Origin of the sequence: Nocardia sp. NPDC059229, assembly GCF_042754165.1 — a bacterium.
Taxonomy (GTDB): domain Bacteria; phylum Actinomycetota; class Actinomycetes; order Mycobacteriales; family Mycobacteriaceae; genus Nocardia.
The window spans coordinates 209,903-252,665 of record NZ_JBHZAK010000010.1; the positions used below are offsets into that span (position 1 = coordinate 209,903).

Below are 42,763 nucleotides of genomic sequence, written 5' to 3' on the forward strand. Positions count from 1 at the left end.
CCGGTCAGGATGGCCGCGCATTCCTCGTACCGGGTGATGAGAGTGACCGGTACGTCCCCGAACCGGTGCGGGAACAGGGCCGCGGCGTCGCGGATGCGGCGGTAGGCCGGGTAGGGATCGGCGCGGTGGCCGGGATCGAAGGCGTCGAAGGTGATCTCGGGTACGGCGGTGCTCATCGGCCCTCCACACGGACACGCAATTCGGACATGCCGCGAACGACCACATTGGGCCGGTACGGCGGCTCGGCCAGCAGGCTCAACGCGGTGACGCGAACACCCAAGGCGTGCATCACCGTTTGCATCTCCATGCGGGCCAGTGGCGCGCCCAGGCAGTAGTGCAGGCCGAGACCGAAGGACAGGTGCCGTTCGGTGTTGCGGCCCGGCAGATACCGGCCCAGGTCGAACCGGTCGGCGTCGGGGAAGGCGGCCGGGTCGCGATTGGCCGACCCGAGCAGCACGATCACCGCCTCACCGGATGCGAAAGTGCGCTCGCCGACGGTGATCTCGGCCCGCGCGGTGCGGGTGGTGAGGTGCACCGGCGCGTCGTAGCGCAGCACCTCGTCCACCGCGACGCCGGCGAGGTCGGGATCGGCGCGCAGCCGCCGGAATTCTCCGGGCTCCCGGATCAGGGCGAGCACGCCGTTGCCGATGAGGTTGACCGAGGTCTCGTGGCCCGCCACCACCAGGATCAGCAGGGTGCCGATGAGCTCGGTGTGGCTCAGCCGCACCCCGGCCTCCTCGGCCTGGACCAGCGCGGTGATCAGGTCGGCGCGCGGGGCGCGGCGGCGCTGGTCGACGAGATCGCCGAAGAACTCGGTGAATTCGTGGACGGCCGCGGTGCGGGCGGCCAGTTCCTCGGGACTCAGCAGCACGTCGGGGTCGAGTCCGCGGGCGATGCCCGCCGACATGGCCCGCACCTGCGCGTGTGCCTCGGCGGGCACGCCGAGCATCTCGCAGATGAGGGTGAGCGGCACCGGATAGGCGAGGGCCTCGAGCAGATCCACCTCGCGGTCGGCGAGGATCGCGGTCAGCAGCTCGTCCACCAGTTGGGTGGCGCGCTCCCGCAATCCGCTGACCGTGCGGGCGGTGAACGCCTTGCCGACCAGCCCGCGCAGCCGGGTGTGATCCGGGGGTTCCATCCACAGGAACGAGCCGGGCAGCTCCACGTCGCTGTCGCCGTGCAGCAGCTCGGGTTCCTCGGCGTGACTCCAGCGCGGATCGGTGAGGATGGCCTGCGCCTCGGTGTGGCGGGTGACCAGATGGGTGCGATGGGAACCGGGCACGAAAGGCCCGGCAGCGCGCAGGATCCGGTAACTGTCGTAGGGGTTGTGCCGCAGGTGCGGCGCGATGCTCTCGACGACGGCCTGCTGGACCCGATTCATTTCCGCGACGGCGGCGGGTTCGGAACTCACCGGCGACTCCTGAATTGTGAATGCCATTTTCGCCAGTTCATCCTCGCCGCCTGCCCGGGCGGGTCGTGCGGCCATTGCCGACGCCTATCGTCCGATTGCGGTATCTCTTTATCGCGCAACGCAATTGGTCGATCGACGCTGGTTATCACCGCTCACGTTTAACAACGCGTTCAGCGCCCGGACACAATTCGCTGTTGTCGTGACGGTTATGAATTCCGCGAATTCCGAAGGCACGCTGACCGATCGGCTCGCATTCATCGCCGCCGAGCACCCGCGTGTGGAGGCGACATTCTGGTCCACCGCCGAGCGAATGGACTACGCCGAACTGCACCGCGCCGCACGAGCGGCGGCCGCCGCGCTGATCCGGCGCGGGGTGCGGCGCGGCGAAGCGGTGGGCATCCTCTGTCCGAACGCACCGGAATTCCTGGTGAGCTTCTTCGGCATCATCGCCGCCGGCGCGGCTGCCACTCCCCTGCCCCTGCCCGCGAGCACGCGTCGCGCCGGCGGTTATCCCCCGCAGCTGGCCGCCGTCACCGCGGCGGCGGGCATGCGCACGGTGCTGGTGTCCCCGCGTTTCGCGGAGCTGGTACCGCTGCTGGGGGATGCCGTCGCGGTCGAATTCCTCGACACCGCAGAGCTTTCCGCCGACGACGAGTCCGAGCGGGTGATACCGCCGACCCCGGAGCCCGACGACCTGGCGGTCGTGCAGTTCACCTCCGGCAGCACCGCCCTCCCCAAGGGCGTGCGACTGACCCACCGCCAGGTGATGGCCGGGTTGGCCGCCATCCGCCGGGGCATCGCCCTCGATCTGGACGATCAAGGCGGCTTCTGGCTGCCGCTGTTCCACGACATGGGCCTTTTCGGCACGCTCTCGGCGATCCTGCGCGGCATTCCGGCGCACCTGTGGTCGCCGCTGTCGTTCGTCAAGGACCCGGCCCGCTGGCTACGCGAGTTCGCCGCCAGCGGCACCACCATCACCGCCATGCCGAGTTTCGGCTACGAGGCGCTGCTGGGCGCGGTACCCCCGGAGCAGGTGACCGAGTACGACCTGAGCCGCTGGCGCATCGCCTTCAATGGCGCGGAACCGATTTCGCAGGCCGTGGTGACCCGGTTCCTGGACCGGTTCGCCCCGGCCGGATTCACGCCGAACACCATGTTCGGCGTGTACGGGATGGCCGAGGCCACCCTGGCCGTGGCCTTCCCGCCGCTTGGCCGCGAGCCGGTGTTCGAGTGGGTGGACCGGGCGCTGCTGGCCGACGCCCGGCACGCCGACCCGGTGCCGCCGGAACAGGCGGGCGCGCGGGCGGTGGCCGGGGTCGGCTCGGCCGTGGACGGCCTCGAATTGCGCGTGGTGTGCACCGATTCCGGCCTCGACCAGCCCGACGGATGGGTCGGGGAGATCCTCATCCGCGGCGCGTCGGTCACCGAGGGCTACCTCGGCGCCGACCCGGCCGCGGTGGCCGACCGCTTCACCGACGGCTGGCTGCGCACCGGCGACCTCGGATATCAGCGCGCCGGTGAGCTTTTCGTCACCGGCCGCTGCAAGGACATGATCACCGTGCGCGGCGTCAACCACTACGCCCAGGACGTCGAGGCCGCGGTGCGCGACCTCGAGGGCATCTACAAGCAGCGCTGCACCGCCGCGATCGACCCCGACGGCGCGGACGTCATCGCGCTGATCGCCGAATCCGAACTCGACGGCGACGCCGCGGCCACGCTGTCGCGGGCCATCCGCGATCGGGTCGCCGCCGACCTCGGACTGGCGGCCGTCGAGGTGTACCTCGTGCCGCCCCGCACCATCCCCCGCACCAGCAGCGGCAAGCTCCAGCGGCTCGCCGCCCGCGACCTCATCACCCAGCACCGCTGACATCACCCAGTGACATTCACGCCCAACGCCATTCGATCCGCACGAACCGGAGGCACCCGTGCACAGTTATGAAGTCTTCCGCCACTACGAGCGCTTGCACTGGAAGCTGGGCGATCTCGCCTTCGACACCGTCGACCAGGACCTGGTGCGGCCGGAGTACGTGACCCTGGCCAAGAGCGCTGCCATGGGCGAGTCCAATGTCATCGCCGCCGTACACGGCTTCCTGGCCGAGTTCGTCGACGACTACGACTTCTCCACCTTCGCCGTGGTGTGGGGCTACCAGGAGGTGCAGCACCACTACGCCTTCCGATCCTGGCTGCGCGCCATCGGCGAGGATGTCGAGGACCGCGCGGTCGACGCCATGCGCGAGCCCTACTCCCCGGGCACCACGCCCTCGGCGACGCTGGCCACCAACATCATCTCCGAGCTGACGGTCAACCACGTCTACCGCGCGGTGTCGGCCTGGGTGCAGGAGCCGGTCTTGAAGTCGCTGCTGCTCAACGCGAGTCGCGACGAGGCCGGGCACGCCCGCGAGTTCATCCACTACGCCACCGAGCGCCTGGCCCGCCGGCACGAGGAGCTGCCCTCGGTCCTGGAAACCCTGTACGTGTACAGCTCCGAGGCCAGGATCAAGCACCCGGTGAGCACCTTCAAGGCCGGGATCGTCGAGCTCGGCGACCACGAGACCATCGACACCGGCTTCGAGCTGTTCCTCGAACAGGTCGCGGCCGACGGCGAACTGGAGGTGCTGCACGCGAAGGTGCGCCGCACCTTCGCGACCATGACCGGCCTGGACCTGTCCAGCAATGCCAAGGTCCGCCGCGCGCTGGCCGAGGCCATCGCCTAGCGGCACGGCCGTGCTCTCCCCCACCGCCGACGCGCTCGCGGATCCGGCCACCGTCCGCGTGCCGTGGTCGGTCATCCCTGACTATCACTGCTTCGGCTGTTCCCCGCACAACGCGTCCGGACTGCGGCTGGCCTTCACCCCGCACGCGGACGGCCTGCAGGCCCGCTTTCGGCTCGACCGCTGTTTCGAGTCCTATCCGGGCATCGTGCACGGCGGTCTGACCGGCGTCATCTGCGACGAGGTGATGGGCAACCTGATCGTGCTGGCCCGGCAGGTGCCCGCCTTCACGGTGACGCAGCGCACCCGCTTCCTGACGCCGCTGCTGATAGATCGCGAATACCGGTGTGTGGCAACGCTGTCCGCGGCCGGATCCGGCGATCTGATCCAGGCCAGCGCCGAGATCCTGGACGCCGACGGCGTCAGCTGCGCGTCCTCGGCCGCCACCTACCGTCCCTTCGCGCTCGAGTCCGTGCGCCATCAGCTGTCCCTGCGCGACGACGAGGTCGCCCTGCTCGACCAAGCCCTCACCATGGCAAATGCCCTGTCCCCGAATGGAGTTCCGTCATGACCACCGATGACATCCTGCGTACCGTCACCGCGATCGCCGTCACCGAGACCGGCCTGCCCGCTTCGGAACTGACCCCCGACGCCGACCTGCGCGCCATGGCCGGCGTGGACTCGGTGCGGGTGCTGCGCATGATCGCACGCATCGAACGCACCTACGACATCGAGCTCGAGGACGAGGACGTCTTCGGCACCGCCACCCTCGCCGAGGTGGCCGTGGTCGTCGACAAGGCGCTGCAGGACGCGGCATGACCGTCACCGCCGACACCAACCAGCACTACGACCTGGATCCGGAGATCTTCGGCCAGTTCCTGGATCCGCTGCGCAAGTATAGTTCCGCGCTCTACGAGAACGACGGCGACAGCCTCGAACTCGCCCAGCGCAACAAGCTGCGGTTCGTGGCCCGCCGCCTCGACATCCAGGGCGGTGAGCGGTTGCTCGACATCGGCTGCGGATGGGGTTCGCTGATCCTGTTCATGGCCCAGGAGTATGGCTGCGACACCCTGGGCATCAGTCCCGCGCCGCGCCAGCACGACTACATCGCCGTCCAGGCCCGAGCCCGTGGCGTCGACCGCCAGGTCCACACGCGCGTAGGACATTTCGAGAAGCTCGACCTGCCCGCGCGCAGCCGGGACGCGGTGACCATGCTCGGATCGATCGTGCACATGCCCGATCTGGACGAGGTGTTCCGCCGCGCCCGCGCGGTGCTGCGCCGCGGCGGCACGCTTTACGTCTCGGAGAGCTGCTTCCGCAACGCCGCCGCCCGACGGGCCTTCGACGAGCGGGCGGGCACCGAGTTCGTGCGCTCCGATATCTTCGGCTGGGGCGATCTGCGGCCGCTGTCGGAGCTGATCACCGCCGCCGAGGACGCGGGCTTCTCCATCACCTCGATCGACGATCTCACCGATCACTACCGGCACACCATCGAGGACTGGATCACCAATGTGGACGCCGCCGCCGACGCCATCGACGAGCGGCAGCCGGGACTGGCCGCCAAACTGCGGCACTACCTCGAGGTGGCCAATGCCGGATGGGGTTACACCACCAAGCATTACGCAATGGGCTGCCGCAAGGCCCGTTAGCCGTCAGGAGTATCGATGAGCATCGAATCCGCGCTGCTGCCGGTCGGTGAACTGGTGGCGGCGGTGGACGGCTTCCTGGCCGCCTTGCCCGCCACCCGGGCCTGGGACGTGGAGACCGCCTTCGACTGGGCCGGCGCCGATGCCGAGCGGCTCACCGAGGGACAGCGGTCGGCGGTGCAGTTCGTCACCTACATCGAAGATCACCTGCCGGGATACTTCGATGTCTACCACCGGTGTTTCCCGGTGAACGACAGTGTCGAGCTGCCCGCGTTCGTCCACAATCGCGAGCTCTACCATTTCACCGTGCGCTGGGCGCTCGAGGAGGACACCCACGCCCGCGCGCTCAACCGATATCAGGTGGCCTCCGGCATTGCCGAAAGAGACGCTCTGCGGACCGAATTGGCGGTGGAGGGCCGTAAGCCATTCGACCTGCCCTACGAACATCCGGTGCAGTTCTTCGCCTACGCTTTGGTGCAGGAGAAGGCTACCCAGATGTACTACCACCAATTGCGGGACGTCTCCGGCGATCCCGTGCTCGCGGCGGTGCTGAGCCGGCTGGCCCGCGACGAGGCGCGCCACTTCAGCTTCATGGCCGATGTAGTGGGCCGCTACCTGCGGGTCCAGGGTGACGCGGCGGTGGAGCCCATCCGGGACGTGATCGCGGGATTCCGGATGCCGCTGGCGGATACACTGCGCGGCTACTGGCGGTGGGCGCTGCGCATCGCCGAGGTCGCAGACTACGACCACACCGAGGCCTACGAGCATCTGCTCAAGGTGATCGACCGCACCGTCGACGCCCGCACCGATCGCATCGACGAACTGGCCCGCTTCATCGCCCAGTGCCGCGCCCTGGCCTGACCGGGGCACCACGGAGAAGGCCCGGCTCCTGGTGGGAGCCGGGCCTTTTCGCGCGGATCAGCAGTTTCTCGGTCGGATCAGCCCTGCGAGCCGAGCACCAGGACGGTGGTGGAGCCGTGCGCGATGAGCTTGCCGTCGGCGTCGGTGATGCGGCCCTCGGCGGTCGCGGTGCGCCGGCCCACGTGCACCGCGGTGGCCTCGCAGGTCAGCCGTTTGCCGTCGATGGCGACCGAGCGGATGAAGTTGACCTTCAGCTCGAGGGTCGTATAGGCGGTGTTGTCACCGAGTTTCGTGAAGACGGCGCTACCCATGGCGGTGTCCATCAGGGTGGCGATCACGCCGCCGTGCACGGTGAACATGGCGTTGATGGTGGCCGGATTGGGGTCCAGGTAGTACCGCGTGAAGCCGTCCCCGGCCGCGTCGAGCCGGATGCCCAGCGACGCACCGACTCCGAGCTTCTCGTCCAGGCCCCGCTGGAATACCTCGGTCAGTTCGCCGACGCGCGACGCGACGGTGTCGTTCACCTGAATGCCGGTGCTGGTCATGGTGCCATCCTCTCTGGACTGCGATTGTCCTCGAATTCGACCAGCCCAGGGTGAATTCCGGTTCGCCGCAGGCCATTCCATTCCGACTTCCGATCGGATGATCGAGATCTCACCGACCCCCGGGCCCCGTCCGTCCCGATGCATAGGCTCACGTAATGGCCGATATCCACGCCCCTGACCGGATCGAGACCATCGGCCCGGAATTCTTCGCCGACCCGTACAGCCACTACCGCCGCTGGCGGGAGCACGGCCCGGTCCGGCGAGTTCGCTTCCCCGACAACTTCGTTCGCTGGGTCATCCTCGACTTCGCGGCGGGCCGCGCCGCCCTGGCCGACCCTCGCCTCCACAAGGACGCGGCCGAAACCGACGCCCTGCTCAGCGCCAAACGCGGTACGCCGCGGTCGGACCCGAGCGCCGTGGCGCTGCTCACCCACATGCTCAACACCGATCCGCCCGGACACACCCGGCTGCGCAAGCTGGTGACCCGGGCTTTCACCCCGCGCCGGGTGGCGGAGTTGCAGCCCCGCATCGAGGAGATCACCGCCTCGCTGCTGGACGTCCTGGAGGGACGCGCCGAGGCGGATCTGTTGCGCGACTTCGCCGAACCGCTGCCGATCACGGTGATCTGCGAACTGCTCGGCGTGCCGCTCGACGACCGCGCGGACTTCCAGGACTGGACCCGGGCGCTGGTCGCCGTCGCCGGCCTGGAGGAGGACCGCACCCGCGCTTCGAAGGCGATGGCTGCCTACCTCACCGGACTGGTGCGCGCGAAGGCTCAGGAGCCCGCCGCTGATCTGCTCTCCGCGCTCGCCGTCCCCACCGACGACGGCGACGCCCTCACCGAGGCCGAGCTCGTCGGTATGGCGTTCCTGCTGCTGGTCGCGGGGCACGACACCACGGTCAACCTCATCGCCAACGGCATCCTCGCCCTGCTCCGCAATCCGGCACAGCTGCGAGCCCTGCGCGCCGACCCCGACGCGATCGCCGCCGCCGTCGAGGAGTTCCTGCGCTACGACGGCCCGGTCAACCTGACCACTGTCCGATACACGACCGAACCGATCGTCATCGCCGGAACGCCCATCCCCGCAGGCGAATTCGTCTACATCGCGCTCGCCGCCGCCAACCGCGACAACGACCGCTACCTGGCCCCCGACACCCTCGATCCCGCCCGCAACGCCAGCGGCCATCTCGCCTTCGGCCACGGCATCCACTTCTGCGTCGGCGCGCCACTGGCCCGACTGGAAGCACGAGTCGCCTTCGCCGCCTTGCTGTCCCGATTCCCGAACCTGCGCCCGTCCCGCGCCGCGGAAACCCTCGCCTGGCATCCGAGCACCCTCATTCGCGGCCTGCACGAGCTCCCGGTCCTGCTGTGAACCAAAGGCCCCGCCCGGATCGATGATCCGAACGGGGCCGTGTCCCCCGGGCGAGACTCGCCGGGTCTACACGCCTACTTCGCGGGCGTGAAGGGCTGGTTGATCGTGGTGAAATACTGGATGGCAGCCGCGATGGCGACCGGCGCGGTCACGAACAGCTGACCGGCGATGGTGCCCAGGAAGCCGACGGCGGCCGCACCCGCGACACAACCGGCCAGTGGGCCCGCGCCGAACAGCAGCGCCAGGGCGCCGGTCAGGGTCGCGCCCAGGGCGGCACCGGCCAGGCAGCCCAGACCGGCACCGCCCAGGCCGCCGACCAGGGTGCCGATGGCGGCGCCGACGGAGATGGTGTCACGCATGCGACCCCAGGCCGCCTGCTCACGGTCGTACGGGGTCTTCCAGGGGGCCTGGTCCTCGTAGGGCAGGGCGACCGGCTTGTACACCGCGTGCGCCTCGTCGAACTGCGGGGTCAGGGTAGCGGTGCGGCCCTTGATGTCGGCCGCGATCGGGAAGACGAAGTCGTCGACCCGGAAGGAGAGCTCGCTACCGCCGAGCACGGTGCCGTTGGCGGCCTTGATCTTGAAGATGCCATCCTCGACCGTCATCGAACCGGCGTCGGTGCGCACGATCGTGGAGGTTCCGGTGTCGGTCGCCGTGTAGTTCGTGACATCGGCGGAGTCCGCCTGGGCGGTACCGGTAACGCCGGCGCCGATGCACAGCGTCGCGGCGAGCAGCGCGGACGCCGCAGCAGTATTCCTCATCCTGGTTCTCTCTGCGTTCTTTCGCTTGGTTTTCCTTGTGCTTCTCGTGTCACAGGTCGAGCACGAGAACATCTGAGACGGCCCGCGATACGCAGGGCATCAGGGTGTTGCCGGATTCGCGTTCGGCGGCGGTTAGCACCGAGTCCCGGTGCTCCACTTCGCCTTCCAGGAACGGCGTCTCACAGCTGCCGCACGTGCCCTCCCGGCAGGAGGTGACGATGGCGACGCTCGCGCCCTCGAGCACCTCGACGATCGACCGGTCCGGCCCGACACGCAGCACCTGACCACTGCGTGCCAGGCGGACCTCGAAGGCGCGATCGACCCCGTTGTCGACGCGTCGTGGCACGAACCGCTCGGTGTGCACGGCCAGGCCCCGGCGCGCGCCCTCGGCCTCGACGGCGTCGAGCAGCGGCGCGGGCCCGCAGCAGTACACGGTGGCGGTGGTGTCGGCGAGCAGGTCTGCCAGGGGCAGCAGCCCGGATTCGTTCTGCGGCACCAGGTTCACCCGGTCGTAGCGCGCCAGCTCATCGGTGAAGGCCAGGTGCTCCCGGGTGCGCGCGCCGTAGTGCAGGCTCCAGCGCGCGCCCGCCCGCGTTGCGGCGGCCACCATGGGCAGGATCGGCGTGATCCCGATGCCGCCCGCCAGGAACAGGTACTCGTCACCGGGCGCCAGGGCGAAGTGGTTGCGCGGCAGCGACACTCGCAACTCGGTGCCCGGATGCGCGGTGCGGAACAGATGCGCGGAGCCGCCCCGGCCGTCGGGTTCGTGCAGGATCGCGATCCGCCAGGACTGCCGGTCGGCGGTATCGCCGCACAGCGAATACTGCCGCACACCGGCCGATCCGGCGAACACGTCGATGTGGGCGCCGGGCGTCCAGTCCGGCAGCGCGCCGCCGCCGAGCGCCGCCAGCTCGAGAGCGAACACGCCCTCGGCCACGTCACGTCGGCCGGTCACCCGGACCATCAACTCGGTCATCGCATCCCCTCGTCGGCCCCGCGGGCCCGGTGTCGAACACTCCTGGACTCGGTGTCGGGCTCAGCCTGTCCGAGACGCCCGGAAGAACGCGGGTCGGAAGCGGCAGTCGATTCGACCGATAGGCATTGACGATCGCCCGCCCGGTAGACAGGACACCCGACCGACACTGACCCCATGAGCGCTGTGGCGGAACTGGTCGAACGGACCAGGCAGTTCGTGATTGAGCAGGTCATCCCGGTGGAACGCGAGGTGGTGGCCGGCGGCCGGGTCACCGATGACGCGCTGCGGCTGGACCTGCAGAAGAAGGCCAAGGAGGCGGGGGTCTTCGGCCCGCTGTCCGATCCGGAGTACGGCGGACTCGGCCTGAACACCCGGGCCCAGGCCGAGGTGCTCGAGGCGGCGGGCGCCAGCCTGCTCGGCCCGCTGGCCCTGAACGCCTGGGCTCCCGACGACGGCAATATCCATCTGCTGGCCCACGTCGCCAATGCCGAACAGCGCGAACGCTATCTGGCCCCGCTGGCCGCCGGCGACGTGCGCTCGGCCATCGCGCTGACCGAGCCCGCCCCCGGCGCGGGTACCGATCCCCGCATGCTGCGCACCACCGCCGAGGAGACCGACAAGGGCTGGATCATCAACGGCGCCAAGCACTTCACCACCGGCGCCAACGGCGCGGCGTTCACCATCTGCGTGGCCATGACCTCCGACGGCCCCACCATGTTCCTGGTCGATCAGGACAACCCGGGCCTGCGGGTGGGCCGCCGGATGCCGACCCTGGACCACACCAGCGCCCCCGGCGGGCACTGCGAGGTCGAATTCGCCGACTGCGAGGTCCCCGACGCCGCCGTGCTGGGCGAGGTCGGCCGGGGCCTGGAACTGGCGCAGGTCCGGCTCGCGCCGTCACGGCTCACGTTCTGCATGAACTGGCTGGGCCTGGCGGTGCGTGCGCAGCAGCTCACCGCCGACCACATCACGCGCCGCCATTCCTTCGGCGTGCCCATCGCCGAGCACGGCATCGCCCAGGGCCTCATCGCCGACAACGAGATCGATATCGCGGCCGCCCGCAGCCTGGTGCGCAGCGTCGCCGACACCATCGACACTCACGGTCCGACCTCCTCGCAGGCCCGGCACGAGACCTCCATCGCGAAAACCTTCGTCTCCGAGGCGGTCTGGCGGGTGCTGGATCGCGCGGTGCAGCTGCACGGCGGCCTGGGCGTCTGCGAGGACCACCTGGTGGCCCGATTCCTGGTGGAGGCCCGCGCCTTCCGCATCTACGAGGGGCCCTCGGAAGTGCTGCGCTGGTCGATCGCCCGCCGGGTGCTGCGCGGCCCGCGCTGATCGCCCGATTGCCGCCGACAACTCAGAACACCGAAGGGAAGCCCGAGATGACCACCCGCACGCTGTCCGGATTCGCCGCCGCCTATCCGGACCTGAACCCCGACGCCGTCGATTACGAGTACCTGCGCGCCATCTCGCAGCAGATGGTGCCGTTCGGCCGCCACGTCGGCACCCTCGTCTCCGAGATCAGCCCCGACCGCGCGGTGGTGGAGATCCCGGCCGTGGACGAGGTCCGCAACCACATGTCCACCGTGCACGCGGGCGCGCTGTTCACCGCGGCCGACATCGCGGGCGCAGCGGCCTTCGTCGGCGCGGCCGCCCACCGGCTGTACACGGTCGAACGCCTGGTACTGCGCGACGGCACCGCGTCCTACCGCAAGCCGGCACAGGGCCGCATCCGCGCGATCGCCACCGTCGACCAGCGCGAGCTCGCCGACATCCTGGCCGCCACCGCGTCGGCCCGGTTCGAGCTGTCCGGCAAGGCGACGCTGCTCGACGACAACGAGGTCATGGTCGCCAAGTTCACCTTCGACTACGTGTGCGACGTGACCATCACCGGGGCGAAGGCGAAATGAGCGGCGACACGACCACCGCGACCCCCGAATCCCGTTCGGAATTCACCACTCTGGAGAGCACCCGGGTCGAGACGGCCGACGGCGTCGCCTTCACCGTCCGCTTCCTGCCCGCGCAGCGGCCGGACGCCCCGGTGGTGCTGATCCTGCCGGCCATGGCGATGAAGGCCAAGAACTATTTCTCGCTCGCCAAAGCCCTGCACGCCCAGGGACTTTCGGTGGCGACCTGCGATCTGCGGGCGCACGGTGAGGCCACCCCGAAGCTGGGTGAGCACACCGACTTCGGCTACCGCGAGATGATCGAGACCGATCTGCCAGCCATCGTCACCGCGGTCGAGGAGCGCTTCCCGGGCGCGCCGATCCAGCTGTTCGGCCACAGCCTGGGCGGCCAGCTGGCCCTGCTGTTCTCGGCCGCCGAGCCCGGCCGGATCGCGGGCGTCACCATCATCGGCACCGGCACGGTCTTCTGGTGGGCGTTCGGCCCGCGCCGCTGGTGGGAGGCGCTGAGCCAGATCCAGTGGATCGGCCTGGTGTCGCGGTACAAGGGTCACTGGCCGGGGGGCGTGCTCATTCCCGCGCCCATGCCCGGCGGCGTGATGATCGACTGGTCGGTGCATTCGCTGACCAGCTACTACCGGCCCAGCGGCACCAAACGCCGCTACAACTCGCTACTGGCCGCCATGCGCGTGCCGGTGCTGGTGATCTCGCTGTCGGAGGACGTGCTCGGACCGAAATCCAATGTGGACTTCCTGGTTTCGCGCATGCCCGCCGCCCAGGTGACCCGCTGGCACATCGACGAGAACTCGGCCGTCGCGAACCGCGACCACTTCCTGTGGGTCAAGGACGCGCCCGCCATCGCCACCGGCGTGGCGGATTGGATCACGACCGGCACCGCGCCGGCCTGAAGGAGAACAGTGGCCCGCTTGCAGATCGACGCGGTGTCGAAACGATTCGACACCGACTACGCGGTGCGCGAGGTGAGCCTCGACATCGCCGACGGTGAATTCCTGGTGCTGCTCGGCCCCAGCGGCTGCGGCAAATCCACGCTGCTGCGCATGATCGCGGGCCTGGAGCAGCCGTCGGAGGGCCGAATCCTCCTGGAAGGCACCGATATCACCGACGAGGTGCCGCAGCGGCGGGACCTGGCCATGGTGTTCCAGAGCTACGCGCTCTACCCGCATCTGACGGTCGCGAAGAACATCGGATTCCCGCTGCGGGCCCGCCGCACGCCGCGGGCGCAGATCGCCGAGCAGGTCGAGCGGGTGGCCCGGACGCTCGAACTGTCCGCGCTGCTGGACCGCCGGCCCGCCGCGCTCTCGGGCGGCCAGCGGCAGCGAGTCGCGCTGGCGCGGGCCATGGTTCGCGACCCCGGCGCGTTCCTGATGGACGAGCCGCTGTCGAATCTGGACGCCAAGCTGCGCAGCGCCACCCGCGCCGAACTCATCGCCCTGCACCGGCGGCTGGGGGCCACCTTCCTGTACGTGACCCACGACCAGGTGGAGGCCATGACCATGGCCACGCGCATCGCGCTGCTCAACGCTGGCCGGGTCGAGCAGGTCGGCACCCCGGAAGAGCTCTACGACCACCCGCGCACCGCGTTCGTGGCCGGATTCCTCGGCTCGCCGCCGATGAACATCTTCCCGGCGGAGGTGGTTTCGCACGAGGGCAAGCTGCGCGTGCGGACCGACGGTGTCGACGCCGCGCTCGGGATCGACGCCGAATCCGGCAGCATCACAGCCGAATCCGATAGTGACGCCGGCCAAACCGGAAGCAGCACCGAGGTTCTGGCCGGCATTCGTCCCGAGCGTCTGCGCATCGATCCGACCGCCACGGCCGTGCGCGGCCGGGTGACCATGGTCGAGAACCTGGGCAGCGAGGAGCTCGTGCACGTCACCGCCGGCGCGCTGGAGCTGTGCGTGCGCGCGACCCGCCCCGCCGGTGTCCGGGTCGGCGACGACATCGGATTGCGTTGCGACCCCGCCGATCTCCACCTGTTCGACCCCGGCTCCGGCCTGCGCCTGCGCTGGCAGGAGCCGACCGCGATCCTACCCGCGGACCCGGCGGCCTCGGTCGCCTGATTCTTTCGCACCACCATTCGATGAGGAGAAGACCCGTGAAACGCACCGGCCCCGTCCTGGGCATGGTGTTCGCCGCCTGTCTCGCGCTGACCAGCTGCGGGCTGAGCGGTACCACCGCCACCGACGCCACCTCCACGGCGCAGGTCCCCGAACTGAGCCCCGATCAGAAGGTCTCGATCGTCTTCGAGTCCTACAACTACGGGCTCGCCGGCGCCTGGACCGACACCTTCAACGCCCTGATCGCCGACTTCTCCAAGAAGTTCCCCAACATCACGGTGACCGCGCAGAAGCCGCAGGGCAACAGCCCCAACCCCGCCACCGACACCATCTCGAGTATCCAGAACCAGATGGTGGCCGGGCACCCGCCGGATGTCGCCCAATTGGGTTTCAGCGACCTCGATTTCACCATCCACCAGCTGGGCGCCAAGCCGCTCGACACGCTGTTCGGCAAGCAGGCGGTGCAGCAGAACTTCAACGGTGAGAAGTTCCACTTCCACCCGCGAGCCCGCACCCTCGACGACTGGGACAGCCACACCTACGGTGTCCCGTTCGTGTTCTCTACCCCGGTGCTCTACTACAACGCGAGCCTGTTCAGCCAGGCCGGGCTGGATCCGGCCAAGCCGCCGACCACCTGGCAGCAGGTCGCCGACGACGCCAAGGCGATCACCGCGAAGACCGGTCAGGGCGGCGTGTACCTGGACTGCCTGACCAAGGCCGCCAAGGACTGGTGCTTCCAGTCGATGGTGCGGTCCGACGGCGGACGGGTCATCTCCGACGATCGCCGCACCCTCACCTACGCCGACGCCCCGAGCGTCGAGGTCACCAAGATGGCCCAGGATCTGGTCAATTCCGGTTCCATGCCGAAGCTGGCGCAGAAGCAGGGCTACGAGGCGTTCGCGCGCGGCGAGATCGGCATGATCCTCGAGACCAGCGCCATCCAGGGCACGTTCGTGGCGGGCGCCAATAACAAGTGGGACCTACGTTCGGCCGCCATGCCGCGCTTCGGCGACAAGCCGCCGGTGCCCACCAATTCCGGTGCGGGACTTCATATTCTGACCAATGACCCGGTCAAGCAGCGCGCCGGCTGGGAGCTGATCAAGTTCCTCACCAGCGAGCAGTCCTACATGAAGATCGCACAGAACATCGGCTACCTGCCGCTGCGTTCGGAGATGGTGACCGATCCGGCCGTGCTGGGTTCGTGGGCCACCCAGAACCCGCTGCTGGCGCCGAACATCGCGCAGCTGGCCACCATGGAGCCGTGGGTTTCCATGCCGGGCAACGACTATCTGCAGATCCGCGACGGCATGATGGACGCCGTCGAGTCGATCGTGTTCCAGGGCAAGGACGCCCAGTCCACTCTCACCACCGCCCGCATCGAGGGCGCCAAACTGATGCCGGCCTCATGAACGATCTGATTCTCGTCCAACTGACCGACACTCACCTGCGCCCCGCCGGTGAGCAGGTCCTCGACCTTATCGACACCCATGCCACGCTGCTGCACGTCCTGAATCGGCTGCGCACCGGCGGGCAGCGCATCGACGCGTTGCTGCTCTCCGGCGACCTCACCGACAACGGCTCGCCCGAGGCGTACCGGCGGCTGCGCGAGGCCGTCGAGCCGGTGGCGGCCGAACTCGGCGCCCAGGTGCTGTACGTGATGGGAAACCATGACGAGCGCGATGCTTTCGGCGTGGAGCTGCTAGGTCTCGAACCCGGCACGGTCGACACCGCGCTGCCGCACGATCGGGTCATCGAGGTCGACGGCCTGCGGCTCATCGGCCTGGACACCACCACGCCAGGACGCCATGACGGCCGTCTCGAACCCGAGCAGCTGGCCTGGCTGGCCGAGCAGTTGCGCCACCCCGCGTCGCGCGGCAGCGTGCTGGTGCTGCACCATCCGCCGCTGCCCTCGGCCATCCCGGCCGCGGAGTTCCTCAAGCTGCAGAACGCGGACCAGCTGGCCGAGGTGATCTCCGGGACCGACGTGCGCATGATCCTGTGCGGGCACAACCACATGACCGCGGCGTCGGCGCTGGCCGGGGTCCCGGTCTGGGTCGGCCCGGCGCTGGCCTATCGCATCGACGCCATGGCGCCGGCGGGCCGGCAGCAGGGTTTCGTTGGATCGGGTTTCACCCGGCTCGATGTGGTCGGCACGTCGGTCATCGCGACCGCGGTCGAGGCGGGCCCGGGCACCCGGATCTACGACAAGGCCGACACCGAGGTGCAGGAGCGACTGGCCGCCCTCGCGGCGGAGGCCGGGTGACCGGTGTTCGTCACAGTCCCCGAACAGGACGCGCCGCCGCTGATCGCTGCGACACCGGCGGCGCGTCCGCACCGCGCCCTGCTGCGCCGCGCACTCCGCGGCGCCACACCGTATCTGTATCTCGCGCCCGCGCTGTTCCTGCTGGTGGTGTGGACCTATCAGCCGCTGGTGCAGGCCCTGCAACTGTCCACCTACTCCTGGAATCTGCTCCCGACCCAGCCCATGCGGCCGGTCGGGATGGCGAATTACGAACGGCTGGTGGACCTTCCGGCGTTCTGGGCCTCAGCGCGCCGCACCGTCTGGATGGTCGCCGGGCTGCTGCCCTTCACGGTCGCGCTACCGGTGCTGATCGCGCTGGGCGGCCGGCGGGTGGGCCCGCGCGCCCGGACCGTCTATCACGCGCTGATCTTCGCGCCGTTCCTGGTCGCGCCCGTGGCGGTGGCCGCGGTGTGGCGCTGGCTGCTGCATCCGCGCACCGGTTTCGTGGACAGTGTCCTGGACTCGCAACGCAATTGGGTCTACGACGCGCGGACCGCGCAGTGGGTGATCGTCGGCATCACCGGCTGGCAGCTGCTCGGATTCGCCGTGCTGGTGGTGTGGGCCGGATTGGCCGGCATCAGCGGCGATTACAACGAGGCCGCCAGTGTCGACGGGGCCTCCCCGGGCCAGATCCGCCGCTGGATCACCCTGCCGCTGCTGTCCCCCACCCTGCTGTTCCTGGTGCTGACCACCGTATTGCTCAGTCCCACCTTGACTTTCCCGCTCATCGACACCATGACCCAGGGCGGCCCGGCACAGTCCACCACCAACATCTACTACCTGCTCTACGAATACGCGTTCCACAGCTTCGACGCCGGACTGAGCGCCGCGGCCGGTGTGCTGCTGTTCCTCGGATTCGGTGTGGTGGCCGCGGGCCTGGTCTGGATCTCGGAAAAGGTTGCCTTCCACGATGACTGAAACCTCGCTGCCCGATCGGCTGCGCTCCGCCGGCGGCCACGCGCTGCTCGCGGGCACGGCCGTCGTGTGCGTCTTCCCCATCTACTGGCTCTTCGCGACCGCGCTGCGCCGGCCCGAGGACGTCACATCGCTGTCGCCGCTGCCCTGGCCGCTGTCCCTGTCGAACTTCACCGACGCCGCCCACCAGCTCGACATCCCCCGCCTCATCCTGAATACCTTTGTGGTGGCGGCACTCTCGGCGTCGGGTCAGCTGCTCATCGCCCTGCTGGCCGCCTACGCCTTCGGCCTGTACACCTTCCGCTTCCAGCGGCTCCTGTACCTGGCGTTCGTCGGCACCTGGCTGGTCCCATTCCAGGTCAGCATGCTGCCCAACTACATCCTCCTGACCCGCCTGGGCCTCCTCGACACCCTGGTCGGCGCCGTCCTGCCCACCCTGTGCTCGGCGCTGGCTGTACTGCTCCTGCGCCAGCACCTCGCAGCCTTCCCCAAGGAGCTGGTGGCGGCGGCCCGCATCGACGGCCGTTCCTCCTGGTCGATCCTGTGGACGGTAGTTGTCCCGAATCTGCGGCCCGCTCTGGCGGCGTTGGGAATTCTCCTGTTCATCAACGCCTGGAACGAATACTTCTGGCCCGCAGTCGTCCTCCGCCGCTCCAACTCGGTCCTGCAGCTGGGCCTGCGCAGCTTCATGGGCACCGAGGGCGACCAGTGGGGACCACTCATGGCAGTAGCCGGCCTGGCCTGCCTCCCGGTCCTGCTCCTCTACCTGGTCCTGCAGCGGCACATCGTGAACGCCTTCGTCCGTTCAGGTCTCGAGTAGGCGTCCAACTGTCCGCGCTCATCCGGACGACGGGACCGAGTCTCGAGCGAAGGCGGGGCATCTTCACTCGCGGGCGTCGAGATCGGCGAGGGCGAGCGCTACATCCAGGTTGTCGACTTCTCGCAGTGCGCTGGCGGCAGGCGGACACAAACCCGACTTGCGGCAGGCATCCAGTAACCGGAGGTGCACCGCCCACGTCACCAAAGGTGGTTCGGACAGCAGGGACAGCAGCGGTTCGATGCGGTCGCCGAGTTGCGACACCGCCTCGGCGCGGATGCTCTTCCCGAAGGTCCGTGCGCGCCAGCTCGATCAGTCGGTCATCGAGCTCGCCGGCTGGCGTATGGACGGCGCAGGTGGCCGGCGCTTCACAACCGCGAGTGCCGGCGACCTCACCTGAGGCAACCAGATCCCAAGTGAGCGTCGCGATCTCACGCGACGCCGGCACGAACCGCAGGTAGTAGACGGCGGACTTGCGAACACCTGAATTCGGATCATGGGCGAGCGCGACCAGGGGGTCCGCCTCTTGCCAGGTCGACAGAATTACGCAGGACAACGCCCGCACTTCCGGGTCCGGATGACTGAACAGAAAGGCAGCGATGGAGGGCCGGTCAGCAGCGGGGACGCCGGACCAGTCGTTGCAGCGCAGCATGTCCAGCTTGATCGAGCCCCCGGACCTTGTACTCCTGCCAACGCGGTTCCTCGAATCCGAACTCGATGCCCCTCAATGCGTGCCGGTGCAGCCGATGCCCCGAATCCCGCGCCACCGGTTCGAGCAGATCGGCCTCGCCCCGTTCAGCCTGCCGCAATACACAGCCACACCAGGTCATCCCCACTGTCCCACCACGCCCGCAAGTCCGCCCCCTCCAAACACATCCCTATGCTCTCCAGCACCCCAAACGCCGCTCGCCGCACCTCCCCCGAACACCCCCGATCCAACCCGATCCCAGCCAACGGCATCACAGCCCGCGGATCGCCCAACCGCCCAAGCACATAGCCGATCTCCGCCCGCTCCACCCCTCCCACACCGCCATCAGCCAACCTCCGAATCAACCCGAACGTCGCAGACCGATCCGCCCGCTCAGCAATCCGCCCCAACTCACCACTCACCTGCACTCCCCAATCCTTCCCAAACCACCCCTACTCGAGCCACCGAAAATCGGCAGCCCGAATCCTGACCGCCACCGACGTCGCGACTGCCTGCGGGCTCAGGCGGTCATCGCGACACTTCATCGAGTGCTTCTCATGGTGTGCGGAATCCGAAGGCATCATCGTCGCGCCCTACAGGACCAAGCGTGCTCGGGGTCAGAATCCTGCGCTGCCGGAGCCGATGCCTTGGCAGAGGTCGTGTGTTTGTTGCAGGTCGGGCGTGCTTTCCGCGGGGGCGGCTTGGATCGTCACGACGAGTTGATTGGAGCTGAAGCACGTCCTCGCCAGGAGTGTGTGGGTGCCGGTGGTGGTCGGAACCCAGGGCATCCTCGTGAACGGTACCGGGACCCGTCACAGTCCGAAGACACGGCGGGCGTTGCCGTCCAGGTACAGGGCGCGGGTTTCGTCGTCGAGGCCCAGGTCGCCCAGCCCGGCGAGGGCGTGCTCGGGGAAGATCATCGGGAAGTTGGTGCCGAACAGCACCTTTCGGCGGCCGCTGCGGGTCTTCATGTACGAGATCAGTTCTGGGGGCAGGCGTTTGGTGGTGTAGGCCGAGGTGTCGATGACCACGCCCGGGTGCTTGCGGGCGACTGCGATCATCTCCTCGGTCCACGGGTAGCCGACGTGGCCGCACACGATGGTGAGTTCGGGGAAGTCCAGGGCTATCCGGTCGATGTAGGGAATCGGGCGGCCCGTCTCCGAGGAACGCAGGGGGCCGGTGTGGCCGACCTGGGTACAGAACGGGATGCCGAGGTCGACGCAGGCGGCGTACAGCGGGTAGAAGCGGGCGTCGGTGGGTGGTACCTCCCACAGCCAGGGCAGTACGCGCAGTGCCTTGAAGCCCTGGTCCTGGACTCGGTGGCGTAGTTCGCGGACCGCGGTCATCGGCCGGCGCAGGTCGACCGAAGCAATGCCGGAGAACCGGTCGGGCGCTTCGGCGACCCAGGCGGCGACCTGGTCGTTCGAGATGAGGACGCCCTCCGGGGCGCACCAGGCGGAGAGGAGGGCGTGGTCGACGCCCGCCGCGTCCATGGCGGCGAGCGTCGATTTCAGCGGGATCTCGCCGGCGGGGATGGCATCGGTCCACCGCCGCAGCGAGTCGAACATGTCATGGGCGAGAAAACGGGCGGTGGGATGCTGCGCCCAGGCGTCGACGGTCATCTGCGCGGGCTCCTTCGCGTTGCGGGCGGCCGCCCTCCATCATGCCCGCGCCCCCACCGGACCAGTGAGCGAATTGATCAATGCCGTGTCGTGGGTCGCGGCCCGGAAGCGGGGATGATCGAGCACATCGTGCAGGAATTCCGCCGTGGTGGCGACACCGCCGCCGCGAATCCGGGTCTCGGCCAGTGCGCGCCGCATGCGGTCGATGGCCCCGGCGCGGTCGGGGGCCCACACCACGACCTTGGCCAGCAGCGAATCATAGTGTGGCGGAATCGAATAGCCCTGCGAGATGTGGCTGTCGACCCGGACGAACTGGCCGCCCGGCAGCACGCACTCGGTGAGAGTGCCCGGGGCCGGGGCGAATTCCCGCTCCGGATCCTCGGCATTGACCCGGCACTCCAGGGCCACGCCGCGCGGATTGCCGCCGGACTCGACGGTCAGCCGCTCCCCCGCCGCGATCCGCAACTGCTCGGCCACCAGGTCGATGCCGGTGATCATCTCGGTGACCGGATGTTCCACCTGCAGACGGCAGTTCACCTCCATGAAGTAGAACCGCCCGTCGGCGTCGAGCAGGAATTCCACCGTGCCCGCACCGACGTACCCGGCTGCCTCCGCGCCGCGCACGGCCGCCGCACCGATCCGCTCGGCCAGCTCGTCCGAGAGTCCGGGGGCAGGCGCCTCCTCCACCAGCTTCTGGTGCCGGCGCTGCAGCGAGCAGTCGCGCAGGCCCAGATGCACCACCCGGCCGTGCGTGTCGGCCAGGATCTGGGCCTCCACGTGGCGGGCCGGTTCGAGGTAGCGCTCCACGTAGAGACGGCCGTCGCCGAAGACGGCGGTCGCGTTGGCGCGGGTCTGCTGCCAGGCGGCCGCGAAGTCGCCCGGATCGCGGACCACCCGCATGCCGCGGCCGCCACCACCGGCCACCGCCTTGAGGATCACCGGGTAGCCGATGTCGCCGGCCAGATCCCGGGCCTCGTCGACGGTGTCGACCGGGTCGCGGCTGCCGGGCAGCAGCGGCAGGCCCGCGTCGGCCATCAGGGCGCGGGCGGTGGACTTGTCGCCCAGCCGGGCCATCACCGCGGCCGGGGCGCCGACGAACACCAGGCCCTCGGCCTCGCAGACCTCGGCGAAATCGGGGTTCTCCGAAAGGAATCCATAGCCCGGGTGGACAGCGTCGGCGCCGGTGGCGCGGGCAGCCTCGATGATCGCGGGCATGTACAGGTAACTGCGTTTGGCCGGGCCGGGACCGATCTGCACCGACTCGTCGGCCATCCGCACCGCGAGCGAGTCGCGGTCGGCGGCCGAATGCACGGCAACGGTGGCGATTCCGAGCTCGGCGCAGGTGCGAATGATCCGTACCGCGATCTCGCCCCGATTGGCCACCAGCAGTTTGCGAATGGGCCGCGTCACCCCGGCGACCGGAGTCACCGCAGCACCTCGAAGACGATGAGCGGCTGGCCGTGCTCCACGGAATCGCCGTCCTCGACCAGGAATTCGGCCACCACTCCCTCGCGGGCCGCGGTCACCGGGATCATCAGCTTCATGGCCTCGACGATGGCGACCTGTTGGCCGGAGCGCACCGGATCGCCCTCGGTGACGAAGGGGGCCGCACCCAGCTCGGGGGCGCGGTAGAAGACGCCGACGGTCTCGGCGGTGAGCGTGAATGTCGCAGCGCCCGAGTCGTTTCCGTGTGCGGGGACGGGGGCCGTCGGCGTGGTGGCGGCCGCGACGGGGGCCTGCGCGCCGGCCGGTGCGGCCACCGGCGAGCTCTCGGCCTGGCCGCTGTCCCAGCTGACCCGCAGCACGACCGGGCCGTTGGCCACGGTCACCGAGGAAGGCGCCGGTGTGATGCCCGCGCGCACGGTCAACGCGTGCCGGGCCAGCACGGCCAAGCTGTGATCGGCCTCGGCGGCGCTCACCGCGCGCCCGCCGGCGGTGGTGTGCGCGGAGGTGCGGTCGGCGTCGGCGGACGACAGGGTGGTGATGCCGTTGTCGGTCATCTGTTCTCCTCGAGGTCGTTGCGGGGCACACCGAAGGCCCGGAAGCGGGCGTGCCGGTGGGCGATCAGGTCGTCGGCGGACCAGGTGCGCAGCTCGCGTACGGCGGCACGCATTGCGCGGCGCAGCAGGGCGGTGGCGGCAGCCGGATCGCGGTCCGCGCCGCCCGGAGGTTCGGGCACCACCGCGTCGGCGATACCGAGTTCCAGCAGCGAGGCGGCGTCCACCTTCAGTGCCCGGGCCGCGAGCGGCGCGGCCGCGGCGTCCTGCCAGAGGATGGAGGCGCAGCCCTCGGGGCTGATCACCGAGTAGACGGCGTTCTCGCACACCAGCACCCGGTCGGCGACGGCCAGGGCCAGGGCTCCCCCGCTGCCGCCCTCACCGGTGATCACCGCGACCACCGGAACCGCCAGTCCGGCGAGCAGTTTCAGGTTCTCGGCGATGGCGACCGCCTGTCCCTGCTCCTCGGCGGTGATCCCCGGATACGCGCCCGCGGTGTCCACCAGGGTGACCACGGGCAGTCCGAGCTTGGCGGCCAGCCGCAGCACGCGTGCGGCCTTGCGGTAGCCGGCCGGGGTGGGCATGCCGAAGTTGCGCTGCGCCAATTCGGGTGCGGTGTGGCCCTTCTGCGTGCCCGCGACCACGACCGGCACCCCGTCCAGCCGGGCCAGGCCGGTGACCATGGCTGGGCAGTCGGCGCTCATCCGGTCGCCGTGCAGTTCGAGGAATTCCTCGAACGCGCCGGCCAGATGGTCGAGGGTGGTGGGCCGGTCGAGCCGGCGGGCGGCCCGAACCCGCTCCCACGGGTCGCCGGTGGGCAGCGCGGACAGGTCGGTCAGCACCGCGTCGGTGTCGACAGCGCGGGTACGGTCCGCGACCGGGCGCACCGTCATGCCGACCAGGCGGATCAGCCGGTCGCGCAGCGCCGAGCGGTGGCAGATCATGTCGACGATGCCGTGCTCGAGGAGGAATTCGGCGGTCTGGAAACCGGCGGGCAGGGTCTGGCCGATGGTCTGGGCGATGACGCGCGGCCCCGCAAAGCCCAGGCGCGCACGGGGTTCGGCGACGATCACATCGGTCGAGGTGGCGTAGGAGGCCGCCACGCCGCCATAGGTCGGGTCGGTGATGACCGAGACGGTCAGCACGCCCGCGTCGTCCAGCTGCCGCAGGGCGCGGCTGGTCTTGGCCATCTGCATGAGGGCGACGATGCCCTCCTGCATGCGCGCCCCGCCGGAGGCCGGGACCAGGATCAGCGGACGCCGTTCGGCCAGAGCGGTTTCCGCCGCCGCTGTCACCGCCTCACCGACCGCACTGCCCAGGCTGCCGCCCAGGAAGCGGAAGTCCATGGCCGCCACCACGACTCGGACGCCGCCAAGCGTGCCGCGCACGCACAGCACAGCGTCGGACAGACCGGTCTTGCGGCGTGCGTCGTCGAGCCGCTCCGGGTAGGGCCGGGAGTCGGTGAACCCCAGCGGATCCCGCACCGTCTCGGCGTAGTCGATCGGGGTGGCCGAGTCCGGGTCAAGTAGCAGGTCGACGCGCTGCTGCGCGGTCAGCATGCCGTGGCTGTCGCACTCTGGGCACACCCGGTCGGCACGCTCGTAGCGCTTGACGTAGATCATGGCCGCGCAGCCCGGGCACAGCATCCACGCTGTGCCCGCGGCTCGGCCGGTCTCGAGTATGGTCATCGCTCCTCCATCGGGCGGGGCGCGTACCGACCGACGGCGGCGGGGAGCCGCACGCCGGCGGTGCGCAACTGGGCGACCCGGGTGAGATAGGCCGCGCCGGTCAGCAACTGGCCGGCGATATCGGCCACCGACCGGTTGCCGGGTTCGGCCAGATAGGTGCCGGCCGCCCAGGTGTTGAACCCGCCCATGGCCGGGCCGCACCAGATCTGGTAGTCGGCCACCCGTTCGGCCTCACCACGGATGCTCCAGCCCGAGGACAGGCCGAGGTACCAGCGGAAGATCAACGCCATCCGCGCCTTCGGATCGCGTTCGGCCGAGGCCAGCTGTGCCGGATCGCGTTCGGTGAAGAAGGCCACGCAGTCCTGCCACACCATCTGCATCGGACGGCGGAACAGGGTGACCTCCAGATCGGTGCGGACCTCGGCGGGGATGGCGTCGACGCCGTCGTAGGCCCGGTAGAGGTCGTAGAGGCGCTGAGCGCGCGTGGCGAACATGGTGCCGCGCCGCAGCACCTGCACCTGCACGCCGAGTTCGAACATGTCCGAGGACGGCGCCATCACGCAGTCCGCGAACTGCGCGGTGGCCAGCAGCCGCTTGGTGGCCTCGCACTGATGCGCCTCGCGCGCGGCCTGATTCACCGAACCGGTGACGATGTAGGCGGCGCCCATGGCGAAGGCGGTCGCGGCGGCGTCGGGGGTGCCGATGCCGCCGGCCGCGCCGATCCGGACCGTCGCGGCGACCGGCACGGTGACTGCGATGCGGTCGCGGGCGGCGATGAGCTCGGGCAGCAGCACCACCAGCGGGCGGCGGTCGGTGTGACCGCCGGAATCCGCCTCCGCGGTGATATCGTCGGCCATCGGCACCCGGGTGACCAGGTCGGCTTGGGCGGCGGTGATGCTGCCGGCTTCGACCAGCTGCGTCACCAGTCGCTGTGGCGCGGGCCGCAGGAACAGCTCGGCCACCTCGACGCGCGACACCTTGGCGATGATCCGGTGCCGGATCTCGATGCCGCCCTGCGGGTTCACCGCGAGTCCAGCTGCCCGGTAGCGCACCACCTCGGCGGTGAGGTCCATGAACGCCGAGGCCTCCACGCACCGCACGTCGTAGCGCAGGCAGGCGTCGACGATGGCGCGTTCCAGGGCGGGCTCGGTCGGGCTGTGGATCAGGTTGCAGGCGAAGGATTTTCCCTTCAGCCGGGTGGACAGCTCCGCCAGTGCGGCATCCACTCCGGCCGGCGGCACCCCGGCGGCGCCGTAGCTGGCCAGATAGCCCGCCTCGGCCATGGCGATCACCAGTTCGGGCGAGGCGATGCCGTTGGCCATGGCCCCGGCAACGTAGGCGGCTCGCACACCGTGGGCGGCGCGGAAGGCGCTGTCGCCCAGTCGTTCCGGGGGTAGCGGCCCCACTGCGGCGAGGATCTGCCCGCGCGCGGCCAGTCCCTCGTCGGCGGTGGCGGCGACGCGGCCGTCGTGCCGGATGATCCAGCACGGCCGGTTCAGGTCGCTCAAGAGCGCGGCGATCTCCTCGGCCGTGTCGGCGGCCGGATTCCGGAGGGTGGTCACGACAGCGCCTTTCGGTCGGCGAGTTCGATGGCCAGGTCGATCAGCTCGTAGATGCGCAGGCCCGGCTTCCACAGCGAGCCGTCCACCACGACGGTCGCGCCGTGCGGCCCGCGGTGCACCGACTTGATGTGCGCCTCGAGCTCGACGGTGCCGTCGGTGGGCAGGAACTGGCCGCGGTAGCGCCAGCTGAAGGCGATGTCGCGGGGAATCCGGAACACCGGATCGGCGATGCCATCGGCGAATCCGGCGTCGAGCATCCACTCCTGCACGGCGTGGATCACCGACTCGACGCCAAGCGAACCCGGGATCACCGGGTCCAGGTGGAAGTGCCGGGCGAAGAACCAGTCCTGCGGATCGATGGTGCGCAGCGAACGCAGGTAGCCCGCACCGTAGTTGCCGCCCTCGTCGACCACTTCGACCCGGTCGATGAGCGCCAGCTTGCGTCGTGAGCAGGCCGGCGACGCGGGATCGGCGCAGCGCGCGGCCACGTCGATGACGCGCGGGGCGGCCCCGGGATGCTCCGACAGCCAGCTCGGCACATACTTTCCGGCGTCGAGACCGGTCTGGTTGCCCAACGCCTGATCGCTGAAGTAGCCGAACATGGTCTCGCCGCGGTAGAACGGCTCACCGTCGACGCTGAGGGTGTAGTCGAAGGTCTGCAGCGAGGAACCCGGCAGGATGGTGGTCGACAGTAGCCGCGAGGATTGCTGAATCGTCTTGCCGCGCAGGTCGACCTGCCGCAGCACTGTCGCGGTGCCGCCCAGGTTGCGCAGGCTCAGGGTGGTACCCGGCTGGGTCAGCGTCGGCCCCGCGTAGTAGCCCATGAGCAGCGCCGCCTGCAGCGAGGTCTCCATGTAGACGAAGTGCGGCATGGAGTCGTTGGCGGTGTCGCCGTAGTACCAGGAGTCGGCCGGTGAATCGTATTCGGTGTCGTACGAGGCGGATTCGAGGTTGCCGCGTTCGCCGTCGAAGCGCAGCACCCGATCCACCAGCAGCAGTCCGCCGGTGGGCAGGCGGGTCGCCCGCACGCCGGTGTACTCGGCGAATTCCGGGCCCATGGCGATGGCCTGGTCGCCGCGCGCCAGGTGCGCCATGTGGAACTCGTTGAGCAGCACCCGTGGCACCGCCTGGCCCGGGCCGACCTCGGCGCCGAGCCGCTCGGCCACCATCACGGTGACGGCCAGGGCCGCGCCGCCGTCGAGGGTGGCGGTCGCCTGCAGGAACGGGCGCGGCACCAGATCGAGCCGGTCGACCACCAGATCCACGATGCCGCTGCCGAATCCGGCCTCGGTCTCCCCGACGCCGCCGGTGAGAGTGCTGCCCGACAGGCACAGCGGCATCCCGGTGTACAGGGCGAACACCTCGGCAGCCTGCAGGGCGGCCGCCCGCGGATCACCGTCGAAGTGGGCGAGCACGCGACCGTTGCCGGTGCCGCCGTACACCTCGATCGACTCGATCTCGGTGAGGGTGAGCGGCGTGGTGGCCGCCAGCCGGGCCGTCACCGCGACGCCGGTGCGCTGATGCGTGCGGCCGAACACCGCGCTCAGCTCTCCGGCGGCCAGCCGCTCGAGCGCCGCCCGGTCCAGCCGCGATACCGCGGTGCGGGCCAGGGGCTTGAAGGCGCCCTCGGGGGCGAGGAACACCGGAGTGCTCGGCCGGACCGGAGCCTGCTGCGCACCGGCCGGAACCGCCGCGGCTGCCGCCGACACAGCGTGGCTGGCGTCCTCGGCGCCCATGGTCGCGGCACGGGCCCGTCGCCACACCTCCCGCTGCAGCGCCGTCTGCGCGGTCAGCGCCGCACGGTGCGCCTCGATGACGCCGGCCCGGATGGCGGCGATCGCGTCCGCCGCGACCGGATGCACCGGCCCGGCGTCGCACTGCGGCGCGTGCACCGGGGTGAGCGCCGAACTCGCCTGCGGCGCAACCGGTGTCACCTGCTCCGGCGCGGCGGGCGCCGCCGCCGGAGTGGGCGCTGCCGCGGCCCGCGGCCGGGTGCCCGTCGGATCGAAGGCGATGCCGTCGAAGTCGAGAACTGTCATGCCGTCCACCCCCTCACCGAGGTCTGGAACTTCTCCGTCAGATCGGGTGTCGTGAGCACGGCGACATCCGAGAACCGTTGCAGCACCGTGCCGTCGAGGGCCAGTGCGGTCGAGTCGATCAGGGCTTCCATCCGGCTCGTCCGGGGGTTGTCGACGACCACCAGGAAGGGCTCGCCCGCCGGCAGCGGGCGGTGGTAGTCGATCCGGCCGACGCCCAGCGGCAGGCAGGCCGCGCCGAGCAACCGGTGTCCCAGCACCAGCGGGGACTGCAGGAGCAGATCGGCCTGGACCGGATCGTGCAGACGGCTCGCGAAGCTGCCGTGCGCCACCGGATCCGCGCTCAGCGCGCATTCCAGGACGATGGCCGCGTCGCTCGCCGACCGCACCGTGCGCAGCCCCTGCAGAGCGGGCGCGTGGAACTGGATGCCGTCGCGGTAGACGTAGCTCGCGTCGCTGCCCGGACCGGCCGGAACCTGCTGCCTATCAGCGGCTTCGGGTTCGTCGCCGAGCAGCAGGGTGGCCCGGAATCGGGCGGCCCCGTCGCCGAAAACGATGGCCCGCATCGCGATCCGGTCGTCCACCGGATCCGCCGGCTCGAGTTCCACCTCGATGCTCGGGACCGGGTGATCGAACACCAGGCCCTTGAGCACCTGGAAGCCGCGCACCCCCACCACGATCCGGCCCGGCCGGGTGCGTTCGGCGAGGTTCACCATGGCGCCCAGCCCGAAGGTGGCGGGTAGCACGATGTGCTCACCGATGCGGTGGGCCTCGATCACCGGATCGGTCACCAGCTCCAAGATCCCGCGGCGGGCCCGCACCGGTGCGGGGTCCGTGCTCGCCGCCGACAGAGCGGTGGCGGAACCGATCAGCAGCACCGCTTCGGGACGACGGGCGGCGGAGAACTGCGCGGTGAACGCGGCGGCGCCGGCGGCCGGGGCCAGCAGCGGCACGCCACGGGACCGGAAGTGTTCCCGCAGTTCGGGAGTCACCATGCCGCCGTCCCAGGCGCCCCAGTCGAGAGCGGTGACCCGGCGATCCCGATCCTGGGCGCCCCAGGCGACCGCGAAGCGACCCAGCGCCTCGTTGGCCGCCGCGTAGTCGGCCTGCCCGGTGTTGCCGAACAGTCCGGCCACCGAGGTGAACAGCACCAGGTGGCGCGGGTCGCCCGCGGCGTCGAGGACGGCGGCCAGCCCGGCCAGCTTGGGTCCGAGCACCCGGCCGATGGATTCGGCCGTCTTGTCGGGGATCAGCGAGTCCGCCAGCACGCCCGCACCGTGCACGACGCCGGTGATGACGCCGGGCCGGGTGCGGTCGGTGGCCGCCGGATCCGCGTCACGCCAGGGGGCGAGCGCGGCCTTCAGGGCCCGAGTGTCGGTCGCGTCGACCGCCAGGTAGGTGGCCCGGTCGCCGAGTTGGGCCAGGGTGGCTCGGATTTCGCGCACCGCCTGGATCCGGCCGCAGGCGCGGTCGATGCCGCGCGGTGTGACCCCGGTTCCCGCCAGCGCACGCACCGCGGCCGGCTTGAGGTTGGCGTCGGCGACACCGGCCGCCCACTCCGGGTCCTCGTCCAGCTCGGTGCGGCCCAGCAACACGAAGCGGCAGGCGCTGGTGCGGGCTAGTTCCAGCACGCATGTCGCAGTGACGCCCCGCGCACCGCCGGTCACCACCAGGGTGTCCGCCTCAGTCAGCAGGGAGTGACCGAAATCTGTTCCGGCACGGATGATTTCGACGGTCCGGGCGTCACCGTGGCGGCTCGGCACCGGGGTGCGGCGCGCGCCGGTGGCATCCACGCCGACCTCGGTGGTGTCGACCGCGGCATCGCAGAGTTCCTCGAGCACGACCTCGGCCAGCCGGTGCGGCAGCACCGCCGGGTCGATATCCAGGGCCCGGCAGAACAGCGCGGGCTGTTCCGCGGCAAGGGTTTTCACCAGTCCGCCCAGGCCGCCCAGCAGGGCGGCCACCGGTTCCGCGTCACCACGGAATCCGAGGTGCCCGTCGAGCCGGGTGATGGTCGCGAACCCGGCCCGGCCGGTCGCCGCCCGCAGCCGGGGCAGCACCTGCCCGGCCACCAGGATGGCATCGCTCAGGATGGCCTGTGCCTGAATCCATTCGGTCGCCACACCGGCGACCACGACGCAGGCGTCGACCGGACCGGTGCCGGTGATCGCGCCGGGACCGGACGCCCGGCGCACCGACCAGCTGCGGGCCCGCAGCAGTTCCTCGATGGCCTCACAGTCGGTTTCGGCCGACTCGTCCAGGCACACCAGCACGGCGTGCCCGGTCGGCCGGTAGGGATCCACGGCCGGATCCACCGCCGGCAGCCCGACGAGTTCGACTACGTGCCGCGGCGTTTCGGCCGCGGCCTCAACTTTTGGGTGGACATCACCCCCGGCCAGCTCGCCCACGATCTGATCGAGGGTGCGCAGCGTGCCGAGTTGCTCCGGTCCCAGCACCGGTAGCTCCGGGAACCGTTCCTGCAGAGCGCCGATCACCTGGACCCGCTTGATCGAATCCACCCCCAGATCCGCCTCCAGATCCATGGTGGTGTCAACCATCTCGACCGGGTAACCGGTTTTGTCGGCGACCACCTCGCGCAGCGCCTGACGCAGCGCGTCGGCAGAGACACCGTCGGTGCCCGACGCGACCTCGGCGGCCGGGGCGATCTCGGCAACCGGGGCGGCCACGGCGGCGGGTGTGGCCGGGGCCGTCTCACCGGCGACCAGCTCGTCCACGACCTGGTCCAGGGTGCGCAGCGTGCCCAGCTGTTCCGGTCCCAGCACCGGTAGCTCCGGGAACCGTTCCTGCAGAGCGCCGATCACCTGGACCCGCTTGATCGAATCCACCCCCAGATCCGCCTCCAGATCCATGGTGGTGTCGACCATCTCGACCGGATAGCCGGTCTTTTCGGCGACCACTTCACGCAGCGCCTGCCGCACGGCGTCCGCCGACAGCGCCGCGGGGGCCGGCTGCTCGACGGGAGCTGCGGCCTGCGGCACCGGAACACTCACGGATGCAATCGGTTCCGGTTGCACCGGGGCGTCCGGAGCGGCCACCGTGATCGGAGCCTCCAGGGCGGGCACGGGGGCCACCAGGACGGCCGGAGCGGCCTGCGTCAGCGCGGGGCTGCTGACGCCCGATTCGACGTAGACCGGGATCGACTGGGCGCGGGTCACTCCGGACCCGCCCTCCAGCTCGGCCAGCTGTGCCACCACATCACCGGCGCGGGAATGGCTCTCGCTGATGGCGACGCCGTGGTCCTTGACCGCCTCGATGGCGCGAACCAGCAGTTCGTCGACCTGGCCGTGGCGCAACGCGCCCGCCAGATCGCGGGCCAGTTCGAGCTGTCCGTCCAGGTAGTGGCGGTGGGTGTGCAGGTGCTGCACGAGCGCGCTGTCCAGGGCGCCCGGCGTGGGAATGCGGTACTGCGGTTCCGCGGTCACGGGGTTCTCCAGGGTACTGGGGGCATGGGTGCCGTTGGCGTGATGACCGTTGCCGGTCGGGGCGGCCGGGGCCGGAGCCACGGGGGCCGCCACGGCGACGGGAGCGGGAGCCGGTGCGGCGGCGGCCCGGGCCGCGACCGAGAGCTGGTAGCTGTCCGACAGCGCGGCGGCGTAAGCCTTGCGGCGGGCCTCGGGCACGTACTCCGGGGCCGAGATGCTCACCGCCATAGCAGGTTTGGCGGCCGGAGCGGCGGGCTCGGCGGCGCCGTGGCGGTTGATGCCGCGCAGGTCGAAGCCGAGCACGGCCAGGCGCACCGCGGCCCGTTTGAGCGCCAGATCACCGTTACCGATCGGACCGGAGTCCGTAGCGATGGCGATGATCTCGTCGCCGAAGGTGCGCCGCGCCAATGAGGTCAGCACCTGCTTGGGACCGAATTCGACGAACACCGTGCAGCCGTCGGCCCGCATGGCGGTGAGTGCGTCGTAGAACTCGACAGGATTGCTCAGCTGGGCGGTCAGCGTGGCCCGGTTGGTCTCGAGGTCCGCACCGTAGGACACGCCGCGGGTGTCGGCGTAGACGGTGGCGTCGGGCGTCCCGATCTCCGCCTCGGCCACCGCCGCGCCGAACGCCTCCACCGCATGCCCCACGTACGGGGTGTGGAAGGCGCCGGAGACCGGCAACGCCCTGGTGATCCAGCCCTTTTCGGTGAACAGCGTGGTGGCCGCGGCGACCGCCTCGGTGCCGCCGCCGACCACCACCTGATCGGGGGCGTTGTGGTTGCAGATCCACACGTCCTCGACCTCGGCGATGACCTGCTCGATCTCCTCGCGCGCGGCGCCGACGGCCACCATGGTGCCCGCCTCGACGCCCTCGGGGACCGTCATGGCCGCGCCGCGTGCCCGCGCCAGGGTGAAAAAGTCCTCGGTGCCGACCGCGCCGGACGCCCACAGCGCGGTGAGCTCGCCGAAGCTGTGCCCCAGGTAGCCGTCGGCCCGGAAGCCGAACTCGCTCAGCACCCGGAACTGACCGGCCGACAGTGCGCCAATGGCCGGCTGCGCGAATTCCGTGCGGCGCAGGGCATTGTCCTGCTCGGCCCGGGTCTCGTCGTCGAACGCCGGCGGCGGGAAGACCACCGCGCCCAGCCGCACCGGCGCCTGCGCGAAGGCGGCGTTGGCCGCATCGAACGCCGCGCCCACCGGCGGATTGTTCAGTGCCGCATCGGCGCCCATGTCGACGTACTGGCTGCCCTGCCCGGCGAACAGCGCGCCCACCTTGCGGTCGGGCAGCGCGGCGGCGCGGAAGTACACGCCCTCGGGGTGATCCCACTGCGGCGCTTCGGGATTGCGCACCAACTCGTCGACCACCAGCGCCCGCAGGTCCGCGGCCGAGTCGTCGTCGAGGGAGACGAAGCCGACGCGCGCGTGCTGCTCGGGAATGTCGCCACCGTCGGTGCCCTCGGTGCCGCGCACCGCGTCGATCAGGCCGGCCACATCCGGCGCGTGCCACAGATGCGCGCGCGGCGTGCGATGCAGCAGCGGAGTCCGCTCGCTGTCGGCCTCCTCGAGCACCAGGTGGAAGTTGGTGCCGCCGAAGCCCATTGCCGAGGCCGCGGCCCGGCGCACGGGACGCTGCGGGTCCAGGATCCACGGGCGGGTGCGTGAGTTCACGTAGAACGGCGCGGTGCTGGACGCGATCTCGGCATTGGGCGCGTCGACATTGATCGTGCCCGGCAGCACCTTCTGGTGCAGCGCCAGCGCCAGCTTCATGACGCTGGCGGTGCCCGCCGCGCCCTTGGTGTGTCCGATCTGGGACTTCACACTGCCCAGCGCTGCGAACCGGGCCTCCGGAGTCGCCTCGGACAGCAGCCCTTTGAGCGCGGTCAGCTCGGTCTTATCACCGACAGCGGTGCCGGTGGCATGCGCCTCGATGAGCTCGACATCGGCCGGCGAGCAGTCGGCGTCGGCGTAGGCGCGGTCCAGCGCCACCCGCTGGCCCTTGGCCACCGGCGCGTAGATGCTCTTGGCCCGGCCGTCACTGGACGAGCCCAGGCCCCGGATCACCGCGTAGATGCGGTTCCCGTCACGACGGGCGTCTTCGAGCCGGCGCAGCGCCAGCATCGAAATGCCCTCGCCCAGCAGCGTTCCGTCGGCGCCGGCACCGAACGGGCTGATCCGCCCGCCGTGCGAGAGCGCGCCGACCTTGCTGAAGCACATGTAGATGAAGATGGTGTTCTCGGTGTCCACGCCACCGGTGATCATCAGATCGGCACGGCCGTCGCGCAGTTCCGCGATCGCCGTGCGGATAGCCGCGAGCGAGGCCGCGCAGGCCGCGTCGACAGTACAGTTCATGCCGCCCAGCCCGAGCCGGTTGGCGACTCGGCCCGCGACCACGTTGGCGAGCAGGCCCGGAAACGAATTCTCTTCCCACGGAGCGAAAGCCGCGACGAAGCGGTCCGCGATGGCGTCGGCGTCACCGTCGGACAGGCCCACCGAACGCGCGGCCTCCTTCAGCACCGGCGTCGAGAGCCGGGCGGCAAGGGGATGCATGAGCGGAACCGGGCCGGTGGTGCCCAGCACCACGCCGGTGCGCGCCGGGTCGTACCAGGACGACCCGGTCGCGCCCGCGTCGGCAAGCAGATCGCGCGCCACTCCGAGGCTGAGCGTCTGCATGGTGCTCGTCACCTCGAGCTGGTTGGGCGGCAGCCCGAACTCGAGCGGGTCGAAGTCGACATCGGGCAGGAACGCCCCGCGTCGCGAGTAGGTCTTGTCGGGCGTCGCCGGATCGGCGTCGTAGTAGTCGTCCAAGCTCCATCGGGAGGCAGGCACCTCCTCGGTGCAGTCGACACCGTCGACGATGTTCTGCCAGTACTCTCGATGGCTGCGCGCCTTGGGCAGCAGGCCCGACATGCCGACGATGGCAATCGGGTCGCGCGCCAGGCGTCTGTCGTCCGTCACGGAAAATCCTCTCGAACCATGGTGTGGTGAGCCGTGTCGCTCAGGCGGCGACGATGGTGGCGGTGGTGGACGCGATGAGTTCGGCCGCGGCGGCGGCGAACAGGCGATGACCGGACGGACTCGGGTGCAGCCCGTCCTCGGTCCAGGTGCCGGCCAGCTCCCATTCGGAGCGGGCCGACAGATCCAGCAGCAGGACGCGGTGGGCGGCCGTGACCCGGGCCATGACCGCGTTGGCGAAGGCGAACCGCTCGCGCAGCAGGCCCCGGAAGTTCTCCGGAACTGGCAGGCGTGCGGGGATATCCGGGTAGTCGGCGGTGAAAACCGTTGCGCCCGTGCCACGCAGCGTGCCGAACAGAGCATTCAGGTTGTCCTCGAACGCCTCCGGATCGAAGGCACTCACCAAATCGTTCACCCCGGCGACCACGCCGTAGAGCTCGGCGCGCCCGGCCTGCGGCAGCTGCTGCCGCAGAACGTCGCCGGTGGTCGCGCCGTGCACGCCCAGATTGCGGATCGCCCCGGGACGCAACCCGAGCTGGCCGCCCAGCCGCACCACCCAGCCGCGGTAACCGCCGGCCGCGGCCGGGTCGCCGCGACCTTCGGTGAAGCTGTCGCCCAGGGCGATCAGACCCGGGGTCCTCATAGCGACGCCTCGGTCTTGGAGACGTGGCGCGCCGCCTCCGGGAAGCCGACCAGCTCGTACAGCTCGGCCAGTTCCTGCTCACCGAAGAACTTCTCCGGCGGGTACAGCCCGGCGATCAGGCCGAAGAACTTCTTGATGTAGTCCGGGCTCATGCTGGTCGCCCGGAACACCGAGTCGTAGTACGGGGTCAGGGTCAGTTCGGAGATGCTCAGGGTCAGCTCGTAGGTGCTGGCGCTCTGGGCGTCGCGCTCGCGCTGGTACTCGGGCAGGGTCTCCTCGAAAGGCCGTCCGCCCGAAAGGCTCTCATCGGCCAGGTCGGCCAGCAGCTGGGCATACTTGAAGGAGTCGGTGATGCCCCAGCCGGTGAACGGGTCCTTGTGGTAGCCGGCGTCGCCGACCAGCGCCCAGCCCGGGCCGTAGGACTGACGGCGGTAGTTGTCGGGGTACAGCATCGGGCGGAACGGCTCCGCGCGCTTGCCCGTATCCCGAAGGCGCGCACCGAGTTCCGGGTCGATCTGGTCCACGATCTCCTGCACGCCGGCATCGGGGTCGGCGCGGAACTCGCGGAATCGATCCCGCTTGCGCATGACCGCAACCAGGTACAGGTCGTCGTTGGTCGGCCAGGCCGCGAACTGCTGCTCGCCGAAACCGGTGCGGTGGTTCATGCCCCAGTCCAGGCCCTCGTAGTAGGAGTAGTAGACGAAGCAGGCGGCCGCGGAACCCTCGTAGACCTGCGCACCCACCTCCTTGGCCACGATCGAGTTGGCGCCGTCCGCGCCGACCACGAAGCGCGCCCGGAACTCCTGCTCCGGACCGTCGCCGACGCGGCCGCGGATACCGGCGACCCGGTCGCCGTCGCGCAGCAGGCCGGTCACGGTGAAGCCCTCGATCAGCTCGGCGCCCGCCTCACCGGCGGCGTCGACCAGGATCTTGTCCAGCACGGTGCGGCGCGGGCAGTACACGGCATCGATACCGTCGGCCGACGGATCGGCCATGCCGCGGATGTCGATATCGGTGTAGGTGAAGTTCAGATGCCGCACCGGCGGGCAGCCGGTGGCCACCACGCGGTCGAGCAGACCCCAGGTCCCGAGCAGGCTCAGGCCGGCCTGGTGGATGTAGTGCGTGGACGGGGTGTCGCTCGGGAACTGCGCGCGGTCCACCGCCAGCACCCGATAACCCTTGCGCGCCAACAACATGGCCAGCGGGGAACCCGACACCCGGGTACCGACAACGATGACGTCGTACATGCTCAATTCACTTTCGCTTCGTCGAGTAGAGGAGATCGATATCGGCCGAACAGGTTTCCGCGATGGCCGCGCGACGCAATTTAAGTGACGAGGTCAACAATCCGTTGGCAACGGTGAAATCGCCTGCCACAATCCGGAACTCGCGAATTGATTCCGGGCGGGACACGAGGGAATTCGCGTCGTCCACGGCGACCTGAATGGCGGTCGCCGGATCCTGGTCGGGGTGCTCGAGTTGCCACGCCTGCGCGCGCTCGGCGTCGAGGGTCACCAGCGCGGTGACGAAGGCCCGACCCTCCCCCACCACCATGCAATTGCTGACCAGCGGATGCAGTCGCACCCGATCCTCGAGCGGGGCGGGCGCGACATTCTTGCCGCCGGAGGTCACCAGGATCTCCTTCTTACGGCCCGTGATGCGCAGATACCCGTCCTCGAGGACGCCGATGTCCCCGGTGTGCAGCCAGCCCTCATCGTCCACCGGGCGCTGCTCACTGGCGGCGCCCCAGTAGCCGGGCGACACGTGCGGGCCGCTGACCAGCACCTCACCGTCGGTCGCGATCCCCACGGAGGTCCCGGGAATCGGCTTGCCGACGGTGCCGAGCCGGTTGGTCTCCGGGGCACTGACCGTCACCGCGGTGGCCGCCTCGGTCAGGCCGTAGCAGTTCAGGATGACCGTGCCGAAGCCCGCGTAGAACCCGGCGGTCGAATCGTCCAGGGACGCACCGCCAGAGATCACATACCGCAACCTGCCGCCCAGCGCGGCGGCCACCGGATCCTCCGAGGCCACGGGCCCGTCGCCGTTCTGCAACCGGAGCAGGCCCGTGACCACGGCTTCCTGCTCGGTGTCCGGGGTCAGCAGCGAGCGGCAGTGCTTGCGAATCTTCTCCAGCGCGTAGGGAATCAGCGACAGGAAGGTGGGCCGCAGCCGCGCCAACGCCGGCACCAGCTCCGGAATGCCCGGCAGCAGATGGGTTCTGGCGCCGCCGAACAGGCAGGCGAACAGCATGGTCTGCCCGAACACGTGCGACAGCGGCAGCGCCAGCGCGGTGACGCCGTCGAAGAGCTCACCGGTCTGGCGGACCGTATTGGCCGACGACACGTACATGTTGCGGTGGGTGATCATGCAGCCCTTGGACACTCCGGTGGTGCCGCTGGTGTAGACGATCATGGCGAGGTCGTCGGCCCGCACCGGCGCGACGTACTCGTCCAGGTCGGCCCGCACCGGCCCCCGCGCCCAGGTTGAGACGTCCTCGAAGGTCCAGACCTCGCCGGCGCCCGCGGCGCGTAGCCGCTCCGCGTCGTCCGCGGTCTCCGCCGCGGAATACGCACTGCCGCTGTCGGTCAGGATGTGCTCGATCTGGGCGGGCGAGGAGGTCGGATACACCGGCACCACCACCGCGCCGATCGCCAGCACCGCGCAATCCAGCAATGCCCAGGCCAGGCCGGTACGGCCCAGCACCGCCACCCGGTCCCCGGCGGCCACCCGCCGGTCCAGCAGCGCGGAGGCCACCGCGCGCACCTGCCGATCCAGTTCGGCACAGGTCAGGGGCGTGCCCTCACCGTCGGCGAGGGTCTCCCGATCGGGATACCGGGCCGCCGCCGTGGCGACCATCTCGTACAGCCCGGCCGTAACGGCCGATCCGATACCGTTCCCGGTATCGGATCGGGCGGCGACCGGCGTCGCAGGGGTACCGGATCCGGCAGTCGTGACAGGCGTGGTCTTCGTGACAGGCGCAGTGTTCACGAAACGAATTCTGGTGGGCGGCAATCATTCTCGTCTCCGCCCGACCGGCTTTCCTACCGCGCGAAAGTCATTGCCTATCGAATCGCCGCCACGGAAACCGGGCGAGGATCATCGAGTGGTGCCGGTTCCGCGGATTCGACGCAATCGAGAAATGCCTCCACCGCCGGGTTCGTTTCCTCGGCCCGCCACACCGCATACAAATCCAGAGTGGGCACGGGATCCAATAATTTGACCGCCACCGAATTGCTGCCCGGCGCACCCATTCCCATGGAAATCGCGCGCGGCAGCGAGGCGAACCCGACCAGCGGCCGCACCGACACCATGTGCGCGGTCGCGCCCGGATCGTCGGCGTGGTGGGCCACATTGAGCGAGATCCGGCTCTGGGCGGCGCACCGGAAGATGGTGTCGTACATGGCCGGACACTGCTCGCGGGTGAACAGCACACAGTCCTGTCCCTGCAGTTCCGAGAACGGCACCCCCGGCCGGTCGGCCCAGCGGTGCCGCCGGCCCACCACAGCGACCAGCGGTACCCGATGCAACAGCCGCCGGTAGCGGAACTCCACCGTGCTGGGGTGGCCGTACACCAGGGCGATGTCGAGGGATCCGTCCGACAGCGCGGCCAGCTGCGGTCCCGTGCGCTTCTCCCACAGCGAGACCACGATGTCGGGGCGGCGTTCGGTCATGCGCAGCAGGGTCTCCGGCAGCACATGTCGGCTGGCCGGCAGGTTGTATCCGATATTGAGCGTGCCCGCACGGCCCTCGGCGGTGGCCTTGGCCGCCCGCGCGGCCCGGTCCATCTGGGCGACGATCTGACGGGCCTGCACCTCGAACTCGCGCCCGGCAGCGGTCAGCCGGACCTCGTGCGAATTACGGGCGACCAATTGGACTCCGAGCGACTTCTCCAATTTCTGGAGCTGAGCGCTCAAACTTGGCTGGGTGAGATGAAGGCGCTGCGCTGCGCGGCCGAAGTGCAACTCTTCGGCAATCGTGATGAACGAAACCAGATGTCGGAATTCCATGACGCGGCTCCTCCCGAGCACTCGCCACGGTAGACCCGACAGGTAACCGGTGATGAATCGCACCCGCACAACCGCCGCCGGTACGGTTACCTGCCAGTGAATCCGTGATGTGATTCTGCTCTCCCTGGAACAATCACGCGACCTCGGTCGTTGTCATCCTCACAGGGGGTCGCGGAAAATCACGACGACAACGGCAGGTCCGTTGTGCCACCATGTTTTTCACCGATGATCAGCCGACCGTCACGGTCGTGACCAGTAGGAAAGGAGGAGACGGCAATGAATCCGAGGTTCAGCGAACAGTATCCGAGTTCGCCCGAACAGCGCGCCCTACTCGTGCGCCATGCCGAGCGCAGCCTGCGCGGCGACGACCGGAACATCGGCCGTCTCCAGGCCCACGCGTAAGCGGGCAACTCCCTCCTTCTGTTCGATCCCTTTCACGAAACATGGTGACCCCCATGCTGTTCCGTCACGCCGACGACCCGGAGATAACCACCGACAACTGGATACACGCCGGAGTGCTGCTGCTCAACGCCTCCTACGAGGCGCTGACCACGATCCGCGCCGAGCGCGCGGTGGTGCTGCTGCTCGGCGGCGCCGCCGAGACCGTCACCGATCGGCGGCCGCACTTCCCGATCCGCTCGAAGCACCTGGAGCTGGCGCTGCCGGAGACCATCCGGCTGCACCGCTACATCTACCTCGAGCACCGGATCCTCGTGCACGACGACGACAGCCGCGCCACCCTGGCCGCGGTCCTGCGCCGCGACCGCTACCGCTGCGGGTACTGCAACGACTGGGCCCGCACCGTCGACCACATCCGCCCGCGCTCGAAGGGTGGGCCCAATACCTGGGCCAACCTCATCGCCGCGTGCGGTCCCTGCAATACGTACAAGGCGGACCGGACTCCCGAGGAGGCCGGCATGCGCCTGCTGTGGGAGCCCAAGGCCCCCAATGACAGAGAACGGGCCCAGCGTCAGGTCTGGAAGGAACTGGCGGCGTCCTGAATCCCGGGACCGGGACCGATCTCGATGAACGAAGAACACCCGCACCGCGTGATCGGACATGAGAGGAGCGAGATCCGATGACGAACACTGCACTTCGGGAGCCGACCCTGGCGGATCTGCTCCCCATCTCCGACTCGAAGGACTACTGGCAGCGCGCGGCCTGCAAGGGTGACCCGAACCACGAGGCGTGGTTCCCGTACCCCTCGCAGGACTTCGACTACGCCCGCACCATCTGCGCGGCCTGCCCGATCCGCCGCGAATGCGGTGACTTCGCGGCCCGCACCGGCCAGTCCGGCGTCTGGGGCGGTCACGAGTACGACCGCGGCAAGCTGATTCGCGACTGACACCTCGGCGGTGACTCCCCTCGGAGTCACCGCCGTTGTCGTCGCTGCCCCGCCGGGTCCAGGCCGGTCGGGTTTCGCGTAACCGCCTGGCACAGGTGGCTACCAACCCGTCAACATAGGATGGTCGCTCGTGGGAACTCATCGCGCCGCGGGCGGGTCACGAGGTATCAGCAAGGGACCGGTTATCGCAGTCGTCGCGGTGATGGTGCTAGCGCTGGCCGTCGTCGGCTGGGCCTGGCTGTCGAATCGGTCCAAGGAGCGTGACAGCCGCGCCGCCGCCTCCTGCGTGGAGGGCACCGCCACCCTGAACGTGACCGTCGATCCTGACATCCTCACCCCGGTCAAGGCCGCGGCCGACCGCTTCAACGCCACCAAACCGCACGTACGCGACCACTGCGCCGAGGTGGCCGTGGCCGCACAGCCCTCGGCCGCCATGGTCGCGGCCTTCACCTCCGGCAAGGCGTGGGATCCGGCGCTGGGCCCGCAGCCCGCGCTCTGGATTCCGGAGTCCTCCCGCTCGGTCGAGCAGATGCGCGTGCCGGGCCTGATCGCGGGCACCCCGGCCCCCATCGCGGTCAGCCCCATCTCCCTGGCCGTCCCCGACGACCTGCGCCGCGCACTCGAGACCGCCAAGGTGCACTGGTCGGACCTGCCCCGGCTGCAAGAGGGTTCGCTCGCCGATCTCGGGCTGCCCACCTGGGGCAAGCTGCGCCTGGCCATACCCGCCGGGGACGGCTCGCTGGCCGTCGCGGCCGCGGTCGGCTCGGGTGTCTCCGGCACCGATCCCCTCGACGAGAAGTCCGTCGCCACCGGTCAGGTGGTCTCGGCCATCTCCGGCCTGGCAGCGGGCGCACCCGCCGCCACGGACGTGACCGGCGCGCTGACCGACCTGTCGGGGGCCGCCGACCCGGCCACCGCTTCCGTGCACGCGGTGGCCGCCACCGAGCAGCAGATTCGGGCCCGCAGCGGGCTGACCGCCTTCCGCCCCGACGGCGCGGGCCCGGTCGCCGACTACCCGGCCGCTCAGCTCACCGGCTCCTGGGTGGACCAGACCCAGAATCTGATCGCGGGCGTGTTCGCCGACTTCCTGCGCGCCCCCGATCAGTCGAAGCTGTTCACCGACAACGGTTTCGGCGCCGCACCCCCGGCCACCACCCCGGTCCCGGCGAAGGCGGTCCTGGACAAGGTGGGCCAGATCCTCGCCCATCCGGTGCTCGGCGTGCAGGCCACCGTGCTGCTCGACGTCTCCTCCTCCATGTCCACCACCGAGGGCTTCGGCACCCGCCTCGCCAATGCGGCCGCGGCACTGGAGTCCACGATGGGCGTCATGCCGCCGGGCTTCGGCCTGGGCGTGTGGGAGTACTCGAAGAACCTCGACGGGAACAACCCCTACAAGATCCTGACCCCGACCGCGCCGCTGTCGGACGATCAGCGCACCGCCATCAGCCAGGCCCTGACCACGGTCACCGCGAGCACCTCCAAGCCGGACCGCACCTATCCCACGCTGCAGGCCGCCTACAAGAACGTGCTCGCCAACTACGCCGCGGCCCGCACCAATTCGATCCTGCTGATCACCGACGGCCCCGAGGACGATTCCACGGTCACCGGCGATCAGCTGCTCGCCGACATCGCCGCCGCGACGGATCCGGCGCATCCGGTGCGGATCGACGTCATCGTGGTCGGCGGCCCCGGCACCCAGACCCTGCAGACCCTCACCCAGCGCACCGGCGGCACCTACACCAAGGTGAACACCACCGCGGACCTGCCGTTCGGCACCGCGGTCTCGCAGGCGCTGACCACCCCCTGACCGGCCCGAATTCCAGGGCGGCAAGGGCACGGCAACACGGCGGCAGCGCTTTCCGCATTCGCCAGCAAACCCGTGGCATATTCGGCGAATGGCACAAAGCACTGGTCCCGAACCCACACTGAAACAGGGCTTCGCCGCCGGAACGACGATCGCGGCGGGCATCCTGCTGCTCGTCGTCGGCGCGCTGTCGATCCTGCAGGGCATTTCCGCGGTGGCGTCGGACGACCTGCTGGTCGTCGGCTACGACTACGTCTACAAGATGAACACCACCGGATGGGGCTGGATCCACATCGTCCTCGGCATCATCGAGATCGTCGTGGCGATCGGCCTGCTCCGGGGCACCACCTGGGGCCGGGTCGCCGCCCTGGTCCTGGCGGCCCTGTCCATCGTGGAGAACTTCCTCTGGATTCCCTACTACCCGGCCTGGTCGCTGCTCATCATCGCGCTCGACGTCGTGGTGATCTGGGCCATCTCCTCCTACAAGCCCGTCACCGTCTGAGCCCCGGCGCGGTGACCGTGCCCACGGCACCACCGCGCCGATAGTGCCTGCGGCACAACGGTGAAGCGCCCCATCGGTTCCGGAACCGATGGGGAGCGGGAAGGAAGGTACGGGACGAGCCCGCAACACCGGCCAGCCGAGCCAGGCGGCCGGGCCGAACACAACAAAGGAGGC

General features: G+C 69.9%; 37 protein-coding genes (1 of these 37 only partly in view). 20 read left to right on the forward strand and 17 right to left on the reverse strand.

Going from position 1 to position 42,763, the window contains the following annotated elements; all coding sequences use genetic code 11:
• Both ACFXHE_RS23625 and ACFXHE_RS23630 read right to left on the reverse strand, forming a co-directional pair.
• Positions 1–176: the beginning of a cytochrome P450 gene (locus ACFXHE_RS23625; protein ID WP_379386249.1), read on the reverse strand. 1,045 nt of this gene lie to the left of the window's left edge; only the first 176 of its 1,221 coding nucleotides appear in the window; its start codon is at positions 174–176; its stop codon lies off the left edge, out of view.
• A complete protein-coding gene (locus ACFXHE_RS23630; RefSeq protein WP_379386251.1) occupies positions 173–1,411 on the reverse strand; it encodes a cytochrome P450 in 1,239 nt (412 codons plus the stop codon). Before ACFXHE_RS23630 ends, ACFXHE_RS23625 begins: the two co-directional genes overlap by 4 nt.
• Before the next feature lie 208 nt (positions 1,412–1,619).
• Here ACFXHE_RS23630 and ACFXHE_RS23635 point away from each other — a divergent pair, with 208 nt between their 5' ends.
• Genes ACFXHE_RS23635 through ACFXHE_RS23660 form a run of 6 tightly spaced genes read left to right on the forward strand, consistent with a single transcriptional unit; the run spans position 1,620 to position 6,629 of the window.
• Positions 1,620–3,278, forward strand: coding sequence for an AMP-binding protein (locus tag ACFXHE_RS23635; RefSeq protein WP_379386420.1), 1,659 nt, complete (start codon positions 1,620–1,622; stop codon positions 3,276–3,278).
• 58 nt (positions 3,279–3,336) lie between these two features.
• Positions 3,337–4,125, forward strand: coding sequence for a ferritin-like domain-containing protein (locus ACFXHE_RS23640; RefSeq protein ID WP_379386253.1), 789 nt, complete (start codon positions 3,337–3,339; stop codon positions 4,123–4,125).
• A gap of 10 nt (positions 4,126–4,135) precedes the next feature.
• Entirely contained in the window at positions 4,136–4,693 is a 558-nt protein-coding gene (locus ACFXHE_RS23645) for a PaaI family thioesterase (protein WP_379386255.1), read from the forward strand.
• Positions 4,690–4,941, forward strand: coding sequence for an acyl carrier protein (locus tag ACFXHE_RS23650; protein ID WP_379386257.1), 252 nt, complete (start codon positions 4,690–4,692; stop codon positions 4,939–4,941). Before ACFXHE_RS23645 ends, ACFXHE_RS23650 begins: the two co-directional genes overlap by 4 nt.
• Entirely contained in the window at positions 4,938–5,771 is an 834-nt protein-coding gene (locus ACFXHE_RS23655; RefSeq protein ID WP_379386259.1) for an SAM-dependent methyltransferase, read from the forward strand. The genes ACFXHE_RS23650 and ACFXHE_RS23655 overlap by 4 nt, the downstream gene beginning before the upstream one ends.
• 15 nt (positions 5,772–5,786) lie before the next feature.
• Complete coding sequence (locus tag ACFXHE_RS23660; RefSeq protein ID WP_379386261.1) at positions 5,787–6,629, forward strand: acyl-ACP desaturase; 843 nt, start codon at positions 5,787–5,789, stop codon at positions 6,627–6,629.
• A gap of 77 nt (positions 6,630–6,706) precedes the next feature.
• On the opposite strand, the gene ACFXHE_RS23665 is transcribed toward ACFXHE_RS23660, so the two are convergent.
• On the reverse strand, positions 6,707–7,174 hold the full coding sequence (locus ACFXHE_RS23665; protein ID WP_379386263.1) for a PaaI family thioesterase: 468 nt from the start codon (positions 7,172–7,174) through the stop codon (positions 6,707–6,709).
• Between the two features lie 155 nt (positions 7,175–7,329).
• On the opposite strand from ACFXHE_RS23665, the gene ACFXHE_RS23670 reads away from it, so the two are divergent.
• A complete protein-coding gene (locus ACFXHE_RS23670) occupies positions 7,330–8,547 on the forward strand; it encodes a cytochrome P450 (protein ID WP_379386265.1) in 1,218 nt (405 codons plus the stop codon).
• A gap of 74 nt (positions 8,548–8,621) precedes the next feature.
• On the opposite strand, the gene ACFXHE_RS23675 is transcribed toward ACFXHE_RS23670, so the two are convergent.
• Positions 8,622–9,308, reverse strand: coding sequence for a hypothetical protein (locus tag ACFXHE_RS23675; RefSeq protein WP_379386267.1), 687 nt, complete (start codon positions 9,306–9,308; stop codon positions 8,622–8,624).
• Positions 9,309–9,357: 49 nt separating this feature from the next.
• Positions 9,358–10,284 (reverse strand): PDR/VanB family oxidoreductase, encoded by a 927-nt coding sequence (locus ACFXHE_RS23680; RefSeq protein WP_379386269.1) that lies wholly within the window; start codon positions 10,282–10,284, stop codon positions 9,358–9,360.
• 174 nt (positions 10,285–10,458) lie between these two features.
• Between ACFXHE_RS23680 and ACFXHE_RS23685 the strand changes: the two genes are divergently transcribed.
• The 8 genes from ACFXHE_RS23685 to ACFXHE_RS23720 are packed head-to-tail and all read left to right on the forward strand — an operon-like array spanning position 10,459 to position 18,303.
• Entirely contained in the window at positions 10,459–11,619 is a 1,161-nt protein-coding gene (locus tag ACFXHE_RS23685) for an acyl-CoA dehydrogenase family protein (protein WP_379386271.1), read from the forward strand.
• A 47-nt stretch (positions 11,620–11,666) separates the two neighbouring features.
• Complete coding sequence (locus ACFXHE_RS23690; protein ID WP_379386273.1) at positions 11,667–12,194, forward strand: YiiD C-terminal domain-containing protein; 528 nt, start codon at positions 11,667–11,669, stop codon at positions 12,192–12,194.
• Entirely contained in the window at positions 12,191–13,096 is a 906-nt protein-coding gene (locus ACFXHE_RS23695; protein ID WP_040857205.1) for an alpha/beta fold hydrolase, read from the forward strand. Before ACFXHE_RS23690 ends, ACFXHE_RS23695 begins: the two co-directional genes overlap by 4 nt.
• Before the next feature lie 9 nt (positions 13,097–13,105).
• Complete coding sequence (locus ACFXHE_RS23700; RefSeq protein WP_379386275.1) at positions 13,106–14,269, forward strand: ABC transporter ATP-binding protein; 1,164 nt, start codon at positions 13,106–13,108, stop codon at positions 14,267–14,269.
• A gap of 35 nt (positions 14,270–14,304) precedes the next feature.
• A complete protein-coding gene (locus ACFXHE_RS23705) occupies positions 14,305–15,675 on the forward strand; it encodes an ABC transporter substrate-binding protein (RefSeq protein ID WP_379386277.1) in 1,371 nt (456 codons plus the stop codon).
• Positions 15,672–16,529: a metallophosphoesterase gene (locus tag ACFXHE_RS23710; RefSeq protein ID WP_379386279.1), complete on the forward strand. Its 858-nt coding sequence runs from the start codon at positions 15,672–15,674 to the stop codon at positions 16,527–16,529. Before ACFXHE_RS23705 ends, ACFXHE_RS23710 begins: the two co-directional genes overlap by 4 nt.
• A gap of 3 nt (positions 16,530–16,532) precedes the next feature.
• Positions 16,533–17,486 (forward strand): carbohydrate ABC transporter permease, encoded by a 954-nt coding sequence (locus ACFXHE_RS23715; protein ID WP_379386281.1) that lies wholly within the window; start codon positions 16,533–16,535, stop codon positions 17,484–17,486.
• Complete coding sequence (locus tag ACFXHE_RS23720; protein WP_379386283.1) at positions 17,479–18,303, forward strand: carbohydrate ABC transporter permease; 825 nt, start codon at positions 17,479–17,481, stop codon at positions 18,301–18,303. The genes ACFXHE_RS23715 and ACFXHE_RS23720 overlap by 8 nt, the downstream gene beginning before the upstream one ends.
• 63 nt (positions 18,304–18,366) lie before the next feature.
• Here the strand turns inward: ACFXHE_RS23720 and ACFXHE_RS23725 are convergent, their stop codons facing one another.
• The 12 genes from ACFXHE_RS23725 to ACFXHE_RS23780 form a co-directional block, all read right to left on the reverse strand.
• Positions 18,367–18,564, reverse strand: coding sequence for a hypothetical protein (locus ACFXHE_RS23725; protein ID WP_379386285.1), 198 nt, complete (start codon positions 18,562–18,564; stop codon positions 18,367–18,369).
• Between the two features lie 1,236 nt (positions 18,565–19,800).
• Complete coding sequence (locus ACFXHE_RS23730) at positions 19,801–20,610, reverse strand: amidohydrolase family protein (RefSeq protein WP_379386287.1); 810 nt, start codon at positions 20,608–20,610, stop codon at positions 19,801–19,803.
• Positions 20,611–20,649: 39 nt separating this feature from the next.
• Entirely contained in the window at positions 20,650–22,038 is a 1,389-nt protein-coding gene (locus ACFXHE_RS23735; protein ID WP_379386288.1) for an acetyl/propionyl/methylcrotonyl-CoA carboxylase subunit alpha, read from the reverse strand.
• Positions 22,035–22,610, reverse strand: coding sequence for an acetyl-CoA carboxylase biotin carboxyl carrier protein (locus ACFXHE_RS23740; protein ID WP_379386290.1), 576 nt, complete (start codon positions 22,608–22,610; stop codon positions 22,035–22,037). Before ACFXHE_RS23740 ends, ACFXHE_RS23735 begins: the two co-directional genes overlap by 4 nt.
• Positions 22,607–24,295 (reverse strand): acetyl-CoA carboxylase carboxyl transferase subunit alpha, encoded by a 1,689-nt coding sequence (gene accA / locus ACFXHE_RS23745; protein ID WP_379386292.1) that lies wholly within the window; start codon positions 24,293–24,295, stop codon positions 22,607–22,609. Before accA ends, ACFXHE_RS23740 begins: the two co-directional genes overlap by 4 nt.
• On the reverse strand, positions 24,292–25,857 hold the full coding sequence (locus tag ACFXHE_RS23750; RefSeq protein ID WP_379386294.1) for a PfaD family polyunsaturated fatty acid/polyketide biosynthesis protein: 1,566 nt from the start codon (positions 25,855–25,857) through the stop codon (positions 24,292–24,294). Before ACFXHE_RS23750 ends, accA begins: the two co-directional genes overlap by 4 nt.
• Positions 25,854–27,896, reverse strand: a complete 2,043-nt coding sequence (locus ACFXHE_RS23755) for a beta-ketoacyl synthase (protein ID WP_379386296.1) — start codon at positions 27,894–27,896, stop codon at positions 25,854–25,856. Before ACFXHE_RS23755 ends, ACFXHE_RS23750 begins: the two co-directional genes overlap by 4 nt.
• Entirely contained in the window at positions 27,893–34,291 is a 6,399-nt protein-coding gene (locus tag ACFXHE_RS23760) for a beta-ketoacyl synthase N-terminal-like domain-containing protein (protein WP_379386298.1), read from the reverse strand. Before ACFXHE_RS23760 ends, ACFXHE_RS23755 begins: the two co-directional genes overlap by 4 nt.
• Before the next feature lie 40 nt (positions 34,292–34,331).
• On the reverse strand, positions 34,332–34,931 hold the full coding sequence (locus ACFXHE_RS23765; protein WP_379386300.1) for an SGNH/GDSL hydrolase family protein: 600 nt from the start codon (positions 34,929–34,931) through the stop codon (positions 34,332–34,334).
• Positions 34,928–36,178, reverse strand: coding sequence for an NAD(P)/FAD-dependent oxidoreductase (locus tag ACFXHE_RS23770; RefSeq protein ID WP_379386302.1), 1,251 nt, complete (start codon positions 36,176–36,178; stop codon positions 34,928–34,930). The genes ACFXHE_RS23765 and ACFXHE_RS23770 overlap by 4 nt, the downstream gene beginning before the upstream one ends.
• A 7-nt stretch (positions 36,179–36,185) precedes the next feature.
• A complete protein-coding gene (locus ACFXHE_RS23775; protein ID WP_379386304.1) occupies positions 36,186–37,919 on the reverse strand; it encodes an AMP-dependent synthetase/ligase in 1,734 nt (577 codons plus the stop codon).
• A 74-nt stretch (positions 37,920–37,993) separates the two neighbouring features.
• Complete coding sequence (locus tag ACFXHE_RS23780; protein ID WP_379386306.1) at positions 37,994–38,938, reverse strand: LysR family transcriptional regulator; 945 nt, start codon at positions 38,936–38,938, stop codon at positions 37,994–37,996.
• Positions 38,939–39,214: 276 nt separating this feature from the next.
• Here ACFXHE_RS23780 and ACFXHE_RS23785 point away from each other — a divergent pair, with 276 nt between their 5' ends.
• The 5 genes from ACFXHE_RS23785 to ACFXHE_RS23805 all read left to right on the forward strand — a co-directional run bounded on the left by ACFXHE_RS23785 (position 39,215) and on the right by ACFXHE_RS23805 (position 42,589).
• Entirely contained in the window at positions 39,215–39,340 is a 126-nt protein-coding gene (locus ACFXHE_RS23785; protein ID WP_379386308.1) for a hypothetical protein, read from the forward strand.
• Between the two features lie 53 nt (positions 39,341–39,393).
• Positions 39,394–39,939 (forward strand): HNH endonuclease, encoded by a 546-nt coding sequence (locus tag ACFXHE_RS23790; protein ID WP_364617813.1) that lies wholly within the window; start codon positions 39,394–39,396, stop codon positions 39,937–39,939.
• A 77-nt stretch (positions 39,940–40,016) separates the two neighbouring features.
• On the forward strand, positions 40,017–40,283 hold the full coding sequence (locus ACFXHE_RS23795; protein WP_354831710.1) for a WhiB family transcriptional regulator: 267 nt from the start codon (positions 40,017–40,019) through the stop codon (positions 40,281–40,283).
• Between the two features lie 130 nt (positions 40,284–40,413).
• A complete protein-coding gene (locus tag ACFXHE_RS23800) occupies positions 40,414–42,090 on the forward strand; it encodes a VWA domain-containing protein (RefSeq protein ID WP_379386311.1) in 1,677 nt (558 codons plus the stop codon).
• 88 nt (positions 42,091–42,178) lie between these two features.
• Positions 42,179–42,589, forward strand: coding sequence for a hypothetical protein (locus ACFXHE_RS23805; RefSeq protein ID WP_379386313.1), 411 nt, complete (start codon positions 42,179–42,181; stop codon positions 42,587–42,589).
• Positions 42,590–42,763: the final 174 nt, after the last annotated feature.

Excerpts from the sequence above, each read along its gene's own strand:
- ACFXHE_RS23635 (WP_379386420.1), top strand. The coding sequence starts at position 1,620 with ATGAATTCCGCGAATTCCGAAGGCACGCTGACCGATCGGCTCGCATTC.
- ACFXHE_RS23650 (WP_379386257.1), top strand. The coding sequence starts at position 4,690 with ATGACCACCGATGACATCCTGCGTACCGTCACCGCGATCGCCGTCACC.
- ACFXHE_RS23655 (WP_379386259.1), top strand. The coding sequence starts at position 4,938 with ATGACCGTCACCGCCGACACCAACCAGCACTACGACCTGGATCCGGAG.
- ACFXHE_RS23660 (WP_379386261.1), top strand. The coding sequence starts at position 5,787 with ATGAGCATCGAATCCGCGCTGCTGCCGGTCGGTGAACTGGTGGCGGCG.
- ACFXHE_RS23665 (WP_379386263.1), bottom strand. The coding sequence starts at position 7,174 with ATGACCAGCACCGGCATTCAGGTGAACGACACCGTCGCGTCGCGCGTC.
- ACFXHE_RS23670 (WP_379386265.1), top strand. The coding sequence starts at position 7,330 with ATGGCCGATATCCACGCCCCTGACCGGATCGAGACCATCGGCCCGGAA.
- ACFXHE_RS23675 (WP_379386267.1), bottom strand. The coding sequence starts at position 9,308 with ATGAGGAATACTGCTGCGGCGTCCGCGCTGCTCGCCGCGACGCTGTGC.
- ACFXHE_RS23680 (WP_379386269.1), bottom strand. The coding sequence starts at position 10,284 with ATGACCGAGTTGATGGTCCGGGTGACCGGCCGACGTGACGTGGCCGAG.
- ACFXHE_RS23685 (WP_379386271.1), top strand. The coding sequence starts at position 10,459 with ATGAGCGCTGTGGCGGAACTGGTCGAACGGACCAGGCAGTTCGTGATT.
- ACFXHE_RS23690 (WP_379386273.1), top strand. The coding sequence starts at position 11,667 with ATGACCACCCGCACGCTGTCCGGATTCGCCGCCGCCTATCCGGACCTG.
- ACFXHE_RS23695 (WP_040857205.1), top strand. The coding sequence starts at position 12,191 with ATGAGCGGCGACACGACCACCGCGACCCCCGAATCCCGTTCGGAATTC.
- ACFXHE_RS23710 (WP_379386279.1), top strand. The coding sequence starts at position 15,672 with ATGAACGATCTGATTCTCGTCCAACTGACCGACACTCACCTGCGCCCC.
- ACFXHE_RS23720 (WP_379386283.1), top strand. The coding sequence starts at position 17,479 with ATGACTGAAACCTCGCTGCCCGATCGGCTGCGCTCCGCCGGCGGCCAC.
- ACFXHE_RS23730 (WP_379386287.1), bottom strand. The coding sequence starts at position 20,610 with ATGACCGTCGACGCCTGGGCGCAGCATCCCACCGCCCGTTTTCTCGCC.
- ACFXHE_RS23740 (WP_379386290.1), bottom strand. The coding sequence starts at position 22,610 with ATGACCGACAACGGCATCACCACCCTGTCGTCCGCCGACGCCGACCGC.
- accA (WP_379386292.1), bottom strand. The coding sequence starts at position 24,295 with ATGACCATACTCGAGACCGGCCGAGCCGCGGGCACAGCGTGGATGCTG.
- ACFXHE_RS23755 (WP_379386296.1), bottom strand. The coding sequence starts at position 27,896 with ATGACAGTTCTCGACTTCGACGGCATCGCCTTCGATCCGACGGGCACC.
- ACFXHE_RS23765 (WP_379386300.1), bottom strand. The coding sequence starts at position 34,931 with ATGAGGACCCCGGGTCTGATCGCCCTGGGCGACAGCTTCACCGAAGGT.
- ACFXHE_RS23770 (WP_379386302.1), bottom strand. The coding sequence starts at position 36,178 with ATGTACGACGTCATCGTTGTCGGTACCCGGGTGTCGGGTTCCCCGCTG.
- ACFXHE_RS23780 (WP_379386306.1), bottom strand. The coding sequence starts at position 38,938 with ATGGAATTCCGACATCTGGTTTCGTTCATCACGATTGCCGAAGAGTTG.
- ACFXHE_RS23785 (WP_379386308.1), top strand. The coding sequence starts at position 39,215 with ATGAATCCGAGGTTCAGCGAACAGTATCCGAGTTCGCCCGAACAGCGC.
- ACFXHE_RS23790 (WP_364617813.1), top strand. The coding sequence starts at position 39,394 with ATGCTGTTCCGTCACGCCGACGACCCGGAGATAACCACCGACAACTGG.
- ACFXHE_RS23795 (WP_354831710.1), top strand. The coding sequence starts at position 40,017 with ATGACGAACACTGCACTTCGGGAGCCGACCCTGGCGGATCTGCTCCCC.
- ACFXHE_RS23805 (WP_379386313.1), top strand. The coding sequence starts at position 42,179 with ATGGCACAAAGCACTGGTCCCGAACCCACACTGAAACAGGGCTTCGCC.